The 57671-nt window shown below is 42.6% G+C and carries 53 protein-coding genes and 1 pseudogene (2 of these 54 running past the window's edge); 26 read left to right on the top strand and 28 right to left on the bottom strand.

Annotation, left to right across the window (positions count from 1 at the left end; all coding sequences use genetic code 11):
• Positions 1–557, bottom strand: the 5' end (the start) of a protein-coding gene (locus AC0J5Y_RS06410; protein WP_475129918.1) for an exodeoxyribonuclease V subunit gamma. 3943 nt of this gene lie to the left of the window's left edge; the window shows 557 of its 4500 coding nt (coding positions 1–557); its start codon is at positions 555–557; its stop codon lies beyond the left edge, outside the window.
• Between the two features lie 377 nt (positions 558–934).
• Here AC0J5Y_RS06410 and AC0J5Y_RS06405 point away from each other — a divergent pair, with 377 nt between their 5' ends.
• Positions 935–1465 carry a hypothetical protein gene (locus AC0J5Y_RS06405; RefSeq protein WP_475129917.1) on the top strand — a complete coding sequence of 177 codons (531 nt, stop codon included), beginning with the start codon at positions 935–937 and terminating at the stop codon, positions 1463–1465.
• A gap of 37 nt (positions 1466–1502) precedes the next feature.
• Positions 1503–2312: a hypothetical protein gene (locus AC0J5Y_RS06400; RefSeq protein WP_475129916.1), complete on the top strand. Its 810-nt coding sequence runs from the start codon at positions 1503–1505 to the stop codon at positions 2310–2312.
• Positions 2313–2462: 150 nt separating this feature from the next.
• Here the strand turns inward: AC0J5Y_RS06400 and AC0J5Y_RS06395 are convergent, their stop codons facing one another.
• From AC0J5Y_RS06395 to AC0J5Y_RS06380, 4 genes are all read right to left on the bottom strand, one after another.
• Positions 2463–3305, bottom strand: coding sequence for an ABC transporter ATP-binding protein (locus AC0J5Y_RS06395; protein WP_475129915.1), 843 nt, complete (start codon positions 3303–3305; stop codon positions 2463–2465).
• 15 nt (positions 3306–3320) lie between these two features.
• Complete coding sequence (locus tag AC0J5Y_RS06390; RefSeq protein ID WP_475129914.1) at positions 3321–4307, bottom strand: FecCD family ABC transporter permease; 987 nt, start codon at positions 4305–4307, stop codon at positions 3321–3323.
• A 68-nt stretch (positions 4308–4375) separates the two neighbouring features.
• A complete protein-coding gene (locus tag AC0J5Y_RS06385; protein ID WP_475129913.1) occupies positions 4376–5263 on the bottom strand; it encodes a heme/hemin ABC transporter substrate-binding protein in 888 nt (295 codons plus the stop codon).
• A 131-nt stretch (positions 5264–5394) separates the two neighbouring features.
• Positions 5395–6540 (bottom strand): ChuX/HutX family heme-like substrate-binding protein, encoded by a 1146-nt coding sequence (locus tag AC0J5Y_RS06380; protein WP_475129912.1) that lies wholly within the window; start codon positions 6538–6540, stop codon positions 5395–5397.
• A 385-nt stretch (positions 6541–6925) separates the two neighbouring features.
• Here AC0J5Y_RS06380 and AC0J5Y_RS06375 point away from each other — a divergent pair, with 385 nt between their 5' ends.
• Complete coding sequence (locus AC0J5Y_RS06375; RefSeq protein ID WP_475129911.1) at positions 6926–9094, top strand: TonB-dependent receptor plug domain-containing protein; 2169 nt, start codon at positions 6926–6928, stop codon at positions 9092–9094.
• Positions 9095–9184: 90 nt separating this feature from the next.
• Complete coding sequence (locus AC0J5Y_RS06370; protein WP_475129910.1) at positions 9185–10441, top strand: HmuY family protein; 1257 nt, start codon at positions 9185–9187, stop codon at positions 10439–10441.
• Positions 10442–10819: 378 nt separating this feature from the next.
• Here AC0J5Y_RS06370 and lldD read toward each other — a convergent pair whose 3' ends face one another.
• The 3 genes from lldD to AC0J5Y_RS06355 form a co-directional block, all read right to left on the bottom strand.
• The gene (lldD, locus tag AC0J5Y_RS06365; RefSeq protein ID WP_475129909.1) at positions 10820–11962 is read right to left on the bottom strand and encodes an FMN-dependent L-lactate dehydrogenase LldD; all 1143 of its coding nucleotides are present in this window, start codon (positions 11960–11962) and stop codon (positions 10820–10822) included.
• 130 nt (positions 11963–12092) lie between these two features.
• Positions 12093–13865: a D-lactate dehydrogenase gene (gene dld / locus AC0J5Y_RS06360; RefSeq protein ID WP_475129908.1), complete on the bottom strand. Its 1773-nt coding sequence runs from the start codon at positions 13863–13865 to the stop codon at positions 12093–12095.
• Positions 13862–15568, bottom strand: coding sequence for an L-lactate permease (locus AC0J5Y_RS06355; RefSeq protein ID WP_475129907.1), 1707 nt, complete (start codon positions 15566–15568; stop codon positions 13862–13864). Before AC0J5Y_RS06355 ends, dld begins: the two co-directional genes overlap by 4 nt.
• Positions 15569–15881: 313 nt before the next feature.
• Here AC0J5Y_RS06355 and AC0J5Y_RS06350 point away from each other — a divergent pair, with 313 nt between their 5' ends.
• Positions 15882–16787 carry a LysR family transcriptional regulator gene (locus AC0J5Y_RS06350; RefSeq protein ID WP_475129906.1) on the top strand — a complete coding sequence of 302 codons (906 nt, stop codon included), beginning with the start codon at positions 15882–15884 and terminating at the stop codon, positions 16785–16787.
• 152 nt (positions 16788–16939) lie between these two features.
• Complete coding sequence (locus AC0J5Y_RS06345; RefSeq protein ID WP_475129905.1) at positions 16940–18556, top strand: NAD(P)/FAD-dependent oxidoreductase; 1617 nt, start codon at positions 16940–16942, stop codon at positions 18554–18556.
• 159 nt (positions 18557–18715) lie between these two features.
• Here the strand turns inward: AC0J5Y_RS06345 and AC0J5Y_RS06340 are convergent.
• Positions 18716–19803, bottom strand: a protein-coding gene (locus tag AC0J5Y_RS06340; protein ID WP_475129904.1) for an IS3 family transposase whose coding sequence is annotated in 2 segments (ribosomal slippage) — positions 18716–19551 and positions 19551–19803 — 1089 coding nt in all. Because the reading frame shifts where the segments join, the coding sequence is not laid out codon by codon here.
• Positions 19804–19965: 162 nt separating this feature from the next.
• Here AC0J5Y_RS06340 and AC0J5Y_RS06335 point away from each other — a divergent pair.
• Positions 19966–20118, top strand: coding sequence for a hypothetical protein (locus AC0J5Y_RS06335; protein WP_475132176.1), 153 nt, complete (start codon positions 19966–19968; stop codon positions 20116–20118).
• Between the two features lie 151 nt (positions 20119–20269).
• Here the strand turns inward: AC0J5Y_RS06335 and AC0J5Y_RS06330 are convergent, their stop codons facing one another.
• Together AC0J5Y_RS06330 and AC0J5Y_RS06325 are read right to left on the bottom strand one after the other, a co-directional pair.
• The gene (locus AC0J5Y_RS06330; RefSeq protein ID WP_475129903.1) at positions 20270–21088 is read right to left on the bottom strand and encodes a DODA-type extradiol aromatic ring-opening family dioxygenase; all 819 of its coding nucleotides are present in this window, start codon (positions 21086–21088) and stop codon (positions 20270–20272) included.
• Between the two features lie 235 nt (positions 21089–21323).
• Positions 21324–21776: a DoxX family protein gene (locus AC0J5Y_RS06325; RefSeq protein WP_475129902.1), complete on the bottom strand. Its 453-nt coding sequence runs from the start codon at positions 21774–21776 to the stop codon at positions 21324–21326.
• A 173-nt stretch (positions 21777–21949) separates the two neighbouring features.
• On the opposite strand from AC0J5Y_RS06325, the gene AC0J5Y_RS06320 reads away from it, so the two are divergent.
• The 5 genes from AC0J5Y_RS06320 to mtnP all read left to right on the top strand — a co-directional run bounded on the left by AC0J5Y_RS06320 (position 21950) and on the right by mtnP (position 25719).
• Entirely contained in the window at positions 21950–22861 is a 912-nt protein-coding gene (locus AC0J5Y_RS06320) for a LysR family transcriptional regulator (RefSeq protein WP_475129901.1), read from the top strand.
• Between the two features lie 308 nt (positions 22862–23169).
• Positions 23170–23481 (top strand): transposase, encoded by a 312-nt coding sequence (locus AC0J5Y_RS06315; protein WP_058025686.1) that lies wholly within the window; start codon positions 23170–23172, stop codon positions 23479–23481.
• Between the two features lie 29 nt (positions 23482–23510).
• Positions 23511–24353 (top strand): IS3 family transposase, encoded by an 843-nt coding sequence (locus tag AC0J5Y_RS06310; RefSeq protein WP_475129900.1) that lies wholly within the window; start codon positions 23511–23513, stop codon positions 24351–24353.
• Between the two features lie 5 nt (positions 24354–24358).
• A complete protein-coding gene (locus AC0J5Y_RS06305; protein WP_475129899.1) occupies positions 24359–24778 on the top strand; it encodes a GFA family protein in 420 nt (139 codons plus the stop codon).
• Between the two features lie 47 nt (positions 24779–24825).
• Positions 24826–25719 (top strand): S-methyl-5'-thioadenosine phosphorylase, encoded by an 894-nt coding sequence (gene mtnP, locus AC0J5Y_RS06300; RefSeq protein WP_475129898.1) that lies wholly within the window; start codon positions 24826–24828, stop codon positions 25717–25719.
• Between the two features lie 129 nt (positions 25720–25848).
• Here the strand turns inward: mtnP and AC0J5Y_RS06295 are convergent, their stop codons facing one another.
• The 5 genes from AC0J5Y_RS06295 to arsS form a co-directional block, all read right to left on the bottom strand.
• Positions 25849–26904 (bottom strand): methyltransferase domain-containing protein, encoded by a 1056-nt coding sequence (locus tag AC0J5Y_RS06295; RefSeq protein ID WP_475129897.1) that lies wholly within the window; start codon positions 26902–26904, stop codon positions 25849–25851.
• Between the two features lie 109 nt (positions 26905–27013).
• Complete coding sequence (locus AC0J5Y_RS06290) at positions 27014–27652, bottom strand: TIGR04282 family arsenosugar biosynthesis glycosyltransferase (RefSeq protein ID WP_475129896.1); 639 nt, start codon at positions 27650–27652, stop codon at positions 27014–27016.
• Between the two features lie 87 nt (positions 27653–27739).
• The gene (locus tag AC0J5Y_RS06285) at positions 27740–28480 is read right to left on the bottom strand and encodes a TIGR04283 family arsenosugar biosynthesis glycosyltransferase (RefSeq protein ID WP_475129895.1); all 741 of its coding nucleotides are present in this window, start codon (positions 28478–28480) and stop codon (positions 27740–27742) included.
• Positions 28481–28497: 17 nt separating this feature from the next.
• Entirely contained in the window at positions 28498–29307 is an 810-nt protein-coding gene (locus AC0J5Y_RS06280; RefSeq protein ID WP_475129894.1) for a DUF547 domain-containing protein, read from the bottom strand.
• A 93-nt stretch (positions 29308–29400) separates the two neighbouring features.
• The gene (gene arsS, locus AC0J5Y_RS06275) at positions 29401–30369 is read right to left on the bottom strand and encodes an arsenosugar biosynthesis radical SAM (seleno)protein ArsS (protein WP_475129893.1); all 969 of its coding nucleotides are present in this window, start codon (positions 30367–30369) and stop codon (positions 29401–29403) included.
• 660 nt (positions 30370–31029) lie between these two features.
• Here arsS and AC0J5Y_RS06270 point away from each other — a divergent pair.
• The 4 genes from AC0J5Y_RS06270 to AC0J5Y_RS06255 all read left to right on the top strand — a co-directional run bounded on the left by AC0J5Y_RS06270 (position 31030) and on the right by AC0J5Y_RS06255 (position 35199).
• Positions 31030–32505, top strand: a complete 1476-nt coding sequence (locus tag AC0J5Y_RS06270; protein ID WP_475129892.1) for a DUF4331 domain-containing protein — start codon at positions 31030–31032, stop codon at positions 32503–32505.
• A 27-nt stretch (positions 32506–32532) separates the two neighbouring features.
• Positions 32533–32814, top strand: coding sequence for a hypothetical protein (locus tag AC0J5Y_RS06265; RefSeq protein WP_475129891.1), 282 nt, complete (start codon positions 32533–32535; stop codon positions 32812–32814).
• Between the two features lie 76 nt (positions 32815–32890).
• The gene (locus AC0J5Y_RS06260; RefSeq protein WP_475132037.1) at positions 32891–34057 is read left to right on the top strand and encodes a tetratricopeptide repeat protein; all 1167 of its coding nucleotides are present in this window, start codon (positions 32891–32893) and stop codon (positions 34055–34057) included.
• Positions 34054–35199: a HupE/UreJ family protein gene (locus tag AC0J5Y_RS06255; protein ID WP_475132035.1), complete on the top strand. Its 1146-nt coding sequence runs from the start codon at positions 34054–34056 to the stop codon at positions 35197–35199. The genes AC0J5Y_RS06260 and AC0J5Y_RS06255 overlap by 4 nt, the downstream gene beginning before the upstream one ends.
• 88 nt (positions 35200–35287) lie before the next feature.
• Here the strand turns inward: AC0J5Y_RS06255 and AC0J5Y_RS06250 are convergent, their stop codons facing one another.
• The 3 genes and pseudogenes from AC0J5Y_RS06250 to AC0J5Y_RS06240 all read right to left on the bottom strand — a co-directional run bounded on the left by AC0J5Y_RS06250 (position 35288) and on the right by AC0J5Y_RS06240 (position 36684).
• A complete protein-coding gene (locus AC0J5Y_RS06250) occupies positions 35288–35386 on the bottom strand; it encodes an ExbD/TolR family protein (protein WP_475132033.1) in 99 nt (32 codons plus the stop codon).
• 49 nt (positions 35387–35435) lie between these two features.
• Positions 35436–35555, bottom strand: a pseudogene (locus tag AC0J5Y_RS06245) (MotA/TolQ/ExbB proton channel family protein); the annotation flags it as partial.
• Between the two features lie 112 nt (positions 35556–35667).
• Positions 35668–36684: an energy transducer TonB gene (locus AC0J5Y_RS06240; protein WP_475132031.1), complete on the bottom strand. Its 1017-nt coding sequence runs from the start codon at positions 36682–36684 to the stop codon at positions 35668–35670.
• A gap of 334 nt (positions 36685–37018) precedes the next feature.
• Between AC0J5Y_RS06240 and AC0J5Y_RS06235 the strand changes: the two genes are divergently transcribed.
• On the top strand, positions 37019–37141 hold the full coding sequence (locus AC0J5Y_RS06235; RefSeq protein ID WP_475132030.1) for a transposase: 123 nt from the start codon (positions 37019–37021) through the stop codon (positions 37139–37141).
• Between the two features lie 385 nt (positions 37142–37526).
• Positions 37527–39197 carry a chromosome condensation regulator RCC1 gene (locus AC0J5Y_RS06230; RefSeq protein WP_475132029.1) on the top strand — a complete coding sequence of 557 codons (1671 nt, stop codon included), beginning with the start codon at positions 37527–37529 and terminating at the stop codon, positions 39195–39197.
• A gap of 73 nt (positions 39198–39270) precedes the next feature.
• Here AC0J5Y_RS06230 and AC0J5Y_RS06225 read toward each other — a convergent pair whose 3' ends face one another.
• The 4 genes from AC0J5Y_RS06225 to AC0J5Y_RS06210 form a co-directional block, all read right to left on the bottom strand.
• Positions 39271–39435 carry a transposase gene (locus tag AC0J5Y_RS06225; RefSeq protein WP_475132110.1) on the bottom strand — a complete coding sequence of 55 codons (165 nt, stop codon included), beginning with the start codon at positions 39433–39435 and terminating at the stop codon, positions 39271–39273.
• Between the two features lie 8 nt (positions 39436–39443).
• Positions 39444–39806: a transposase gene (locus AC0J5Y_RS06220; protein WP_475132028.1), complete on the bottom strand. Its 363-nt coding sequence runs from the start codon at positions 39804–39806 to the stop codon at positions 39444–39446.
• Entirely contained in the window at positions 39787–40107 is a 321-nt protein-coding gene (locus AC0J5Y_RS06215) for an IS630 transposase-related protein (RefSeq protein WP_475132027.1), read from the bottom strand. The genes AC0J5Y_RS06220 and AC0J5Y_RS06215 overlap by 20 nt, the downstream gene beginning before the upstream one ends.
• 143 nt (positions 40108–40250) lie before the next feature.
• Positions 40251–41801, bottom strand: coding sequence for an acetyl-CoA hydrolase/transferase family protein (locus AC0J5Y_RS06210; protein WP_475132026.1), 1551 nt, complete (start codon positions 41799–41801; stop codon positions 40251–40253).
• Positions 41802–42415: 614 nt separating this feature from the next.
• Between AC0J5Y_RS06210 and AC0J5Y_RS06205 the strand changes: the two genes are divergently transcribed.
• On the top strand, positions 42416–43279 hold the full coding sequence (locus AC0J5Y_RS06205) for a universal stress protein (protein WP_475132025.1): 864 nt from the start codon (positions 42416–42418) through the stop codon (positions 43277–43279).
• 259 nt (positions 43280–43538) lie between these two features.
• Here AC0J5Y_RS06205 and AC0J5Y_RS06200 read toward each other — a convergent pair whose 3' ends face one another.
• Positions 43539–45230, bottom strand: coding sequence for a sensor histidine kinase (locus AC0J5Y_RS06200; protein WP_475132024.1), 1692 nt, complete (start codon positions 45228–45230; stop codon positions 43539–43541).
• Positions 45230–45922, bottom strand: coding sequence for a response regulator transcription factor (locus tag AC0J5Y_RS06195; protein WP_475132023.1), 693 nt, complete (start codon positions 45920–45922; stop codon positions 45230–45232). Before AC0J5Y_RS06195 ends, AC0J5Y_RS06200 begins: the two co-directional genes overlap by 1 nt.
• A gap of 276 nt (positions 45923–46198) precedes the next feature.
• Here AC0J5Y_RS06195 and AC0J5Y_RS06190 point away from each other — a divergent pair, with 276 nt between their 5' ends.
• The 7 genes from AC0J5Y_RS06190 to cysE all read left to right on the top strand — a co-directional run bounded on the left by AC0J5Y_RS06190 (position 46199) and on the right by cysE (position 56173).
• A complete protein-coding gene (locus AC0J5Y_RS06190; RefSeq protein WP_475132022.1) occupies positions 46199–46720 on the top strand; it encodes a Spy/CpxP family protein refolding chaperone in 522 nt (173 codons plus the stop codon).
• Positions 46721–46979: 259 nt separating this feature from the next.
• On the top strand, positions 46980–48917 hold the full coding sequence (gene ggt / locus AC0J5Y_RS06185) for a gamma-glutamyltransferase (protein WP_475132021.1): 1938 nt from the start codon (positions 46980–46982) through the stop codon (positions 48915–48917).
• A 427-nt stretch (positions 48918–49344) separates the two neighbouring features.
• Positions 49345–53088 (top strand): DNA polymerase III subunit alpha, encoded by a 3744-nt coding sequence (gene dnaE, locus AC0J5Y_RS06180; RefSeq protein ID WP_475132020.1) that lies wholly within the window; start codon positions 49345–49347, stop codon positions 53086–53088.
• An 89-nt stretch (positions 53089–53177) separates the two neighbouring features.
• Positions 53178–53558 (top strand): Hpt domain-containing protein, encoded by a 381-nt coding sequence (locus tag AC0J5Y_RS06175; RefSeq protein ID WP_475132019.1) that lies wholly within the window; start codon positions 53178–53180, stop codon positions 53556–53558.
• The gene (locus tag AC0J5Y_RS06170; protein ID WP_475132018.1) at positions 53558–54439 is read left to right on the top strand and encodes an RNA methyltransferase; all 882 of its coding nucleotides are present in this window, start codon (positions 53558–53560) and stop codon (positions 54437–54439) included. Before AC0J5Y_RS06175 ends, AC0J5Y_RS06170 begins: the two co-directional genes overlap by 1 nt.
• 86 nt (positions 54440–54525) lie before the next feature.
• Positions 54526–54969, top strand: a complete 444-nt coding sequence (locus AC0J5Y_RS06165; protein WP_475132017.1) for a YtoQ family protein — start codon at positions 54526–54528, stop codon at positions 54967–54969.
• A gap of 331 nt (positions 54970–55300) precedes the next feature.
• On the top strand, positions 55301–56173 hold the full coding sequence (gene cysE, locus AC0J5Y_RS06160; RefSeq protein WP_475132109.1) for a serine O-acetyltransferase: 873 nt from the start codon (positions 55301–55303) through the stop codon (positions 56171–56173).
• A 61-nt stretch (positions 56174–56234) separates the two neighbouring features.
• Here the strand turns inward: cysE and AC0J5Y_RS06155 are convergent, their stop codons facing one another.
• The 3 genes in view from AC0J5Y_RS06155 to rarD are tightly spaced (at most 50 nt apart) and all read right to left on the bottom strand, a layout consistent with a single transcriptional unit that may run on beyond the window.
• Positions 56235–56765, bottom strand: coding sequence for a 2-amino-4-hydroxy-6-hydroxymethyldihydropteridine diphosphokinase (locus AC0J5Y_RS06155; protein ID WP_475132016.1), 531 nt, complete (start codon positions 56763–56765; stop codon positions 56235–56237).
• Positions 56755–57177, bottom strand: a complete 423-nt coding sequence (gene folB / locus AC0J5Y_RS06150; RefSeq protein ID WP_475132015.1) for a dihydroneopterin aldolase — start codon at positions 57175–57177, stop codon at positions 56755–56757. Before folB ends, AC0J5Y_RS06155 begins: the two co-directional genes overlap by 11 nt.
• Before the next feature lie 50 nt (positions 57178–57227).
• A protein-coding gene (rarD, locus tag AC0J5Y_RS06145) for an EamA family transporter RarD (protein ID WP_475132014.1) crosses the window boundary here: on the bottom strand, positions 57228–57671 show its end. Its footprint extends 516 nt past the window's final position; the window shows 444 of its 960 coding nt (coding positions 517–960); its start codon lies beyond the right edge, outside the window; its stop codon occupies positions 57228–57230.

Raw genomic sequence — 57671 nt, 5'->3', positions numbered from 1 at the left:
GACCATAGCGCCAACCAATCCTCACGATGGGTCAAATAGCGGTTAAACACCCTCGCCAGATCATTTGACAGCTGCCAAATACGGGCATCTTGCTGCGACTCATCTTGTCGTACATTGTCTTGCTCAACCGCAGCTTGTGGCTCATCAATCAAAGACGCCAGCAGCGGATTAATGGGATGTTTCTCATCTTTAATAATCGACTCTTGGTAGTAAGTCAGATACCCAAACAGTCGCCACTGCATGACCGTTGGTGACAATACTGCCACCTCAGGAACATTCAAGGTTGCTGTATTAGGATCACGCTCTACTAGATATGTATTATGGCGGGTTAACACATCCTGCATAAGTGTCCACTGATACTGACCCCAAAACTTGGTACGCACCAAGGTACTAATACCAGCACGGCTAGCAATGGTTTTGTCCAACCAATCACCCAATACCATTGAGGGTACAATAACAATAAAAGGCTCAAAAACAGGCTGATTTTTGGACTGATATTGCACAAGAAGCTGATCAACAAGATTTTCGGTACGATGGGATTGTATAATGGTAAACATAGAGGATAGTCTGATTGAGGTAACAGGATAATAAAGGGATTGATGAAGGATATAGGCTCGAGATAGCACGCAAACATTCATAGTAAAACTTTGAGTGTAATAACAACGCTGGAGGCAGCGATACTTGTCAATCCATGTTTAGGAGTCGTCAATGGATGGCTTTTCTGCTAGCATGATGCCGTTAAATCAAAATGCATTGGTAAACACTCATATATATCCGCTTACAGACTCTCTTGTAAGGCGAATAGTAATTTGGCTATTAGTTTGCCATTGTTCGTTAACGTTTACTAGCATATAAACCACCGATAAAAACACACTGCGACAATAGATGTCGCTGCGTTTTACCTCAATTCTTAGCGATGAGACAATTTAATACTATGCCCTTGCGTCCCATTGATGCCATTTTCATTCACCCTAAACGACGTTTGTATGTCGTATATTACCGCGGTGAACTTTGGCAATTGCCACGTATGAAAATAGATGATCAATCTTGGCAAAATAGACAGCCATATAAGGATGACAGTCGTGGACTCTATCTAAGTATTCACCAAGCCATAAGCGATCCTATTTTGGCACAAAAACTACGAACGCTAAACCTACCTATGGCAGTACGGGGAAGTACCTTATCACGCTTCGAGACATGGTGGGAAACTCATGGCGTTGAATGGCTCAAAGACAAACTAAATGCAGGACAATCACCATTGGCAGCGCATCAAGCCGCCATAAAAATGATTGACAATCATCCCTCTTCCCCTTCAAACTATCTTTCTGGTCTAGCAGGTAGCAATAATCCCACTAATCATAAAAACTCAGCACAAGAAGCCATAGCTATTACACCAGAGATAACGGATGTTTTTTCGGATATGCTGGCGGATTTAGCAGATGAAATGCTGCATCAACCGCTCTAAACCACATTTAAACCAACAATAAGAAGATCGGTACTATATGAAAGACTACAAGCTGCTACTGGCTGGACTCATTTTACTGCTGCTGATTATTTTTATCGCCATCTTTACTTGGCTATGGACCAGCAATCGTAAAAACATGGATCCATTGCCTATTATGTCAAATGATAGTGGATCAACTGCTTCAGCGGAAGAAGATGGAGAGACGGTTGCCAAGAGCACTTTGCACATACAAGCAGAAGAAAAAATACAAGCGCCTTTAGACGCTGTGATTTCAAGTTTTCAATCTCGTTATCCCCATGTAGAAATCATGACAAGTTATGTCGCCTCTGTTGCACTTTTGACGCTATCGGATAATAAAGTAGCCGATAATGAGCCGTCTTTGTTTATTGTTGATACCGATATCATTATTGCTGATAGCAATTTATCGGCAGCGCGCTTAGCACCATTACAAGAAAAATTAAAAATAGCCCAAGATAAACAAAACCAGAGCAAAGCAAAAAATGGCATGATAGAAGATACTATCGATGCAGATAGTGATGCCGATGAAATCGCTGCTAAAGGTGATGCTGATAATACAAACACTCGAAGTCTTGTATCGTTCAGTTATGCCTTAAAAGACAAGAAAAAAGTAGACGGTGTCATCTTAACTCAAAATCCTATTGCACTTAACTTTCGAAACTTTTTACTTTCAAGTACAGGGCAAGATATATTAAGTAAACATGATTATGAAAATATTGATGGTTATCAAAATGATATGGCAAACCTGTTTAAGTCAAATGCGCCAGGCAAAAAAACATCAGGCGAGCTGACAGTAGATGTCGCTGACGCTATCAGTATTGCTAAATAAATACAAAACCCTCTACTTACTCGGTATTAATTGATTTGATAAGTGCTTTTTTCTACAATAGCACTTTATTATTCGCCTATAGCTCAACATAAACCGCCCCGACTATATCGGAGCGATGGCTTGGATAGCTGACTGATTCTAATGGAGAGTTCACATAAACACCAAGCCATCTTCAGTTTGATGTGCCTTGATGTCGACATCATAAACGTCACTCAACCGCTCACTAGTCATGACATCATTGGGCATACCCTGAGCAATTACCCTCCCACCATCTAACAACACCACTTCATCGGTATAACGATGTGCATGAGTCAAATCATGAAGCACAACGACGATACTTTTGCGTTGGTGTTGCACTAGATTATACAAATAATTAAGCAGAAAACGCTGATGACGAATATCTAGATGATTGGTCGGCTCATCGAACATCATAATAGCAGTATCTTGCATCAACGCCCGTACAATAGCCAAACGTTGCTTTTCACCACCTGATAAGGTCTGTACCCGTGCCTCTAACAGCGTGCTTAGCTCAAAATCATGTAATAAGTGTCGGGCACGACTGACATGCTCAGTATTTGGGCGCTGATACCATGCAAGATTTGGTGAAACGCCCAGTAGTGCATAATCGAGTACCGTTAGCGGTAGCTCGAAACGCTCATGTTGTCCAACCCAAGCGATATCACCATTATTCATAACCTCGTTGATAGGCTGACCGTAAATCATAATGTGACCATCAGTTTTAAGCGCGGTTCCCGTGTGCTGACCCAAAACCGTATGCAACAACGTGCTTTTACCTGCGCCATTTGGTCCAATAAAGGCGACCAGCTTTTGACTTGGCACTGTTAATTTGTCTATTTTTAATAATGTTTTATTACCATGCGAGATATGAATATCTTGCATCGATAGTAACTCACCTGCCATACTGCTATTTACATTACTTTGTCGACTTGTTGGTGATGTCTTTGATTTAGAAGTAAACATTGCATGAAACATAACTACTGTCTCCAATTAACGGCGGCTACTACGCACAAACAGCCAAATAAAGAATGGGCCACCAAGCAACGCTAAAACGATGCCAACAGGCACATCTACCGGATAAGCGACATGCCTCGCCGTGCCATCAATGACCAATAATAATATCGCTCCAAGCCAGCCAGACCAAATCATGAGCCGCATCCGCCCGCCACCAAACAGAATAGCCAGCAGATTCGGCACCATCATGCCAATAAAACCAATCACACCTGCAAGAGATACCGCAGCTCCGGTCAGTAAAGCTGACGCAATTACCACCATGCAACGAACCTTACCTACTTTTATCCCCAAAGATTTGGCGGCTGTTTCGCCGAGCATCAGCCCATCTAGCTGACGACCTAAAGGAAGCAAGATAGCCAGTCCTAGTAACATAGAAACTATCGAATAACGTAGCGGCACAAAGCCTGCTTCTGCCATACTTCCTGACAGCCAATTGGTTGCGGATCTAAGTACCATGTCGTCAGACATAAATAAAATCAGACTGACAATAGCAGCACAAAAAGCACTGATAACAAACCCCAATATCAGTAAACCCATCTGTCCCCCACCTAAGAATCGATGACAAGACAAAATAAACAAGCAAACCAACACGCTGCCCGTAAAAGCTGCTAGCGGTATACTCACGCCACCAAACCCTAACGCCAAAACTAATACTACACCAAGAGCAGCACCACCTGACGTACCAATCAAGCTAGGATCCGCTAAAGGGTTTTCAAATAAAGCCTGTAATGCTGCACCACTGACTGATAACGCCATGCCGACCAATAATGCTGTGACTACGCGTGGATAACGCAGCTGCCAGATAGTGTCATCAAGATGATTAGGACTTGACCATTCACCAAAACCAATACCAAGTGCCAACCAGATTAGCAGCACAGATATGACAGTGGCAGCAATATAATAGAAGCTATATTTATGTTTTATAGTTTGTGTAGGAATAGAAGCAGTAATCGTATTTTCCATATGGTGTATCGTTTTATCAAATATTAGAAGTCACACAATAAAAATTGGCACGTTTTTCACTACATCAGCTATTTTGCAGCAGCATTGAGCTTTTTGAGGACTTGCGGTGAGTTTAAGCCATAACGTAGAAAATCATCGGCTGACCAAAAGTGTACGCCACCATTTTTAACGGCAGCGCTTGTCGCAATCTCTGGACGTTGGCTGAATTTATTAACGCTGCCAACTACTGCTTGGTTGTGATCGGCAATGATAATCACGTCAGGCTTAGCAGCAAGCCAACCTTCGCGTGACATTGGCTTTAGTCCTGAAACGTTGGCAGCATTAATACCACCTGCACGGCGTATGAGTTCGTCGCCAACGGTTCCTTTACCGGCAACGATGCGTCCATCATAGCTGAGCAAATAGCGTTTGCCGGTTTTTGGCATTGGGCTCATCGCTTTGCTCCAATTATTAGCCAGTGTTGCTCCTTGAGATTTTTTGCCGACGTAGCTGCCAATTGTTTTAATACTATTGGCAAAGGTGCTTACCTCCTCTTTAGGAGCGACATTGATTGCTTTAACCTTCAAACCATTTAAACGCTGATAGATACTCGCAGGCTGCACCATATAACTGCCGAGCACCAAATCTGGCTTGACGGCTAAAACTGACTCAGCGGTGATATTGCGGTGCATGCCTACTGCGGGAACATTTTTTAAGGCGGGACTGGTGTTAGTAGCATCCTTACCAACCAGTTTATTGGTTGCGCCTAGTGCGATGACGACGTCTGCGACGTCTGGACTCAGGGCAACAATACGCTCATAAGCCTGCGCCGATAATGTCGGTACGGCAGAGGCACTAACCATGACAGCAGTAGTGATGATACGACTTGAAAGACGGGTATGGCTCATTGGCAATTTTTTAAACATTAGATTTTTTGCAGAATTTCTTGAAGCGTTTTTTAACGATAGAGAGAACATAAATACTCCTTTTTTACTAGCTTTGGCGATGGCAAAATTGTAGCGGACAAAACAGATTTGACAACTCACACTTCACTGGCATTAGTCATCAGTGAAGTGTGAATTGTCAACAATCCTTAACCTCGCTAAACTTACGCAAGTTCTGATTCAGCGCTCATCTCTTTTGAGCCTACATTTTGCGCTGTTATTGGTTGTGAATACTCTGCGACAACGTTTGCCATAATATCTTGCCATGCTTCAAGTTCAGGTGTTCCTTCTATACGCTGACCAAATACGCTAAATATACTAGACCCCTTATCATCAAAACCCTCAATACAAGTCACAATACCGTCTTTGGTTGGGCGCTTAACACACCACACTTGCGCTAACGCCTTATCTTTTAGGTGTAAGGTAAAGTCGTTGTGGTCTTTGTCCAAAATATTGAACCAATCACCCATACGCTTGAGGGTTTTTACGGTGCCTGTTTGGATTTGCACCATGCCGCTATTGCCGACAAAAATCATAATCGGACACTCAACATTACGGGCTTGTTCGAATACAGCTTCAACAGCAGAAATATCAAGCTGCTGGGTCATCTGCTCAGGTGCTTGCTGGTAGCTACTGGCGCGGTCAATATCCAGTTTTTTCAATAACCCATGAAACTGATGCATATCAGTCATATCTTGCCAGCCTTGTTGTAGCTGTTGACGAGCATCTTCTGTTAGCGCTTTATACGCCCATTCGTTTAGTGGCGTTTGCGCTTCTAATACCAGCTCATCAACCTCTACTGATTGCAACTGCTCTGCAATCATCGCTTGCCAGCTGGCAATACTTTCAGCACTCAGATCACGCAGATATACCTTATCAATCGCAGCACCTTGCCCATCATAAAACTGGATACTATAAGACGGTTTGTCAAGACGACTGGTATCAGTGACCGCCAGCATATGCTGCCATTGCCACATAAAAAACCGCAAGTCTAGACCGCCAACATTGAGCGCTAAACCCATCTTTTCGCCAAGCTTAAGATTGTGATACGCTGCCGTTTTTTCATGTACAGCCAGCTCATTACGGACAATGCTTTCAACCTCACCAAACTTCTCAAACTGCTTTAACACGGCAGGACACTGACGACCTATATACTGACTATAAGGCGATGCGAGCATCAGCTCAAACTCGCTTATGCCAAGAGCCGCCGCGCCTTCTGTAGGAAATAGCATCGGTGTTTTTTCTTTTAATGCTTGATACTGCTGCCACAGATCATTATTTTTTTCAGTTAGCGATAACGGGTGACTCATAGCACTCTCCATAAAATAGTCAGTAATAAATAAGCCAATCATTTTGGCCTTATCAGTTTGAAATATGAATGTATTAAAAATTCAGCAAGAAGCTGTTTACTCATAATATCTTTTTCATAATCGTCTTTTATTGTTTCTATTAGACGACCTTGAACAGAAACGATTATGGCAAATTTCTTTCACTTTGTAAATAGAAATAATTATCATTTGCATATTGATAATTATTATATTTTAAAATATGATATCTAAGCTTTGTTGCTATCAATTATTAGATTAGTAACAAAACCTTGAAGAATTGAATCAAAGAAACTTTTCTGTAAAGCATGGTTGACAGAAAAAATCTCCAGTAACTATATTTTCTTTTTTTACGATGGCTGTCCTATTTATGTCGACTTTAGCATCCAAACTCTCTTTAACTCATACGAGATTGCACACCCATCCCTCACTGCTGCGTCGCAGTCCATTAGCCATGAGTGTGGCATTGGCATTGTTTACATTGGTGCCAGTTTCAGTCCAAGCAGCTCCGCTTCTAGCAGAGACTAATAGTGATATGACCGAAGATGCAGGTATTCCGAGCATACGTCTAGACCCTATCGTGGTTACCGCTACCCGCTCAGACCGTACACTAAGTGATGCGCCAGTAACTGTACAGGTGCTCGATAGAAAAAAACTAGATGATAATCATGCACATACTCTTAAAGACGCTTTAGCACTATTACCCAATGTTTATTTGCGCCAAGTGCATGGCAAGACGGGTTATGAAGTCAGTATGCAAGGGTTCACAGGTGATCAAGTATTGGTATTGATTGATGGCTTGCCTATTACTGCCAGTACTGGCTCAACCGTAAATCTCAATCAATATATGAACATGAATATTGAGCAAATTGAAATCGTCCAAGGGGCGGCATCTGCTCAGTTTGGTAGTGCAGCAATGGGTGGCGTGATTAATATCATCACTAAGCCTATTGGAACCACCAAAGCGTACATCACCACAGAGGTGGCGACTAATGGTAAGCAAAATCCATCAGGTCGCGATTTTGATGCCAATAAACGCTACATTGAAGCAGGAATTGAAGGGGCGCTGGATGAAGGGCAACGTCTACATGCACGACTATCAGGTTCCTATTTAGACCATGCAGGCTTAAGCTTAGACCAAAACGCGTGGCCACGACTAAAAGATGCCAGTGAACAATCACAAGTGAGCGCGCGTTTAAGCTACACGCCTGATGGTTTGAACAGTACAAATGCAACAGATAACAAGCTTTTGAGCAACTCAAAGTATTGGCTAGAGGCAAGTCATTATAAAGAAGACGATGTCAGCCGCTTTAATTATTATGTCGCGCCGCGTTATCTAGCACAACAAAGAGATGAAAATATCACCAAGCAGCGCTTTAGCGTCGGTGCCCATACCAATATCGCACCGTATAGTAATGATCGCAGCAAAACTTATAAACTTTCAGCACAGGCACTATATGAAGATTACCAAAGTGATTCTGATACTAAAACTGAGCAAATCAGCACCAGCACGCGTGACACGTCTATAACTACTGCACTTGCACAAGCTCAGCTTGATTTTCCAGCATGGGTCTTATCCGACAAGCACACACATCTATTGCAAGTGGGCGGACAAGTTCAGCAAGATAAGTTGAGCCAAACTAAAAATCAGGTGAGTGAGCTGATTAAAGATGATGTCAGTCGTGATGTCGGGGAAGTGTATCTACAAGACGATTGGCTTATTGGTGATAACTGGGAAGTGTTGAGCGGTGTTCGTTATCAGAATGATGAAGACTTTGGTGATCATATCGCACCTAAAGTTTCGGTCAAATACAACCACTTAGATGCCAAGGGTCGCGACCATATTTTTCGTAGTAGCATCGGTGGCGGTTACCGTGTACCCAATCTAAAAGAGCGCTACTACGTCTTTGACCATAGCAACTTAGGCTACAAGGTAATGGGCAATCCTGACTTACAACCTGAAACCTCAACCAGCTATCAGCTTGGTTATCAAGGTCAGCTTAGTGATAAGGTCAATCTGCACATCAACGGCTTTTATAACGAGATTGAAGACCTGATTCAAACCGATGAAGCCAACGCGACTTATGAAGGCAATATTGCTATTTATAAATACAGGAATGTCGATAGCGCAACAACCTATGGTGGAGATATTGGCGTTGATTGGCAGATTGATGATAACGCCAAGCTGCAAGCCAACTATGCCTACATCCACACCCATAATGACGTCACCGATACCGAGCTGACTTATCAGCCTAGTCATAAGGTCATGCTAGCGCTTGATTATCGTATTAATGACAAATTGCAGCTGATACCACGTCTGAACTATGAATCCAAGCAGCTCATCACCACTAGCGACCAAGCCTACTCACCATCATGGTGGACGCTTGATAGCAAGCTTAATTATGACGCGACCGCAAACTTAAGCTTATATGCGGCTATTAATAATATCTTTGATGTTCAGCGCGATACCACAGATATCAGTGATTATAGCCCTATTGATAACCGCGAATGGTTATTGGGCGCAAGCTATCATTGGTAAGCCTTTGATTCAAAATAATTGTAAAACAATGGTACTTACAGTGCTTTTTTTGACCTTTTATATAAAACGACAACCATCAAGGAAGCTGATATGATCCCAATTACACCAACAGTTAATACTAAGCCGAAAGCATTGGCATTATTTTTTAGCGGTAGCATTTTAGCCCTCGGCATGACCGGTTGCGGTGGTGGCGATAGCGATACCAGTAATAGCGGTACAGGTGGCAATACACCTCCTGTTAGCACCATCAGTTTCACCGAAACCGCCACTTGGGAGCTCACCAATTTAGCAGCTGGTACCGCTACCTGCTATGACTTTGATGCCAAAGCCGAAAGCGCTTGTGATGATAATAAATGGGATATCAAGTTTGATAACCAAGCACGTTCAGTCAAGCTTTGGTCAAATAGTGGTGATTCAGGGGCAGGTAAAGGTGGCGTCTTTGGTCTCCTAGATTGGGCAGACTTAGGCCGTTATACCAATGCAACCCAAGATCCTGATTCCAAGACCGACATCACCTCGCATTACAATGCAGACCGTAGTGGTGGTATCTTTGACGAGCAGCCTTGGTTTGAATATAACTTACAAGGAAATCATCAACTATATCCAAACAACCGTGTCTACAAGATTACGACCAATAATAGTGATGCTGCTGTTGAAAGTAGTATTCTACAGCCTATCTACGCCATGCAAATTATCAATTATTATAATAATACGGGCGCATCTGGTTATCCAACGCTACGCTGGATTGATACTGCCCTACCAAACCAAGTACATGAAAAACAGATCAACGCCTCCAGTAATGACGAGTGGGTCTATTTTGATTTAAAAGCTGGAGAAACCACCACTAAAGATGGCACCTGGCATGTCGGCTTTAAGCGTAACAGTGTTATCTTAAACGGTGGGGATTCTGCTACTGGCGTTAATAAAGGAAAGGTTGGTGGCTTCTTGTCAAAAACACCAATAGGATATTACGATGATAAAGGCGAGCCAATCGTTAGTAAATTTATAACTGATAATAATGCTGCCACATTAACGGATCTAACCAACACCACAGCCTATACCAATCCTATGAATGCCAGAAGTTGGATTATTGATAGCAAAGGCTCAGACCTTAACCCAGCCTATACCGGTGTTTTCCCGAACTTAGACTATGGTTGGTATACGTATAATGGAATGACCCATCAGCTTAATGCAAAGCCTATTGATAATGCCCAAGGCGCTCTATTACGATCAGCGGAAGGTAACAGCTATGCCCGCGTACGTTTAGAAAAAATCAACTATCCCGATAGTACAGCAACAGCCGCAACCTCGTGGGTATTTAAATTTGATATACAACCAGCCTCTTAGTTGTCTGTTATCAGAATTCATTTTGGCGAAATTTAACTTATAGATATCGTATTATTGACAGAAAATAAATATAGCCAATCCTAAATAAAAAGAGTACCGCCATTACAGCGTGCTACTGGTATAAATTTTTCGCAGCCTCTGGCAGCAACGGCACAGCAAGCAAGAAAAATTTGTGCCAGTCCCTCGTTATAATGCTGTGTATCAGTTTTATTTGGTATCGACTATATATCAATTCTACTGAACACAAAAATCTTAAAAAAATAACTTTGAGCAAAAAATCTTATGTAGAGTGATTGCTCAAAGCTATATTAATGAAAAATAGTAAGTAATTTTTTCAGTGAATTCGCTTTATGTATTCATCAACTCTACAGGCTCAGTTTAATTATTTAATTTCACCAAACAATCTGAATTAATATCGGCAATAGATTTTGCGCCAGTCAGCGTCATCGCTACGCGTATTTCTTTATCTAGCAGTTCTAGCAAATTGCTTACCCCTGCACCGCCATCCGCTGCTAACGCATAGACAAAGGCGCGCCCTAGCATGCAAATATCAGCGCCCAAAGCCAACATACGCACAATATCTAAGCCATTGCGTATGCCAGAGTCTGCTAAGATTTTAATCTCTCCTTTCACCGCATCGGCAATAGGAGGTAGAGCACGCGCGCTTGATAAAACACCATCTAACTGTCGTCCACCATGATTAGACACGACTATGCCATCTGCCCCAAAACGCACCGCGTCTTTGGCATCTTCTGGGTCCAAAATACCTTTGATGACCATAGGCCCATCCCAGTATTCACGAATCCAATCCAAATCTTTCCAAGAAATAGAAGGATCAAAATTATTGCCAAGCCAGCCTATATAATCTTCCAATCCTGTTGGCTTGCCTAAATAAGTAGAGATATTGCCCAAATCATGCGGACGTCCATTTAGCCCTACATCCCACGCCCATTGCGGATGCATTGCAGACTGTAAATAACGGCGCATAGCTGCATTCTTACCACTCATACCAGAGTGCATATCTCGATATCGTGCGCCTGGTACCGGCATATCTACCGTAAAAACTAAGGTCGAACACCCAGCAGCTTTTGCACGCTCCAAGGCATTTTTCATAAAGCCTCGGTCCTTTAATACATAAAGCTGAAACCACATTGGACGATGGATTTTAGGCGCCACTTCTTCAATCGGACAAACCGAAACCGTCGACATGGTAAACGGAATGCCTTTTTGATCGGCTGCCATAGCGGCTTGTACCTCCCCGCGACGTGCATACATACCTGTCAGACCCACGGGTGACAACGCGACAGGCATAGACAGGGTTTCATTAAATAACTGCGTCTCGAGACTGAGCTGTGACATATCATTCAGCACACGTTGCCTGAGGGCAATTTGTGATAAATCTTCAACATTACGTTTTAAGGTATATTCCTCATAAGCACCGCCATCTATATAATGAAATAAAAATGGTGGCAGTCGGCGCTTGGCAGCAGCTCTATAGTCGTTTGGAGATGAAATAATCATACGGTTACCCTTTTTGTTCTGTTAGATATCTGTGTGATATTTTTGAATGTCTAATTGTGCATAGCTCAGTACTAAACGATGGATACAACTGGCTTATTTTTGAAGCAGCAAGCTCAGCCTACACTCACTATTACACACAGCACGAGCAATTACGTTTGGTTTTCGACATTTTACCAACACCTGGATTAAACGTATTCGTTGGGTCTAGGCTTTTATAAAAGTTCTGTAAATCAGGTTCCGCTTCGTACAAGTGCCCGACATTATGCTCAGCAGGATACTTTGCCCCTCGCTCATTCAACAGCTCTAACATCATCTTTTTGACATGCTTAGCATCACTGCCCTTTTTCAATATATAGTCTTGATGAAACACATAACAAAAGAAGTGCCCGTAATAGAGCTTCTTTTCTAAATGTTGTGCTATTTCTTCAGGTAGCGTTTCAAGCCAATCTAACGCATTACGTGGTATGGCAATATCAAGCGCTAATATCTCTCCTACCTCTTTTTCATGGATGACTTCATACCTCAATGCCGCACCTGCTGCTGCAAAACGATTCAAAAAGGCGCTTTCTGATTCTTCTTTATTACATTCAAAATAACTACCCGTTTCTGAATTTTCAAAAAACGACTGCAAAAAAATTTGTGCTTCTTCTATACCGTCATCACTCATTTTTATGATGAGATGATGCTCGTACTTATCACGGTACGCCATCATGCGCTTAGGCAAATGCTTTGGAAATATATTACCTATGAACTGCATGACTTTATCAGTAAAATGCTTGGGTATCCACGACCACTTATTCAGCCTTGCATCAATGGCGCCTTTGATAGAAAATAATCTCGGCAAGGCATCTGTGCCTAGATGTTTAATACTCAAAAAAGTGTCTTTGCCATATTTAGCGGATACATCAAATATATCACGGTGCATATATTCCCCAACTTCAGGAATATTTTTGAAGCTTGATAATATCTGCCGTCGCAACTGTGCAAGCTCACCCACACTGTTACTGCCTATATAAAAGGTTTTCTCTCTTGCAGCGGTTGGATAGGTATCAAGGCGTACAGCAAATATGGCAAGTTTACCTGCACAACCACTGGCCTCATATAGTCTTCGCTTGTCAGCATTAAAACGACTGGGTGTGCTTGCCTCAACATCTGTCACTCTGGCGATATACTCTTTATCCGATGCCAGCTTGCCAGTGTCAGGTAGCTTTCTTTTATCAAAATTACCTGTTTGTAAGTTAGTGAGTATTTCTTCAGGGGTATCTCCTAACTCTACATCTAGATGATTAACCAACACCAGCTGACCGTGTTTGTTTATTTGGGCAAACAACGCAAGCTCGGTATAAGCAGGACCTCTTTTAACAAGAGCACCACCTGAGTTATTAGATATACCACCAATAATAGAGGCACCTAAAGTCGAGGAACCGATTACTGAATGAGGTGCTCTATTTACGGTATTAAGCTGACTTTGCAACTGATGCAATGTAGCCCCAGGTAAGCTAATAACTTGCTCGTTATCATTCACCAAATACAACTGGTTTATTGCAAGCGTATTAATAACAACAACTGGTCTATCATAGTCATTACCCCTGGGTGTTGAGCCTTCAGTCAGGCCTGTTTTTGCCGCTTGCATGATGATGATGCAATTGCCTTCTACACACACTTCTAGGCTACGCCAAATATCTAGTAATGTTTGCGGAAATAAAACCGCTAAAGCATTGCCGCCACCAGAACGCCACCCCATTCTATAGTGCTCATTTTTCTCTGGGTCTGCCTGTACATTACTGGCTCCTAATAAGCTGGTTAGTTTATCTAACACGTGCTCAGGACTCAGTATGTCTTGAGAGGCTCGATTCGACGAAGAGATATGACGCTCCTTATTTTGTGATGGTATGTCACTCATGAGGCCAAAGGTCCTTGAAAACCAAAAATATAAATGGCGGCCATGACGATTATTCCACAAAACAACACATAATATAGGGTGGGTAAAATAGTACGCCTAAGTGTGGCGCCCTCCATACCAAGTAGACCCACCGTGGCTGATGCAGCCACGACGTTATGTATGGCAATCATATTACCGGCTGCTGCACCAACCGCTTGAGCTGCGATGATTAGAGAAGGTGAAACATGTAAGCTCATAGCGGCTTCATATTGGAATTGACTGAACATCATGTTAGATACAGTATTAGAGCCCGCGATAAAGGCACCTAACGCACCAATGGTTGCACTAATTAAGGGAAAAGCATTGCCAAACGTACCCGCAAACAGTTCAGCACTGGCGACTGGCATACTGGCTACATCTGATAGATTGACGCCAGAGTTGATAAAGATTCTGACCATGGGAATGGTAAAAATAAGAACAAATCCTGCACTCAAGACGGTTTTACTGGACTCCCCAAAAGCATCACTCAGCGCTTTGGTTGGCTTGTTGGTTTGCGCAAAAGCAGCAACCAATGCACTGATTAATAACAAACCACCAGGCAAATATAACGGGCTAAAGCTGGCACTTATGTCAGCCTCACCTAAAATAGAGGTAAAGTCTAACGTCGCACTGGTGAGTAAGGTTTTAAATTCAACAAACACTCTTGAACAAACCAGCAGTAGCGCTACCAGCAAGTAAGGAAACCATGCCATAACAGCGGACATTGTCTTATTGTTCAACGGGACGGCAATATCTTCTTTATTGATAACCAATTTACCCATCCACTCGCTTGGCCAGTTTTTTTGAGGTTCAAAGTCCCATGTGGTTTTTGGCACCAAAAACCCTCTCTTGGCCGCGTTAATCACAATCGCAATACTGACCAATCCCCCGATTAGGGCTGGAAATTCAGGTCCTAAAAAAACACCGGTTAATGCATAAGGAATCGTAAAGGCTAAACCCGCAAATATAGCAAATGGCCAAATAGCTAAGCCTTCTTTCCAGCTTTTGTTCTTTCCAAAAAATCGGGTGAGCATCATCACCATAATCAATGGCATAAACGTACCAATCACACCGTGAATCATGGCGACTTGGCTGGTGATTAATTGTAAAAAAGCATCCCATTGCATGCCTTCTTGTGCCAGTTGCGCGCTAATAGCAGTGGTATCTAACCCTTTATTGATACCGATGATAATTGGTGTGCCTACAGCGCCAAACGATACAGGCGTACTTTGTATCATCATACCCATTAAAACAGCACCCAGTGCCGGAAAACCTATCGCAACGAGTAACGGCGCAGCAATAGCAGCAGGTGTACCAAAGCCGGATGCGCCTTCAAGAAAGGTACCAAAACACCAAGCAATAATAATCGCTTGAACACGCCGATCAGGCGATACATTGATAAATCCAGCACGAATAACGGCTATCGCACCGGTGTGTTTTAACGTATTCAGTAAAAAAATAGCACCAAATACTATCCATAATACTGATACGGTAATCACCAACCCCTCAAGAATGGATGACGACACTCGGTTAAGCGTCATATTCCATATAAAAAGGGCAATAGCAGCAGTCACGGCTAAGACGATCGGCATCGTCCTTTTTGCTGACCATTGCAAGCCAATAAGCAAAATACCACAAAGAACGATTGGCAGTAATGCCAAAAGCCCATATATTGTTTGATTCAAAATCATATCCTTTTTATCGTTTAATCTTCCTTGAAAACCAGCCATCTAAGCATTTATTTTTATGACTTAATGATGACTGAGTCGTATTGAACATTCAGATATAGGCATCGTTAATCACTGTGAATTCTTTAACACTGTTTGTCATCTGTCAGACGAATCCGCAAACAACCTCTCTCAGTGCCAGTGCCAAATGTTCAAAATTCCCTAAAATATTCTACGCCTTGTCAAAACATTGATATATTGCATCAAAGGACAATGTTATTTTCTTTTTTTGCTATAATCCAAAATACATTATATCAATTGAGGAACAAGTATGATCAAAGCTGACGATATGATTTTATTCGTTCAGGTTGTTGAAGAAGGGTCATTTTCTAGAGTTGCTGAAAAATTATCCTTGACGAACTCAGTAGTTAGCAAACGTATTGCAAGACTAGAAGAAAGCTTGAATACACAGCTGCTTTACAGAACAACCAGAAAGTTAAGCCTAACCGATGCAGGAAGGACACTTTATAACAAGGCGAAAATCGCTAAATTTGCCTTTCAAGAAGCCGAAAATGCCGTGACAGGCTATGGCGAAGACATGAAAGGTAACATACGTATCACGATGCCGGTGGTGTCTGCTGACTTAGTATTGAGTGAATCCATTGCCGAATTTTGTAAAAAGTACCCTAAAATATCGGTGGATTTACAAATTACCAATCGATTGGTTGATTTAATAGAAGAAGGATTTGATCTGGCAATAAGAACCGCCGAACTTGAAGACTCATCTCTGATTGCAAGGCGCCTTATAGATAGCCAGTGGGTCATATGTGCGACACCAGTCTATTTAGAGCAACATGGTACGCCTCAAACTCCTGAACAGTTACAAAATCATGAGTGCTTAGTTTATAAGTTTGATAATACCTCTAATGACATATGGCCATTATATGCAGATGGTACAGAGCAGTTGCTCCCTGTACATGGTCGGTTTCATAGCAATCATCTTAGTGCCATTAAACGAGCTGCTCTTAGCGATCTAGGTATTGCTTTTTTACCCCAAGCTCTGGTTTATGAAGAGATGCAGCAAAATACGCTCACGCAAATTTTGCAACGTTTTACACGAAAGAAAATGGGGATGTATGCGGTATATCCTAAAGCAAGGCAGCCTGATCAAAAACTGAAACTGCTTGTTGCCCATTTGCAAAAATCATTACATCAAAAACAAGCTTATTACTACTAAGTAATAAGCCTGTTTTTTAGGGCGTGTTTGATATTCACAAATAGACACAGCTAATCGTACTTTTTGGGTTTGGTATAAAATATTTATTCGCTTATTTGTACCAGTACCAGTAAAATGCGAGACTGTTTTCTACACGAGTTTATGAGTAACCAATGATACGTTTAACTGAAATTAAATTACCATTAAATCATGCACCTGAAGATTTAACGACTGCTATAACGACAAAACTTAAAATTTCTGCTGAGCAAATGGCGTCATTTGTGATGTTCAAACGTGGTTATGATGCTCGTAATAAAAGAAATATCCAGTTAATTTATACGCTAGACATCACACTGACCGACTCGGATTTAACCAATGATTTACTGGTTCAATTTGAGTCAGACAACCATGTTAAAGCAACACCAGATACCAGTTATCGCTACGTTGCCCAAGCGCCAAAAGATTTAACTGAGCGCCCTATTATTATTGGTTTTGGTCCTTGTGGATTAATGGCTGGACTTACTCTTGCCCAGATGGGTTTTAAACCTATCATTATTGAACGCGGTAATGAAGTAAGACAACGCACCAAAGACACCTTTGGCTTTTGGCGTCAGCGTAAATTAAACACTGAATCAAACGTACAATTCGGCGAAGGTGGAGCGGGTACCTTTTCCGACGGTAAATTATATAGCCAAGTGAAAGATCCAAATCATTATGGTCGTAAAGTCATGACTGAATTTGTAAAAGCTGGCGCACCAGAGGAGATTTTATTTGTCAGTAAACCGCACATAGGTACCTATAAGTTAGTCAGCATGGTAGAAAAAATGCGTGCCGAGATCATAGAACTCGGTGGTGAAGTCCGTTTTGCGACTCGCGTAGACGACTTACATATAACGGACTCAAAAGTAACTGGCGTGACACTTAATAGTGGCGAAATCTTAAAAACTAACCATGTTGTTCTTGCTGTTGGTCATAGTGCCCGAGACACTTTTGAGATGCTCCATGATAAAGGCGTGTATATTGAAGCAAAGCCTTTCTCGATTGGCTTTAGGATTGAACATAAACAGTCAACCATAGATCAAGCACGCTTTGGTGACAATGCTGGAAACGAAATACTTGGTGCAGCAGATTACAAACTGGTTCATCATTGTAAAAATGGTCGTTCTGTTTATAGCTTCTGTATGTGTCCAGGCGGAACTGTGGTTGCCGCAACATCAGAAGAAGGCCGTGTTGTCACTAACGGCATGAGCCAATATTCAAGGAACGAGCGTAACGCCAACAGTGCTATTGTGGTAGGCATCGACCCCGCGCGAGATTACCCAAACCATCCTCTTGCTGGTATCAAATTACAAAGACAACTAGAAACCTTAGCGTTTGAATTAGGCGGCAAAGACTACAATGCACCAGCGCAAACCATTGGCGATTTCTTAAAAGGTAAACCAGACTCAGAATTAGGGGATGTTAACCCATCTTACACACCAGGCATTACCTTAACCGACTTGAGCAAAGCATTACCTGATTTTGCCGTGGATGCCATACGTGAAGCCATCCCAGCGTTTAATAAAAAAATCCAAGGATTTTCATCTGATGACGGTTTATTAACTGGCGTAGAAACCAGAACATCGTCACCAATCAGCATTAAACGCAATAAAGAATTCCAAAGCATTAATACCAAAGGCTTATTCCCTGCAGGCGAAGGCGCAGGCTACGCAGGTGGCATATTATCAGCAGGGATTGATGGCATTAAAGTGGCCGAAGCTGTGGCAAAATCGATGTTGAAGATAGAGTAGGATCGGCTTTAGGCAATTATTGGAGCAGATTAAGTTTCAGTCAAACACTATAATAATTCTGATAAACAATATTGCCATCCGTTTATCAGAATTTTTAATGATCAATTTGTGTATGTGAAATGGTAACCCTCCCAAACTTAAGACACCTAATAAATAGAATTAAGCTGCCTGATTGAGTTTCTGTATCGGTGTAAAACCGCCATTGCCCATGTTTGGGCGCTTATGATTATAATGGTATAACCAGTTTTCTGCTTGTGCGCGTACCTGCTCTAGATTATCAAACAGCTCCTGATTTAACCAATCATATCTCATGGTTCTGTTAAAGCGCTCTACATACGCATTTTGCTGTGGATTGCCAGGTTCAATATAGCTTAAGATGATGCCTTGCTGCTCAGCCCAGTCTTTGAGCGCATTGCTGATGTATTCAGGGCCGTTATCGCATCTTATCTGCACAGGTTTGCCTCGGTACTCAATAAGCTGATTAAGACTGCGTATGACCCTTTGCGCCGGTAGCGAGAAGTCGACTTCAATGGTGAGTGCCTCACGGTTGTAATCATCAATGACATTGAACAGTCTAAAGCCGCGGCCATCAGTTAAGCCGTCGTGCATAAAGTCCATGCTCCAGCTTTGGTTAATCCTATCAGGTACTGCTAATGGTATTGGTTTAGCACGTTTAATGCGACGCTTAGGCTTGATTCTAAGGTTGAGTTCAAGCTCGCAGTAGATGCGATATACCCGCTTATGGTTGTAAGGCAGTCCCATGACATTACGCAGGGTTAAAAAGCACAAGCCAAAGCCCCAGTTCTTGTTCTCATCAGTCAGTTTGATAAGTAAGTCCGCTATTTGCTGGTTCTCATCTGTTACCACCGACTTGTGATAATAACAGGTGACGCTGATGTTAAAGATGCTACAAGCCCTGCGGATACCAATACCACGATCTTCAATGTAGTGACAAACCAACCCTTTGCGCCTTTGGGGCGCTACCACTTTTTTGACATGGCATCCTGTAGAATATCGGACTTAAGACATTCATCAGCGTACATCTTTTTAAGGCGGGCATTTTCAACTTCAAGTTCTTTAAGACGGCTGATAAGTGTGGCATCCATGCCGCCATACTTTGAGCGCCAGTTATAAAAGGTACTTTGGCTGATGTTATGCTCACGGCATAGCTCGGTAATAGGGACGCCTTGTTCGGCTTGTTTTAGGATGTTGACGATTTGGTTGTCGCTAAAGCGTGTCTTTTTCATAGGATTCTCCTGCTGGTGTATTTTAGCAGTTAATCTCTATTTGTAAGTGTTCTTATTTATTGGGGGGATTACCAAATAAGCAAGAACTAGATTACACCACCGCACAGGAGCCTTTCCCAAACTCTGTGTAACAGCTTAAATCCACCAACCGGAGAATAAGCAATGACTAACCAAACCGACCTTAAGAAACTGGCTGAGCTAACGCCTAGCAGTATGAACAGCTTTGATGATATCGTCTATCTGAACTGTATTGTCGTCAAAGTACGTCAAGACAAGCAAATCATTAACGAAGCCATTTACTTAGTCCTGACCTAGGCATCAACCTTAATGGTCACTATTACAAATATAAATGTAAACAATATTTGCTTATCTTCATATTATAGTCATTAGTCTAACGACATAGAAATGTTGTTAGATATGTTGTTAAAATTAATTATAAAAATACTGTATAGCTTGATAAGAACGTTTAGCCAAACTGAAAGGCTGAAATTTGAGTGTTCATTACTTGCTGAGAATAGATTTTTTGTCCTTGATCTGTTCCTGCTGCGCCCGCGACAACCATCAGCGGTATCAAATGCTCTTCGCTTCCTAATAGATGAGAATCGGTAGCATGGGGTGCTTTCGACCAGTCACTAAGGGCTGTAAATCGCGCATCTGCATCGCCTGCCACTGTCTTAGTTAACCAATCATCAAATGCCACTGATGGAGCCGTGAATTTTTTATCGCCATAACCGCGCATATTATGAAAACTCAAACCGCTGCCCATAATCAACACCCCTTCATCACGTAATGTCGCAATTGCCTTACCTGCCATTAAATGAGCTTCAGGATCAAGATCATGACGTAGCGATAGCTGCACTACTGGAATATCTGCATTGGGGAACATGAGTTTTAACGGGATGAATACTCCATGATCAAAGCCTCTTGTAGCATCTTGTGTATTGCTTAAACCTGCATCATTGAGCAAATTACCTATCCGTTCAGCCAATACTGGCGCGCCCGCTGCTGGATAAGTCAGCTGATAAGTATGCTCAGGGAACCCATAATAATCATAAATTAGATCAGGTTGTGTGCTAGTGGTTATACTAAACTCAGGGGTTTGCCAATGTGCGCTGATGATCAAAACAGCTTTTGGAGGCTGTGGCAAGCGACTTGAGATACCTTTTAAAAATTTGGCCATTTGATCCCAAGTATCAGTTGGCTGCCACTCCATAAAAAAACAAGGACCTGCACCGTGAGGTATAAATAATACTGGCTGCGTGGCTGAAATAGACTCATTATTCATTAGCTCCACTCCATTATCTTTGCTAAATACTGCTAGAATGAACAGGGACAGTTCTACTGGGATTCAATGCTTTTAGATAATAATAAGCCACATGGAAGCATACTAAAGTCACAAGCCAGCGAACACAGTCTTCCTTCTCTTATATAGGTTGCCAGTTTTTAGTCCAATTGCCATTAATTAAGATGGACACTTACTATTAGCGAGTAAATGTTGATTTATTTATTAAGGATAATTATTAAACATTATCTGATTTTTCTGATAAAGCATTATCCATACTGAGATAACCGCCACCTTGTATTACCAAAGCAATTAAAGCGACCATCAATACTAAGGCATACTCATAGCCACCATCAGCGACAAACAGCCCATTATTTATATGAACAGAAAAAATAGCAACGAGCATAGTGAATGCAGCGACTAATGCAGCTGGTCGTGTCAGTAATCCTAATACTAAGGCAAGACCGCCAAAGAACTCAGCACCCCCTGCCAATATTGCCATTAGAAAACCAGGCTCTACACCTATGCTGCTCAGCCATTGAGCAGTTCCTGCTAGACCATTACCACCAAACCAGCCAAATAATTTTTGAGCACCATGCGCTGCCAAAATCAAACCTACGGGTACACGAAGGATTAAAGCAGCAGCGCCCGCTTTAGATAGCAAAATTCTATTCAGTACTGACATCTTCATTGTTATTACTCCATTAGGTTTATTTTAGGAAGGATATTTAATCTCTGGAATAACTCTAGTTTACTATCAACGCATTAAAAGAGTAATATAGATAATATTGAATAATTAACAACATATCATTGATAGTTTTTTTGGCGTTGGATTTTGATGGTTAAATGAAAATAGGGCAAAATATGGATAGAATCGATGCGATGCGCGCTTTTGTGGCAGTGGTGACCGAAGGCAGCTTTAGTAATGCGGCAGATACCTTGCAGCTGTCACCGCAGTTGGTGAGCAAATATGTCTCTAAGTTGGAGGAGCAGCTAAATAGTCGCCTGCTTAATCGCACCACTCGTAAAGTCAGCCTTACCGAAGCTGGTAGTCATTACTTCGGACATGCACAGCAGATTTTACTTAGCATTGATGATATGGAATCAAAGCTAGGTGGTTTACAACAGAATCCCAAAGGCGTCTTAAGAATCAGTGCACCAGTATCATTTGCCTTAAAACATATGGCTAAGTTAATCACTGACTTTCAGATACATTATCCATTGGTCAAGGTCGATCTACAATTGACTGATCGAAAAGTCGATATTGTCGAGGAGGGTTTCGATGTGGCCTTGCGTATTGGGCAGCTAAAAAGCTCGTCACTGATTGCTAAAAAGGTCGCACCCATTCGTGTAATGTTATGCGCTGCACCTGATTACCTGAACAAACACGGCACGCCAACTAAGCCTGAAGATATTGCCGAACATCGCTATTTGCATTACAGCTATATGAATATGGATGGTAAGGACGATATTTACCAATTATTGAAAGCAAAATACCTCAAGCAAGGTAGCGAGCTTCGTAGTAATAATGGTGATGTATTGGTGGACGCGGCTATGGCAGGCGCAGGAATAGTATTACAGCCAACTTTTATTATCAGCGAAGCGCTTAGTAGTGGCAAGCTAGTCGTAGTGTTGCCAGAACTTGAACCTGAGGCTTTGGGCTTATATGCAGTCTATGCCCATAGAAAATTACTGCCACATAAAGTGAGGTGTTTTATTGATTTTATGGAAGGCTATTATGGCACGCCACCGTACTGGGACGAGTCCATACCTTAGCTTTTATTAGGCTTAACGGTAATGACTCGTTTATTGAACTAGTTTATCTCTACATCTTCTTTAACATAGATCCTATTCGATCATGATACTGAAAGCGACTACACTAATACGCTAGGATAGTGCTATATTTCAAAACACTAAATATCCATACCCCTACTATTAAGGACTGACCAATGAGCAAAGGATTTACCCCACAAGAAGGCTCTTGCTCCTGTCATAGCAATACTTATACGATCAACAATTGTAGTGGCATAATAAAACTGGACAGCGCATAAGAGGTTTATACTAACCTAAAGAAGGAAACTAGTATGACCAACAAACGCAATCAATATACCCGAGAATTCAAATTAGAAGCCATCAGCTTAGTCACTGATCACAACCGTAGCATACCCGACGTTTCTGATTCACTTGGCATAGGCAAATCCACCTTACAGAAATGGCTGAGTCAGTACCGTCAAGAAATGGGTGGTCAAGCACCTAAAGTCGGCAACGCTTTAACCGATGAACAGCGAGAACTCCAAGAACTGCGTAAACAAGTAAAACGGCTGACTATGGAGCGCGACATTCTAAAAAAGGCTTCAGCTCTGCTAGCCTTGGACAGTCTGAGCGATTATCGCTGATAAGTCAGCTGGCAGAGCAAGACAAACAGATGAGTAAAAGCCTTTTGCTCAAGCTGTTTGGCGTGATTAAAAGCAGCTATTATTATGGACGGCAGCCCAAGCCAATTAACCTTGAAACCGTCAAACACAAAGCCTTAATCCGCCAAATATTTAACGACTCAAAGCGCTCAGCAGGCGCTCGCAGCATCGTTGCCATATTAATGAATGAACACGGCATCAAGCTGACCCGTTATATGGTAGGTAAACTTATGGCGCAGATGGGGCTCATCAGTTGCCAGCTAAAAACACATAAATATAAGCATGCTGATGAAGAACACCAAGCTCATGACAACATACTGAACCGTAATTTTAGCCCATCAGCGCCCAATCAAGTCTGGACGGGTGATGTCACTTATATTCGCATTAAAGGCAGCTGGTGTTATTTAGCGGTGGTGTTAGATTTGTATGCTCGGCGTGTGGTGGGCTTTGCCGTGTCAGATTCGCCTGACAGCATGCTGACAACCAAAGCGCTACAGATGGCATATCAGACGCGCTTACAGCCAACTGGAGTGCTGTTTCACTCCGATCAGGGAACCCATTACACTAGCAAGAAGTTTGCCCAATCCGTGGCAAGTTGTGAGGGTATGACGCAAAGTATGAGCCGAAAGGGCAACTGTTGGGACAACGCTCCGACTGAGCGCTTCTTCAGAAGCTTTAAAACAGAGTGGATGCCAAAGGGCGGTTATGAGGATATCGCTGAAGCTCGGACTGCCATTGTTGATTACATCTGGGGCTATTATCAGACCGTGAGACCGCATGCGTTTAACGATTATTTATCACCAGCAGAGAAAGAGAGACGTTATTTTAACCAAATCTCTTATAAGCTGTCCTAAATTAGTTGACCACTACAAATCAGCCCATTGGACGCTTTATCTGCCACTGCACTATTTGCCAAGAATTCACAGGCCAAGCTTATAATGATGTGACAATTTTACTTAAACCCGATGTGAGTTCATTAAATCTTATCAGAACCAAATTTCGCCGTTGGAAACTCCCGCCAAATATTAGCCGCGGACTTTGTACCCGCTGCAATAGACCCAGTATAGAAATGGCATTGGGCGGCAATCTAATATTAATACCCACAACAAATTATCCTGATGTGACGGCACTACCCAAGCCAACTATGCATCTATTTTATAATCGCCGCACCAGCGATATAGAGGATGATTTGTCCAAGTACAACGGCTTTGTGCAAAGTCAGGCGATGATCTTGAAGGCGCTTGCTCAAGGTATGTATAAGAGAATCAGTAAACGCTAGTAGTATGAACTTTGATAGACTCTACCAATTATCATTTGGAACCTAATATGACTTCAAACGCAGTAGAAATTATGGTAAAAAACGCTGCCGATATCGCTATTATCGGCGGTAGCGGTCTATATCAAATGCAAGCTTTGACCAATAAGCGTAGCGTTAAAATTGAGACACCCTATGGTGATCCATCTGATGACATCGTGCTCGGTGAACTTAATGGCGTCACAGTCGCATTCTTAACGCGACATGGTCAAGGACATAGGTTAACCCCCTCTGAGGTGCCTTATCGTGCCAACATCTATGCCTTAAAGACTTTAGGTGTACGCTATATCGTCTCAGTATCAGCGGTTGGCTCATTGCAAGAAACGCTGAAACCACTAGATATGGTCATCCCTGATCAAATGATTGATATGACCAAGCAGAGAGTAAGCACGTTCTTTGGAGATGGTGCGGTCGCTCATGTGTCAATGGCTGACCCTTTATGCCCTGAGGTGGCAGACATCTTGATGCGTGCTTATGACAACGCAAATATTGCGGATGGGCAATGCCACGCAAAAGCGACCTATGCATGTATAGAAGGACCTCAGTTTTCAACTCGCGCAGAATCACACTGGTATCGGCAGATGCAAGCGGACATCATCGGCATGACCAATATGCCAGAAGCTAAGCTAGCACGCGAAGCCAGCATCGCCTATGCAACGTTAGCGCTTGTGACAGATTTTGATTGTTGGCATCCAAATGAGCAAGCCGTCAGTGCAGATTATGCTATACAAAATCTAATGAAAAATGCAGACAACGCGCAGCAAGTCATTAAGCAAGCCGTGGCATTAATTGCATCCGAACAGCCGAAATCCATCGCTCATACTGCTTTGACCCAAGCATTAGTCACGCCTGTTGAAGCGATGAGCGCAGAGACTAAGACAAGACTTGCGGCATTACTTCCGTAGAGGTTAAAACCTTAGACATTTATAATGTTTTTTCATATAAAAGAGGCCTTCAAACTATTTTAGGGCCTCTATTATTTTTGACAGACAGATTTTTGGAGAGATAGCTTTTTCAACATCCAGATCTTATTTTTAGCAACAACTTCCTGAATTAGCAAACGGCCCAGACACTATATTCGCTTGATGACCAAACGGTAAGATATCACCACAACCTGCAAAAATACCATAGTGGCGACTATCATCGCCAATAAAATCAAAATGCTTAGCAAAGCGTGACTCTTTTAGCATACGAAAAGTATTACCACAGACAGGGAAAGCGCGGCCTGTCTCAATCGTATGATGTTTATCTAAATTAAAATGATGCGGTAGCTGGTCAATGGTTCCGTGATAAATGACTGCTTGACCGTGGTCCTCACAAGCATCTTCCAGCGTGGCAATCTTGAATAATCGATAAGTAGCGGAAAAAAACTGGATATCGCCAATCTTAGCAGCAAGTAGTGGATCGGTGATTTCAAGCGGACGATCTTCAACCAAACGCGGGTCTAAAAAATCAGCATGTCGTGCTAAGCGCTCAAAATCCTTCCAGTATAAGGCACCACTTAAACACTCTCCATAAAGGACAGGATCATTGACTAAATGCTGTGGGATGCGGCGGTCTGCATAGACGTCAGAGAAGTAAAACTCACCGCCAGGCTTGAGCAAACGCTGCACACTGGCCATCACCGCTGCTTTATCAGGCGATAGATTAATAACACAATTTGAGACAATGATATCGAAGCTATTAGGGTCTAAATTGAGCTCATCTAGCTTTTCGATGTAGCCCTTAAGAAAAGTCACATTGTCGTAGCCAAATTTATCCACATGATAGTTTTGATACTGCTTTGCAATGGCTAGTTGTTCATCCGTCATATCGACACCGACCACATGACCTGTAGGTCCAACCAATTGTGCTAATGCATAGACATCACGGCCCGAACCGCAGCCCAAATCTAGGATACGGCAGCCTTCAAGTAGCGCTGGGCATACTAGTCCACAACCATAATATCGACTTAGAACCTCATCATGAATGTTCGCTAATAAAGGCTTTAACCAACTTGGCATATTGCTGATATCACAGCATGCTGACGTTTTTAAATCCTCAGTACTTTGTAGTTGTTTGCCATAATAATCTTGAACGACTTCATGCATGATAAATTCCTTGTTAATAATAAAACGGCTTAAGCAACCTTATTCAGCACCCTATATTAGGGTCATCCTAAAGATAAGAAATATAAATCATATTTAAAAAACCAGCTAATCAACAGCCTATTTTTTCAAGCCAACCTACGGGCAAATGTTTTAAATCTGCCGGCTCATCAATGTCATGCAGTGGGTCTAATAATGCCATTGTCCAACCCAATGCTTTAATACGTTGTCGAGTCACCGCTGCCACGCTGGCAGTGCTCCACTCGATATCCGAAAATAAACTGGCATCAGCTTGCTTAAATCCTAGGAGCACGTAACCCCCATCTGAGGCAGGAATTATGACCGTATCAGACTGCTCTAATTTCTGTACTGCCTCTTGAATGCGTACTGGCGTTAAGCTTGGACAATCCGTACCAATCAATACCACCTGTTTAAATTTGTATAAACCTTGCTGGCTAGCAGCTAACATGCGTAAGCCTAAGTCATCATTTGCTTGCGCTGACCACTGCAATGCCTCAGGTAAACTAAGCGTCTGCCAACATAAATCATTTGGCGCTGGACTCACGCACAGCTCGACGCTAAATCCAGTTGCTAGTGCCTGCTCAACGCTATGCAATAACAGCTGTTTTGCTATAAGTGACGCACCTTCAAGACCAAGTGCAGGCTGCAAACGTGTCTTTGCCATACCACAAGCGGGGAACTTAGCGAAGATAATAATAAGCGTGTCTGTTTGTATAGTACCTCTTGGCATAAGTATTTGAATTTCCATTATTACAAGTTAAAATGGGTTGAGCGCACTCTAGGACTCTTTACGGCTAATAAGGACAATTGTTAGCTACTAAGCATTATAATAACGCAGCTTAAGATTATCGGCAGAGACACCGCGCCAATAATCAAAGCGCAGATGCCACATCAGTAATATTGTGCGCCAAGTGCCATATTGTTGCCAGCGCCGTGCCGAAGTTATCACCTTGCTTTGTAGACAAGCTGGCCTGCCGATAGCTTTAAGACGTTTGCAAAGCTCAATATCTTCCATAAGTGGCTGCTGAGGGTAACCACCCAGCTGCTCAAAAAGTGGTTTTTTGATAAATATCGCTTGATCACCCGTGGCAATCCCACTAAATCTGGAACGCCAATTGATCATCTGACTGACCACCTTAAGCATCCATACATAACTGTCCAAACGCACATCGAAACGCCCCCACGCGGCTTGCCTGACGGCTGATGTAATATCAGCAATAGCGTGGTTCGGCAGCTGCGTATCCGCATGCAAAAACAACAACACATCACCCATTCCCAGCTCAGCACCTGCATTCATTTGCAGCGCACGTCCAGCGGCGGACTCTATTATTTGCCAATCAATAACCTGTCCGCTAGTAACGCATGGACTACTATCCATCAAACTTTCAATCAGTTCCTTAGCAATAAAAACTGAGTTATCTGTTGAACCGCCATCCACTAGTATGACCTGATAAGGTGCTGGATTCAGATGAGCAAGATGACCCATCAATTTAGGCAAATTATCCGCTTCGTTTAATAACGGTACTACGATAGAGAGTTTAATTGGCACAGCAGTCATTTTTATTAACGCCCAATTTATTTCTTATTCAACCGCCAATCATAATTGGTATAACTGACTTTTATTCTACCCTGCTCTAAGGCCTTCACTTGAGTATTATTCATTCCTAATGCCTGACTATAACGTCCCAAAAATCCTGCAACGTCATTAGTACCGCGCCAACCCATCGTAAAATCTTCTTTATACCACTTAAAAATTGGTGATACCTCAAGCGTATTGCTCTTCAAGCGATTACGGCTTCTGTCTGCCAAAAACTTACTGGTCACTTGCTCTAACTGCTTCTCTAAGCGCTTTCCAGTAAACGCATCGTTTAGGAGCGCAGGACAGCCAATGCTGGCACAATTAACCGCAAAGTGAATACGCGGGTCGTTGTAACGCTTGGAGCCGCGAATCAGATTGTGTTCAATATCATCCAGCGAGCGCGTTTTACCCAACAGTGGAATGAAATTCTGTTTCCAAGGTGAGCTTAATACGGATCCAATATCTTTAATTGATTTGATATTTGGATACTTGGTGAGCACCAACTCCACTGTGCCTGCGTTATAGACATTGATTAAAAAGGCTAGCTGCTCATCTTTATTCCAACCGTTAAATTCAGCTTGACTGACCTTACTAGTGGCAGCCATATAGCCATCTAATTTACTTTTATCTGACTGCATGCCAACATAATCAACTACCGACGCCTTGCCAGCATTGGTCATGGTTACATGTTTATCTAGCAACGTATCCCAACTGCTGTGATTAAAATCCGCATAGGCGGCTGCGCTTGATAACAAAATAGCGGTGGCAATAGTCGTTTTGACTATTAAGTGATTGAATAATGACATGGTAGTAACTCCGCTTAGATAGATAGGTTTTTGCCTATCCTAATCTCATTTATCCCAGGTTTATCTAATCTACTCTTATATACTCTAATAAAGCTACATAGTTGACTCTTCTAAAATACCGCCGCAGCTACTGCCCTGTCCTGCCGTACAACCATAGCAATGGTCCGCAATGGCAATATCATCACCTGCAGGATTTTGTGTTAATAAATCTCGTAAATGACGGCGGGCTTTGTTTGGTACTGGAATCTCAAGCTGCTGGTTGAAATCGCAATCAAATAATTCTCCGAGCCAATTGACACTGATGGTCGAGCGACACATCACTTCGGTTAAATTGGAGGCAACGTAATTGGCTTTGAGCAAATCCATGTAAGGATGGAACTGTTTTTTAGCCAATAGCACCGCACCAAAGCGCTGAATAGGCATATTGGTTAGGGCAAACAGCTGATTAAACTCAACATCGAAGTGCGCTTTTAACTCACGCTTATAGTCAGCTTCTAACTGCTGCTGATTGGGCGGTAGGGTCGCGCCTTGCGGGTTATATACAAGGTTCAATATCAAACCTGAACCAGATTTTCCGTAACCTAAGGCATTAAGCTTATGCAATCCTAAAATACTGTCATCAAACGCCCCTTTACCGCGCTGCTTATCTACATTTTCTAATGAATAACAAGGAAGTGAAGCAACAACCTCAACCTCATTGTCCGCCAAGAACTGCGCCATATCCTCATAATCTTCTACCATCAGAATCGTCAGATTGCAGCGGTCAATCACTTTGACACCCAGCGCTCGTGCCGCTTTAACCAAGTACTTAAAGTCTGCATGCATCTCAGGCGCGCCACCAGTCAAATCCAGTGTATCGATATTTTGTGCTTGTAAAATTTGTGGAATCAACTCAACCAGCTCTCGTGATATCATCTCCGTACGGTACGGACTGGCGGCAACATGACAATGCACGCAGGACATATTGCACAAGTAGCCCATATTCACTTGCAAGATTTTAAGCTCACGCCTTTTGATAGTAGGAAAATCAGTCTCTTCAAGTAATTCAATGGTAGATTTCATAGTGGTATAGAATCCAGTTGTCAGTCTTCTTGATTATAAATGGACATCACTAAATCTTTGGTATAGATAGTGTTTGTCTTATGAATCTACTGCTTATATAAAGCTAGTCTAATCAATAATATCTTATTTTTTTGATGTATTGCCATTAATCTTAGATTATTGAACATCTATAATTTTAGCTATATATAAGGACCAGATGAAGCTGCGATATTTTCAAAACTTTGAACGACTTAAAATCGTGTGCCATTCTCTCCTGAATAATGAGCTTTTTTGTCAGCTCATTATTTTTACTTTTCTTACGCTAATATTCCATTTATTTCCCTTATGTTTTTGAGTAAATATCTTTATAAGTGATTTAAAAACGCTTTTGTAACATAAAAACAACACTTATCCCAATAAATCCGATGAACGTTACGATAAATCCGACGAGTGCCATCATAAAATTCTTGCTTAAGTATATAGTTTGGTTTAACTTATTTGAAGGATAGTTTAGATGTATTTATATATGGATTGTATATAATACAAATTATGATTATCTCAGGAACCTCTCAGAAATATCTCACAATCAACCATTCAGACCTGCTATATCTAGATATATATCATTTATATATTTATGTATTAAACATCACTTAGCCCTCAAGTTTTTCTACAAGGATTCGTATGAAATACACTATACACGCTCTATTAGCAGCGATGGCTTTATGCGCAAGTGCAAGCGCTGTAGCCTCTAGTCACCGTGAAGCGCCCTCCATCACCAAAACGCCTAAAGTCGATGCCACTGACCTTTATATGTTTAACAGCTATGAGAGTGGTCGAGCAGATTACGTCACCATTATTGCCAACTATTTACCACTGCAAGATGCCTACGGCGGTCCTAACTATTTTTCGTTAGATGATGATGCTCTATATGAGATCCACATAGATAACAACGGTGATGCGGTAGAAGACGTCACCTTCCAATTTGACTTTAAACAAACACTAAATAGCATCGAAATACCCTCAGGCGGTCCGTCAAATGTTGCGATACCCTTATCTAATGCAGGCGATGCCTCAAACCCAGCCAATGTACAAACCAGTGAAAGCTATGGTGTGACGATGGTTAAAGGTGATCGCCGTAGCGGCGCGCGTACACCACTTGGGACTTTTAACAAGCCATTTGATTATATCGGCACCAAGTCTTTTGCAGACTATCCAGGCTATGCAAGAGGCTTTATTCAACCGTTAAACTTAGGCACTTGTGGAGCTGGCAAGGTCTTTGTCGGTCAACGTGCTGAGAGCTTTGCCATTGACTTGGGCAAAGTGTTCGATCTGATTAACCTAAACCCATTAGGTCCACGTGACGGCGGTACAAACGTACTAGCAGATAAGAATATTACCTCTATTGCAATGGAGATTCCTAAAGCTTGTCTCGTTAATGCAACGCAAGTAGATTTAGGTGATAATAAAAAAGGTGTGGATCCTGTGATTGGTGCTTGGACGACTGCCAGTGTCCGTCAGGCGACTTTAGTCAATCCTTCACCTGCTTCTGGTATCAGTACCACTGCTAAAAAAGGTGGTGCATGGACCCAAGTTTCAAGATTGGGTATGCCACTGGTCAATGAGGTCGTTATTGGTTTTAAAGACAAAGACAAATTTAACGCCTCAGAGCCAAAAGATGACGTGGCTAATTTCAAGAATTATGTATTCTATCCTACGCTACCTGCCTTGATTCAAAAACTATATCCAAGTGCGCCAGCACCTACTAATTTCCCGCGTCAAGATCTAGTGACTGCGTTCCTAACGGGCGTTCCTACAATCAACAAACCCGCTAACAAAGCTTTAGTCCCAGCTGATATGTTACGCTTAAATACCACGACACCTACTGTAGTAGCGGCAAGTCAGAATGACTTAGGTGTGATCGGTGGTGATACCGCAGGTTTCCCAAATGGTAGACGACCGGGTGATGATGTCACTGATGTATCGTTAAGAGTAGCGATGGGCGTCTTATGTCATGCTGGGCTACCTCCAGAAGCGACGTGTGTCCCCGCTGATGCCAAAGCCGGTACAGCGCCCTTTACTGACGGAGTCGTAAAATCTGCCACCGCTTTTGACTCGGTTTTTCCTTATCTAAAAACCCCTAATGCAGGCAGTCGCTAAGCTGAACCTAATATAAGGAGAAACACCATGCGCTATGTACTGTTAGCGATATTGGTTACCGGATCGGCTGCTCTTACTGGCTGCTTCGGTGATAACGATAACAAGAACTTTGAGACAGGAAATAAAGGCAATCCCGATGTAGCAGCAGATCAAGCGAAGGCAAACCTAGCAGCTGAGAGAGTCTCTAGCGTGATCAACGCCAGTAAGGATGTGAATACCGATGAACCACAAGATATTGATCGGATTATCCTTCCCGAAGCCAATCTAGCAGAGCCTGTGGCGGTAACCGGTGCCAATGCCTCATTGTAATCTGACGTGATATAAACCTGACACCTGATCAAATTCTTGATCAGGTGTTTCTTTATGTTTTGAGCTGAGAGATCTTATGAACTGGATTAAGCCCTTTATTGGATTACTACCGTTATTACTTATCGGCAGCCCCCTTCTTCATGCTGCACCCTTTATTCCACAAAATGACCAACAAATTCTTGAGACCTTACCTAGCGATTCACCAACGCCGCGCTACTCAAACTCAGACAGCTTTTTGTCTAGTGCGAACACAGTAAGTCCTGAGCAAACCAGTAAGCTATTAGAGCGCGCTTACTTACAGGGCGATCCACGTGCGCTGGGTCAAGCCCGAGCGCAGCTGGAGCAAATAAAGGATCCGGATGTAGAAACCCTCATGTTACGAGCACGTGCATTGCAGGCAGATCACAAGTTCTCTGAATCCAAAGCACAGCTACAGCAGATATTAAGTAAAGATCCTGCTCACGCAGATGCACTGTTGACACTCTCTTCTCTGCTTGTCGTCCAAGGTCAGTTTGAGGAGGCAATGAGCTACTGTACCAAACTCGATGATGCTTCCCTACGCGTCTATCAATTGGCATGTATGGCTCAAGTGCAGAGCATGACCGGTCAACTGACACAAGCAAAACAAACCCTGAGTGGGCTCGCCAATCTTGCGCCCGGACTCGATGCATCGACCGCACGCTGGATTTACCTTATTCAGGCAGACGCTGCACTGCGTAGTAAAGATGTTGCGCTTGCCACTCAAGTCTTTAGTGTGATGGACACTCAAACTGTACCCGCACTCATGGCACGCGCTGATTGGCTATTAAAACAAGGAGACTATGAAAAAACGCGGCTATTGCTTCAGGACCATACCGACAAAGACGCGCTGTTGCTAAAGCTCATCACGGCTCAAATTCAACTGGGGGATCCTAACGCTCAGCAAAACTTAGGGCTTATGAAAGAACGCATCGATGTATGGAAGATACGTAAGGAAAATGCCCACATGCGTGAACAGGCTACTTATGCCCTACTTACTAACCAAATTAACCCAGCGCTGCAATTGGCGCGCGAAAACTGGCAACAGCAGCGCGAAACGGCTGACATCGTGATCTATGCGACAGCAGCTATTAAAGCTGGTAGCAAAAAAGATATTGAGCTATTGCGCCAGTTTATGACAGACACACAATTTGAATACCCAACACTCGAGCGCGATCTTCGTTTAGGAAAAATCAGCAGTTCAAGCAAGGAGACACCTTCATGAACGCATTTATCAGACTCATTTGGAATCACACTTATCGTTATCTGACGTTATTCTTATTGGTGCTGACGTCTACGGCACTACAAGCACATGAATCTAGTACGGCTTACTTAACCTTAGAGCCTTTGAGCTCATCAAGTACCGCAGATTCCACTTATAAGGCTAAATACGAGCTGTCGCTTCGAGACTTAGCCTTGCTGATAGATATAGACTCTAACCAAGACCGTCAAGTAAGTTGGGCAGAGGTCAAATCACAGATGACGCTTATAGAGCAGCTTATTGCTGCTCAGGTAACATTAGCAGCGGATGATCAATCCTGCCAAACCACAAACTTTGCGCCACTAGCGATTAACACGCGCGGTGGCTTTAATTATTTATATGCCGAATTTGAGTTGGGCTGCGCAGCTCCTATCTCAGAGCTTAACTATCAAGTTCTGGCAGGTATCGATGCCAACCATCGCTTGATACTAACGCAAGCTGGGAGCAAATTACCGGTTCAAGTATTGTCCGTTGGACAAACTTTATTAAGTGCCGGGACAGACTCTGGCTGGCTCTCTACAGTGACAAACTTTTTGAAAAGTGGGATACACCACTTGCTGATTGGCTGGGATCATCTCTTGTTTTTGTTTGTCCTTTTGATACCAGCCGTTTATGTGCGCAGGCAAAAACAATTGGTTGCCGTTGCCAAACCGCGAGCTGCATTACTTGAGGTATTTTGGATTGCAACGTCCTTTACGCTTGCGCACTCAATTACCTTGAGCTTAGCTGCCCTAGATATCGTTAGTATACCTGCCCGCTTTATTGAATCTTTAATTGCTCTGTCCATCGCATTCGCCGCGTTAAACAATCTGGTACCGATGTTACGAGTGCGAGCCGTCTATCTAGCCTTTGTTTTTGGTCTGATTCACGGGTTTGGCTTTGCCAATGTGCTCGTAGATTTGCCACTAGCAACAAGTGAGCGCGTATTAGCATTATTAAGCTTCAATATAGGGATTGAGCTAGGACAACTAGTATTCATTGCCATAGTATTTCCGATCGCGCTGTTATTACGTCATACGCGTTTTTATAAATCGGTTATATTTTACATAGGCTCTCTTGTCAGTATCGCCGTTGCATTGTGGTGGTTTTTTGAACGGATAGTGTGATTAAAACATCAAAAAAGTGGCTAAGATCAGTGATTTTAGCCCCTTTTTTAATTTCATCAGGGAGTTTTTTATAGGATGAGCACTATCTTTATTCAGTGACAAAAGCAACCTTAGTCAAGCCTGCACTACTGGCGGCAGCCAGCACTTGCGCCACCATATCATAACGGGTGTCTTGATCCGCCCGCAAATTAATATTCGGATTACTGAACCGCCCCGGTATTGTCGGAGCGGTTCAGATGGCTATAGTACAGGCGTAAAATTCCTGTCACCCAAGACACAATCGACAAGGCAAATAATGCAAAAAACAAACTCTTAGTAATGATATCCGTATATTGCCAATAATCTGTAAACTCTATATAGACTCCTAAAAGCGGTTAAGTAGCTAGTGAGGCTGACAGTACATTTTTTATGAACACATTCTTCATATAGTCGGTTTAATCAAAAAAGGAAAACGAGCTATTACTTAGATTAAGGTCGCTCATATATTAATGACATCGGTACAATGCCATTAACAGATCGCTCATTTTGTTGGAACGGTTTAAGTTGCCCTGCTCTGACTTGAGTCATCGCTGCAATATCGATAATCTTATTACCCGATGATTCGAGCAATTGCACATCCGTAATGTAGCCGTTTTTATCGACATGAAGCTCCAATAATACAGTGAAGATATCGCCTGATTGACTAGTCACTTCACGCCAAATCGCCGACGGTAGGTCTGTTTCAGGTTTCTTCTGATCAAGCCAGCTGGCTTGCTCCTCCAAAAAGTCAACTGCCTCATCATTGAGATTAAGCTGTTTTCGTTTCTCATTATTCTTGCCAGCCTGCGCTTGCAGCAGCTCTTGCCCTGCGCGTTTTCTACCTTCTTGCCACTGACGTTCTTGATCACGATTGAATTGTGCTGTCACTGATCGGATTAACGACGCTATATCTATTTCTTCTTCAGCCTTAATCCTAACTGTTTTTCTCGTCTCTTTTATGACCAGCCCTTGCGTTGATATATCTACTGATTCAGGGCTGACCTGTTCTGTCATCGCTTGAACCAAGGCTACAAGATCCTGTTCTTCTTCCGTCATTTTTTTGGCAATTTCTTCCGATTCTTTGGTCGTATTTTTCTGTCCCAAGACTGGCAGTTGAGTTTCTTTTTTTATTTTAGTTTTTTCTGGGTTTGAATGATTTTTTATTGAACCAGATGTTTGGTTTTTTGGTTCAGAGCTTAAAGATTTAATAGAATTTAGCGGTTTACTAAAGGTCGGCTCTGACACAGCATCTACTGACTTAGCTTCTATCTGTTTAGTATCTGATAGTTCAGCGGATTTTTTCTCTGATTGCGGCAGTCCTTGAGGAACAGAGTTAAATTTTGTAAGAGGATTTTCGGCACGACGTTCTTCGGTAGCCGCTGCGGATGATTGTGGCAATGTCACTAGCTCTAATTGGATTACCTGAGGCTTAGCCGCTTTAGCCTCTAAAATTTCAGGGTTATCCATAGATATCAAAGCCCATACAGTAAGACCGTGTAATATAATCACAAAGATAGTTATCCAAGCACTGATAGAGCCGCTGAGACGGGTAAATGGATTTAGTATCATGATGATTTATTAGGCAGCCTATTAGTAATAGCAGTTGAATAATCTTCCATCAACGATAGCAAATATTTGCCTATAATCGTCAGATTATATAGTAATTTTTATGGAGTGCTGAAGTACAGCAAAAGAAATATAAGTCTGCTACAGTAGAGCTCATGGCATACTCAAAATGTAGTGGCATAATAAACTTGGACAGCACGTAAGAGGCTATACTACCCTAAAGAACGAAACTAGTATGATCAACAAACGCAACCAATATACCCAAGAATTCAAATTAGAAGCCTTAAGCTTAGTCACTGATCCCAACCGCAGCATACCCAACGTTTCTAATTCACTTGGCATTGGCAAATCCATCTGACAGAAATGGCTAAGTCCGTGGCAAGTTGTGAAGGTATGAGGCTAAAAGCGCCATTATTGATTATATCTGGCGCTATTATCAAACCATAAGACCGCGTGCGTTTAACGATTATTTATCACCAGCGGAGAAAGAGAGACGTTACTTTAATAAAAACCTCTTATCAGGAGCCTTTCCTAAACTAGTTGACCACGCCACTATCATATTTGCTGCTATGATCCGTAACATAGCATATCTAATATACTGCCATTCCAATCTACATATTGATAATAGTTATCGTTTGTAATATTATTCGCTTAAATTATTACAGTCACTTTACTAAGTGCCCCTATCTTAGGATTGGCACCGCTACCCCTTTTATTTTTATTGATCACTGATTGAGACATTTATGCGTTTATCCACTCTGACCCAAGCAGTCGCTTTGATTACCGCTACTTTGATGTTGACTGCTTGCGGCGATGATTCTGATGTCAGCACAGAAATCATTGATGGGACACCGCCACTTTTGACAACGGATAGCAACTTTTCGAGTGGTTATAGCGCAGTTGCTGCCGTATTTGTCTCAGGTCAAGTGCAAGATAGCGGTAGCATAAAGTCTGTGACTTATACATTGAACGGTAGAGCACCTCAATCACTAACTATTGACACAAATGGTTATTTTAACGATCGCATCTTGTTAGATTTAGGCAAAAATAGCATTGCCTTAGCCGCCACTGACGATGCAGGTAACATCATGCGCTCAACTAAGAATATGTATCTGGGTGATACGGTGGCAGCTGGTGGCTCACATACCGCAGCCCTTCATGATGGGCAGCTCTATGGTTGGGGTCGTAATAACTATGGGCAAACAGGCACCGCATATACCTCGACATTCACTGACACTATGGGACATCTGGAGTTACCGACACTCATAAATAAAGCCCCAGAAAACCTAATATCTATTAAATTTAATCAAAACCACTCACTTGCTATCGATGATAAAGGTCAAGTCTACAGTTGGGGCAATGATGCTTATGGACAGTTAGGACGTGGTCAGTCAAATCGTCATTCTTGTGTTAAATCAGCTGATTGCCGTCTTGATATCAGCGCGATTGCCGGTATTGATAATGCGGTCATGCTAGCAGCTGGTTATAATCATAATTTGGTGCTGACCAAAGACGGCAGCGTTTGGGCATTTGGCGCTAATGCTCAAGGTCAGCTTGGTAATGACACCGCTATAGACAGCAGCACACCAGTCAAAGTAGACTTTTCGGCGTCAGAGGGTGTCGGTCATATCATACAAGTCGTAGCCAGTAGCAGTAGCTCATATGCCTTAGATGATAAAGGTCAGGTATGGGGTTGGGGCAGCGACGCGAGTGCCAATCTTGGGCGCGGTCGAGCATGTGATAAAGCCAATAATTGCATCAACATTAATAATAAGCCAGTACGTATTAACGTCATTGCGCATGATTTGGCTGATAATACTGCTCAAGGGGTAGAAAAAGAAATAGTCACTCAGCTTGCTGCTGGTAAAGATCATGTTTTAGCACTGACCAACAAAGATTCTGTCTATGGTTGGGGGCTAAATGCTAGCAGCCAAATAGGCTACAACGGAATTGGCTTTAAAAATACCGCATACGCCTGGGCAAGCACCATAACTGCGCCAACCAAATTGCCTTGGTTTGCCGGTAAAGAGGTTCGCCGTGTCTACGCCAATGGTAATGCCAGTTATGTATTGTTAGACAATGTTGCAGCAAATAACAGTAACACCCAAGCGTCAGATGGCATCCTTTATGCTTGGGGCATGTTTGGTGAAACAGACGGCAAAGGCAAAACAAGTTATGAAAACTTAGATGAACCAACAAACAAGCTTCCCAACCTAAAAAACATCGATAATATGGCGATGGGTACAATGCATCTCATTGCACATGAAAAACCACTCAATCAGAACAATGGTATACCTTTTAACAATAGCAATTTATTTACATGGGGCTGGAGTTTTGAAGGCTCATTAGGCAATGAAAATACCTCGCATACTTGGATGTACAACTACCCTATCCCTGTAAAAGTCCCTAGCTAGCTATAAGCAATGATTATTGAGCGGCGTTCATAAAAGCGGTTCATGTTTATAAAAATACATATAGTCAAAGAACTCATAAATCGCCACACAGCCATAAGAAATAGAAGAACAAAGTATCAACACAATCTAACCGCCACTCTTTACGTTTTTGTTTCACCCAAGCCCACATCTGCTCGATAGGATTTAAGTCAGGGCTGTAAGGTGGTAACCATAAAATAGCGTGACCAGCACTTTCTATGAGTTCAGTTATGTCTTTTCGCTTATGGAATGTTGCGTTATCCTAATGATCACGCTGTCTTTCGGTAGGCTTGGTAGCAGCAGTTGTTCAACCCAACTATGAAATACATCACTATTGACACTGCGATCATAGAGTCCAACAGCGAACAGCTGGTTATTGTAAATAGCACCTATTGCATTGGTTTGGTTTTTAAGCTGCCAGTTGTATTGTCCAAAGCATTTTTTACCTCTCTCAGAGTAACCATGAGGTCTGTTCTCATGAGACTTAAAGCCACTTTCATCAAGGTAGATGACGGGTCTGCCCTCAAGCTCAAACTGTCTTAAGTGTTCAAGAAATATAAGACGTTTTTCATCATCCGCTTTTGGATGCATTAAGCTCTTTTTTTTGAGTGATGCTGATGCGCTTCAAGGCGATGCCTATCGCTCTTTGAGTGCAGTTAAAACGCCGAGCTCGCTCGTGCTGATAGTCATCAGGATGAGCTTCTACATCGGCTCTCAGTAACTCATCGTTTATCTTAGTTGGGGTAAATTGACGTCTCTTACGCTCAGGATATGTTTTCCAACGCTGGATGGTGTTGGTGCTGATTTGATACGCCTCTGCAAGTTGTCGAATGCTATAGCCTTCTTCAAGTTTGATCAGTATCAGTTGTCGGTAGTCTTTTGAGTATGCCATATTATATACTGTAGCGGATTTATGTTTCTTTTACTATAATTCGTCACTAAATCACTTAGCATTGCACAAAAAAAAGCCCCTTATTCATAAAATAAGGGGCTTTTTTTAGGATACTTATTTATGTTGCTACAAACCCTATCATCTTAAACAGCCACTTTATAAGCCGCTTTTTTGATACGCATATCACCCGTTTCAACATAACGCTGATGCCATGATAATGCTTCTTCCAAGATATGCGGCGTTTGCATACCAGCCGTATCTGAGGCACGATCAAAATAATCTTGTAGCATTGGGCGATAGTCAGGATGTGCACAATTATCGATAATGGCTTTTGCACGTTGACGCGGCGATAAACCACGCAAATCTGCCAATCCTTGTTCGGTGACAATGACCATTACATCATGCTCAGTATGGTCGTGATGCGAGACCATCGGCGTGATACAGGAGATTGCGCCATCTTTAGCTACTGATGGTGATACAAAGAATGACGTATAAGCGTTACGAGCGAAATCACCTGAGCCGCCCAAGCCATTCATCATGTTGGTACCCATGACGTGGGTTGAGTTGACGTTACCATAGAGGTCGCATTCAATCATGGCATTAATGGCCAATACACCTAAGCGACGCGCGACTTCAGGATGGTTGGTGATCTCTTGTGGGCGCAATACAATACGCGCACGTAGCTCTTCGATATTGGCATTAAAACGCTCTAGCGCATCCGGGCTTAATGACAGTGCAGTGGCAGACGCCATGGTCATTTTGCCAGACATGATTAGGTCTAACATACCATCTTGCAATACTTCAGTGTAGCCGGTTAAATTCTCAAACGGGCTGTTTTGTAGTCCTGCCAATACGGCATTGGCTACGTTACCTACACCAGACTGGATCGGTAATAAACTTTCTGGCATGCGACCTTTTTTGACTTCATCATGGAAGAAATCAATGATATGGCTGGCTATTTTGTTTGAACATTCATCAGGATCAGCAAACTTGCTGTTGCGATCAGGCGAGTTCGTTAGGACAACGCCAACCACTTTATCCAAGTCACAATGTAGATACGGCACACCAATACGTCCGCCTGGGGTCACAAGTGGAATCGGCTTGCGGTTTGGCGGCATACCGATATCATTATAGACATCATGCATACCTTCTAACATCAAGCTTTGCTGCGCGTTCACTTCTAAGATGATTTTGTCTGCATTTTCTAACCAGGCATTGTTGTTACCGATAGAAGTCGATGGAATCAGGCGACCATCTGGCAAAATACCCGACACTTCAACGACCGCTATATGCATCTTGCCATAGAAACCAATGGTACTCTGCTGCGCCACATGCGATAAATGCATATCGAAATAATGCGCGGCGCCGGCGTTGATTTGTTTACGTAGAGCAGGCTCTGATTGATATGGTGTGCGCCATTTGATGCCGTTCGCTTCTGCCAATACGCCATCACATTCAGTTGCGGTAGAGGCACCTGTCAATAAACCAATTTGAAAGTCTTCACCGCGAGCATGAGCCGCTTCCATATGTTTGGCAAGCGCAGCGGGTATCGCTTTTGGGTAACCAGCGCCGGTAAAGCCACTCATACCGACATTCATGTCGTTTTTGATGAACGCTGCTGCTTGATCAGCAGACATGATTTTTTTGCTTAGACCGTCGTGAAGCACACGACCTTCATGATTTAATGATGTCATACCTTTTTTCCTAGTAACTTCCATATTAAAATCAAACCACTTCGCGATGAAGCGTTTGATACGAAACCAACAATAAAATGCATTGCTGCATATTAGCAACTTTCCCGCAAAAAACAAGTTGAATGATTTAAATTTACCAAAAGAGCTTTTACCTATCTCGTATAAACTAACATTAGTTCTCTTTTTAATATCTTTTACATAGTGTTCTTTTCTTCTTAAATTGCAGTCAGAGGCATTTTTCTTTATCTCAAAGAAATCTGCTTACCATAAAGTCTGATGATAAAAAATCCTTGTTATTTATTTTCCTCAGATAGCCATAAACGCATTTAAAAAATATACTTTGAAATATAGAATGGGATACTTTTGATTAATAGAAAAATATTAACGATGATATTTCTGATTTTTTGTCTATAGACCCAAAAAAATTATAGTAAGATTATCAGTGTCATATTTTTAAAAGGACTCTACGCATGTTATATTTTAGAAACTGGCAAAATTTTTTAACTAAAGGTTATACTGATGAAAACTGGTGCTAGATTTGATATAAAAGCAGTTCATTATTAGCTGATTGACATAAAGTTGGTAGTGAGAAAATAAGCATTTAAGGATGAATGATGACAACTCAACAGCACGTTTTGGCTTGTATTGATGGCTCAGTAGTGACAGAGTCTGTTTGTGACTATGCAGCATGGTATGCAGGGCGACTCAATATTTCGGTAGGACTGTTGCATGTCAGCGATGTGGCAGCGTCTATTAGAAGAAACTTGTCTGGGGCGATTGGCATCAATAGCCGTCAATTCTTGCTGGATGAATTGTCTCAGCTCGACGAGCAAAGAGCGAAGGTAGTCAATAGCTATAGCAACGCCTTGGTGCAAGATGCCAAAAGCCACATCAAAAATCAGTTTGATGACGTAGATGTCCATGTTTATCAGCGCCGTGGCAAGCTATTGCCTGCTATTGAGCATTTTACAGCGCATAATCGTGCCATCGTTATGGGACGCCGCGGTGAAGACCATAAACATAGCCGCATCAATATCGGCAGCCAAATCGAGACGGTTGCACGAGCGTCAAGCATACCGGTACTCATTTGCTCAGAGAAATTCAAAGAACCTCACTCATACATGGTAGCCTTTGACGCTAGTAAAACTGCCATTAAAGCCATAACTATGCTGTCAGAGAGCAAATTATTGAAAGGCATGCAAGGTCATATTGTGATGATCGGTAACGATAATGAAACTGCCAAACGAAGCCTTGCTGATGCTCGCTCGCAGATGACAGCAGCAGGATTTTCAGTAAAGACTCATCATATCCAAAAGCTTGACGCGGTCAATGGATTGTTAGCTTTTCAAATGGAGCATGCAATCGATATGATTGTGGTGGGTGCTTATGGCAGCTCAAAACTACAGCATCTGTTTCTTGGCAGCACTACAACAGAGATTATCGCCAGTACGCTGTCACCGGTTATTTTGGTGCGCTAATAGTTAACTAGCGTGATTATATTTTTAATCTGTTCTGTTGGTTTTATATGTTGAATCCAAGAGGTTAAAAAATTACTTAGATGATTATTCGAGACATAAAGCGTCTTATTTTGTAAATCACTATAACTCTCTTTATATTATAATTAACGAATATAGAGAGAGTCTCAATGCCACACATCGGTGATTTGCTACCGTACATCTTTTATATTCTTATTTGTGAATATATTTTGATTAAATACATTATCATTTGAGGTTGTTTCTATTTAACAGGTAATATTACTTTTATCACAAGCCCCAATATGCCATCTTGGCGATTATGGACAGTGATCTGACCTCTATGTGCCATCACTACAGCATGGACGATTGCCAAACCCAGTCCATAACCGCCTGTTTCGCGATGGCGCGCCGTATCAAGCCTAACGAAAGGCTGAAAAATACGCTCCAGATCCTTTTCCGCAACACCACCGCCCTCATCAGTGATGCTTATTTCAATAGCTGACATTTTATTATTTATCTTTACTGCTTGTATCTCAGCCATCACTGCCGAATCAAAAGCAGTGTGCATAAAGGCATTACGAATGATGTTTTCAAGAGCACTATGCAGCTGTTCTTGATTGCCCATTACTGTGCACGAACCCTGCAATAGAGACACGCTTGGCTGCCATTGCCAATATATATTTTTATGCTGAAACTCAAAGCAAACATCTTGACCAATCTCACTGATAATTCCACAGATATCTACTGCTTCATTTTCTAGAGTGTCGATGGTATATTGCTGCATTTGTAGCAATTGAATATGGATAATTTGCTCAATCAGCTCATTCATCCGCATCGATTCTTTATCGATACGGTCAAGATAACGGCTGGCATTGGGGGCAAAATCTCGTGTCAGCTCAGTGGCTACATCAAGACGAGCGAGTGGAGAACGCAGCTCATGGGAGATATCACTTAACATTTGCTTACGTGCGAGCTCACTATCAGCCAATCTTGTCGACAGCAAAGCCACATCTTTTGCCAATAGCCCCAATTCATCAGAACCAAGACTTGATAGCTGCGGATTGACTTCATAGTTGCCATCTATCATCCGGTGTACGGTATCCTGTACACGCCCAATACGCCGAGTCAACGTACGACTAAGCCAAAAGCACACCAACACGCTAAAGAGTATAATCAGTAAGAGTCGCAGCATAAAATTACCACGCTGTAGCTCTAATACATCTTTAAATAACAGGTGCGGACGCAGCTGTACGATAACGCTGTCATTATTTGGCATGACCACCGTAACCTCAGCTAACTCAGGTCGGCTATCAATGTCAGCGATGGCTTTATGAGACGGTATGGGTTTTAAAATATCATCGAGGCTAAAAGGCTCATCATTTGGGCGCGCGCTTTTGACGCCATCTTTATCAAAGGAATACACCCTATAAGGGTTCTTATCGACACGCTCTTCATCACTAATTTCATGATAATCAGATGTTTTATTGTCAGTACTGCTACTCACAGAATGTTGAGGATTAGACAACACAGATGATCGCTCACCTTCTATCTGCAAATCTATTGCTTTTATACTTACCACGTCACGTGCTTGATGCCGCTTGACTCGATTTTCTCGAAACCGATATCTTGGAAATATCATAGCGCCCTGCTCATCGTATATCCTGATTTGGCTCATGAGTCTTCGATCTTCATTATAAATCTGCTTTACAGCAGATAAATCACCCGCCTTCAAGGATATGACCAGCCGCTCACGTTGAATGAGTAGCTTATCAATTTGAGAATCCATACGAGTAGCAAGCTCTCTCTCATTAAGCCAGCGCTCTACTGCTATAGATAAGATAGAGGTGATCAGAATCATCGCCAGCAAACTCAAAAACAATCGCCAAAATAGCGACACAGGTATGCTCAGCTTCGATTTGTTTATCGCTGTAGGATTTTGGGCAGCTTCTGTCATTAGAGTACCAACTGATAACCTTTACCACGAATCGCCTTGATTGGCTCATCATGGAAAGGTTGAAGTTTTTTACGCAAGCGCGAGACATGGACATCAAGGCTACGGTCAAAGGGCTGTAATTCTCGCTGCAAGACATGCTGTGATAGCCACGATTTACTGACTACCTCGCCTTTTTGTCGTAATAAAGCCAGCAATAAATCAAATTCTGTACCTGTTAATTGCAGCTCAACGCCATCTATCTGGCAAAGCCTTTGCTGTTGGTCAAGATATAAGCGACTACTCGGCAGCGGTAATTGCTCAACAATATGTGCCGCAATACTGGTGCGCTTAATCACCGCATTGATGCGTGCCAGCAGCTCACGTGGATTACAAGGCTTGGTGATATAATCATCAGCGCCAAGCTCAAGCCCGATGATACGGTCTATCTCCTCCCCTTTTGCGGTAAGCATAATGACAGGGATATCACTAATAGCAGGCAGCTGACGTAACACACTGAGCCCGTCTATTTTTGGCATCATAATATCGAGTACCAACAAATCATAAGGCGAATTATCCTGCATCGTCGTTTTTAGGCGCTCTATGACCGCTTCGCCATCATGCACGCAGTCACAATGAACACCGTGATTATGCAAATACTCTTGCAGTAATTGAGTCAACTCTTCGTCATCGTCACCCAATAAAATATTTGACATCGTTATCACCTTATTATTATACCTCTCAATCATTTTATGGCTCATATTATCAAGCAAGCGCTACCTATGCGCTATAAACGTTACCTTTCTTAATGTTTCATAAATGTTCGTAACCTCTGGCTGTCGTATGATAGTGGTTATCAAAAACAAATTGATGCTAATTTACAATATCGAGCAATGAGCCATAGTAGTGAGTCATAGTGACTATCCGGGATACTTGATCAAAACTAGGCTTATCAGATAAACATTCGCTTTTATAAGATTAAGGAAATTTTTATGCAAATGACGCAAATGAAAAAATTATTGATGGGTTCAGTATTAGCGATGTCTAGCGTATTGACCGTGACTGCCTGCAGCAGTGTCAATGCCTCTACTGAGGCGACGCCAACAACGAGCAAAATGCAGCATAAAGGCATGAAAGACGGCATGAGAGGCCCAATGGCACAGCTAAATCTAACAGCGACGCAGCAGGCACAAATCAAAGCCATCATGCAAGAAAAACAGGGTGATCGCAAAAATGACCGTGCAAAACATCAAGCAGAACGTATGCAAATGCAGCAGCAGATGCAGGCATTGACGAACGCGAATACCTTGGATAACGCTGCCATCAATCGTCTTGCAGACCAGCAAGCAGCTAAAAACAAGCAGCGCTTTATTGAACGCGTTCAAACCCAACATGCAATTTCGCAAGTACTCACAGCTGAGCAGCGTGCGAAAATGGCACAATTAAAATCAGAAAGAACAAACAAAGGTCATCATGGTTCAAAACAGCGTAAGATGCATAACCAAGCGCAGTAAGATATAAGCTGTATAGTTAAAAAATATCAATTAGATAAAGTAAGAACATTTAAAGAAGCGTATCGGCTTACCGATGCGCTTCTTTTCCTCTGTATGTTACATCTCCTAAATTCAATTATCTCATAACCGTTTTCTTATCTGAAAACGAAAGATGTCAAAGTCCTTTCTACTACTAGCAATATTCGTTACTATTTAATCTTATTGATTAATCCTGTATTTTTAGCCCAATTTCTTTCATCCTCGTAAAAAGGACTTTGCGATGTCAGCTCCATATTCTTATTCTCATCAGACACAAGCGCCTACCTATAAGACTTTAAAATCTGCAGCGTTAATTATTGGCAGCACGCTATTACTTTCTGTATCTGCCCATGCGGTAGACACAAATACTGCTGTCGCCTCAAAGGCCATTAATCCAACGTCGATTAATGCCAGTGCGATTAATCTAGCGATTCTGGCGGAAAATCCTACCGTATTGTCTGAGACTCAGCGCGTGACACGAGCGAAAATCAATACGCTCACGCCCAAGACCACCCAAGCCAAAACCGATCAAGCAATCTATTCTGTCGATGCTATCCACCACCCTGTTTGGGCAAAAAACGGCATGGTCGCCACCCAAGAAGCATTGGCCTCTGATATCGGCTTAAAAATTTTAAAAGATGGCGGTAATGCCGTTGATGCTGCTGTGGCGGTAGGTTTTGCTCTAGCTGTGACGTTGCCGCGTGCAGGCAATATCGGCGGCGGCGGATTTATGATGGTATACGACGCCAAGCAAGGTAAAACCGTGGCACTCGATTATCGTGAAAAAGCGCCCAGTAGCGCCTCGCGCGATATGTATCTCGATAAGGAGGGCAATGCTGTCAGTGATTTATCTCGTTATCATGGCTTAGCCGTTGGTGTACCGGGTACGGTCGCAGGCTTACTCAAAGCTTTAGAGGATCATGGCACCATGAGCCGAGGGCAAGTGATGGCACCAGCAATTGCGCTGGCTGAAAACGGAATAGAGGTCACCGCTGGGTTGTCAGAGTCATTAGAAGCGTTAAGCGAGCGCTTGCAAAAATGGCCAAGCACCAAAAAGATATTCTTTAAGGACGATGGCAGCGCTTATCAGCCGGGTGAGCGCTTAAAACAACCAGAGCTTGCCAGTTCGCTAAAGCTGATTGCGGCAAAAGGTAGTGATGGTTTTTATAAAGGAGAAACCGCCCGTAAATTGGTTAAAGCGGTCAATGAAGCAGGCGGTAAAATGAGCTTGCAGGACTTGGCAAATTATCAAGCCATTGCCCGTGCGCCTGTTAAAGGCGATTATCGTGGTTATGAGATTGTCTCTATGCCACCACCGTCTTCTGGTGGTATTCATATTGTGCAGATTTTAAACATCTTAGAAGGTTATCCATTAAAAGACTATGGTCAAAACAGCGCGCAAACCATTCATTTAATGGCTGAGGCGATGCAGTTGGCATATGCCGATCGTTCTGAGTATTTGGGTGATTCAGATTTTATCGACGTACCTGCCAGCGGTTTAACTGCTCAGCCTTATGCTGATAAGCTACGCGCTTTAATCAACCCAAATAAAGCCACGCCAGCGGCAACCATCAAGGCAAATAACCCTCTACCGTACGAGAGCGATCAAACCACGCATTTTTCTATCGTTGATAAAGATGGTAATGCAGTGGCAAATACGTATACGCTGAACTTTTCTTATGGCACTGGTCTTGTTGCTGAAGGCACAGGGATATTGCTCAATAACGAGATGGACGATTTTTCTGTCAAACCTGGCGTACCAAATGGTTATGGCTTAATAGGCGGCGATGCCAATGCGGTTGAAGCCAATAAACGCCCGTTATCTTCTATGAGTCCAACAATCGTATTTAAAGACAGCAAACCTTACATCGTCACAGGCAGTCCGGGTGGTAGCCGCATTATTACTACGGTCACGCAAGTCATATCAAACGTCATCGACCACGATATGAATATCGCTGAAGCCACACATGCCCCGCGCATTCATGACCAGTGGCTACCTGATGAGATTCGTATCGAAAAAGCCCTTAATGTAGATACCATTAAAAAGCTTGAGTCTATGGGACATAAGGTCAGTCCGCAATCAGCCATGGGATCAACGCAGTCGATTATGATTACCCCAAATGGCGTATACGGGTCTTCTGACCCGCGTATTGTAGATGCTGCGGTGGTTGGATACTAAAATAACACTATTTCAATAAAAGAACCAAGTAGCACTTACTCTTCGTATCTTCTTGCCCTCTACCTAATATATGGTAGAGGGCATTTTTAATGCTATTACAAGTGGATACCATATAATCAATATAGAGAATTGATAACTCTTGGTTTTCTCTAAGACATTCCTCTGTTAACCATACAATTACTATGTTATGGATGGTTATCTATATTTTTGCGCGACGTCGAGTGGCTGTTATGAGCAAATAATGCTATGATTAGCGGCTGAGATACAGCATATAAAGTGTGTCTGTTAACATGATAGCTTACTGAAAACATCAGTCAAATCATTGATATAGTATATTTTTTAAATAAATTACCACCTGTTTTCGCTTAATTTATCTCTGACACTAACTCGTACCCTCTCCTTTTGTTTGCATCCGTAAGAGTCTTCTATGGCATTTGTACACCTTGGCATCCACAGCGAATATTCCATTACCGATTCTATCGTGCGTATTAAGCCGTTGGTTAAAGCGGCGGCGGCAGACAATCAGCGCGCCCTTGCCTTGACGGATTTATCCAACCTGTATGCCACGGTGAAATTCTATCGTGCCTGCCTAGGTGTGGGTATTAAGCCCATTATCGGCAGCGAAGTCATTATGGAGAATGAAGACACGCGCTTAACTTTATTGGCGATGAACAACGAGGGCTATCAAAACATCACCCGTATCGTGTCGCTTGGCTTTACTGAAGGTCGTGCTGACCCTGCCAACCATGGCACGCCCGTTATTAAACGCAGCCATATTTTAGAGCATGCGGCGGGCGTCATTGTCTTATTTACTGAAAAGTCAGATGTTGGACAAGCATTGGTTGGCTCAATGCCAGAAAAAGCCGATGAGCTGCTGACAGAATGGCAAGCACAATTTGAAGATCGCTTATATTTTGCGATTAAACGCACCAATCGTACAGGCGAGGATGCTTTTATTAAGGCGGCTATTCACTCGGGTGCCAAACATAACATTCCTATCATTGCCCATAATGATGTGCGTTTTTTAGAACAAGATGATTTTGATGCTCACGAAGCACGTGTCTGTATTGCTGGCTCTTACGTACTTGCCGACCAAAATCGTCCGCAGACTTATTCCGATGCCCAATATCTAAAAACCCAAGCGCAAATGCAACAGCTATTTGCTGATATCCCGCAGGTTATCGACAATACCTTGCGATTGGCGACGCGCTGTAATGTAACATTGACGCTTGGCATTAACGTCTTACCAGATTTCCCCGTCCCTGATGGTGAGACCATTGAATCATTTTTTCGATTAGAGTCGCAGCGCGGGCTTGAAAATCGTTTAGACAAACTTTTTCCAGTTGAGGCACGCAGTGATAATTGGAGTGATATCCGCCAAAGATACGATGCGCGTTTAGAGTATGAACTCAAAGTTATCCTATCCATGGGTTTCCCCGGTTACTTCCTTATCGTGATGGACTTTATCCGCTGGGCAAAAGCCAATGGCGTACCAGTAGGTCCCGGTCGTGGTTCTGGTGCAGGCTCACTCGTTGCTTATGCGCTCAATATTACCGACCTCGATCCTATTCATTATGACTTATTATTCGAGCGCTTTTTAAATCCTGAGCGTGTGTCCATGCCCGATTTTGATATTGACTTTTGTATTGAAGGTCGTGATCGGGTCATTGACTATGTGGCGCAAACCTATGGTCGTGAAGCAGTGTCACAAATCATTACCTTTGGTACCATGGCAGCAAAAGCAGTCGTACGAGATGTGGCGCGTGCGCAAAGTAAATCTTACTTTCTTGCCAGTAAAATGTCGAAACTTATTCCCAAAACACCGGGAATTACACTCAGTCAAGCGCTTGAGCAAGAGCCACAACTCAAAGACTTAATCTCTAATCCCGACAATATGGATTATGAAGATGCCATCGAAGTATGGGAGATGGCTATCAAGCTTGAAGGTATTTGCCGGAACGTGGGTAAACATGCTGGTGGCGTATTGATTGCACCGCATAGAATCACGGATTTTAGCGCTATTTATTGTGATGACGAAGGTCACCGCGTCAGCCAATTTGATAAAGATGATGTTGAAGCCGTTGGACTGGTAAAGTTTGACTTTTTGGGTCTACGCAACTTGACCGTGATTGATGCTGCTGTCAGAAATATCAATCTGCGCCGTGCAAAAGAGGGCAAAGATGCGTTGGTATTAGAAGACCTACCATTAGATGATGCTAAAGCCTATAAGCTCTTACAAGATGCCAAGACCACTGCCGTCTTTCAGTTAGAAAGTATGGGTATGAAAAAATATTTGGCGAAATTACAACCGACCAATATTGAAGACGTGATTGCTATGTGTGCGCTGTATCGCCCAGGTCCACTCGATGCAGGCATGGTAGAGATGTATATCGACCGTAAGCATGGTCGCGAAGAAGTCATTTATGACCATCCCAATCTTGAGCCGATTTTAGAAAACACCAATGGCGTTATCGTTTATCAAGAACAGGTCATGCAAATCTCGCAGGTTATGGCGGGTTATAGTTTGGGCGGCGCAGATATGCTACGCCGAGCTATGGGTAAGAAGAAACCTGAAGAGATGGCAAAGCAGCGCGATATTTTTGTCACTGGTGCAACCTCCCAAGGTATTGATGAAGCGACATCGGGCGGCGTATTTGACTTGATGGAAAAGTTCGCCGGTTACGGTTTTAACCGTTCGCATTCTGCCGCTTATGGTGTGCTTGCTTATCAGACCGCTTATCTGAAACAATACTACCCTGCTGAATTCATGGCAGCCGTACTCACATCAGATATGAACAACACCGATAACGTGGTGTTCTTTATCAATGATTGCCGTGAAAACTTTGATTTAACGGTGGTCAACCCATCGGTTAATCGTAGTGAATGGCATTTTGTTGCTGATACCCCAACCAATATTATTTATGGTTTGGGCGCTATTAAGGGCGTTGGTGAAGGTGCCGTCGAATCTATCGTGGATACGCGTCGCCGCGAAGGACCTTTTAAAGATTTATACGATTTTTGTCGTCGCGTTGATATCAAAAAGGTCAATAAGCGCACGCTTGAAGCCTTAGTAAGTGCCGGCTGTTTTGATGATTTTGCGGCGACTTTACGTCCTGACTTGCCAGCCGATGAAGCCTACGAGATTCGTGGTGCGCTGATGAGTCAGTTGCCAAGCGCCGTACAAGCGGCGGAACAAGACCGTCAAAATCGTGAAATCGGTATGATGGATTTGTTTGGTGAAATGGATGGTATCGTCGCCGCACCTCCTCTGGTGATGACCCCAGAGCTGATTTGGGGTGACAAACACCGCCTAAAAGCAGAGAAAAATACTCTAGGGCTTTATTTGACCGGACATCCAATCGATGAATATCGTGACGAGTTAAGACGTTATACCTCAGGTACTCGTCTCGATAAATTGACTGACACGGGCTATAACGGCAGCTGCTATTTTGCCGGTCTTATCATTGATATCGCCAACTTTGGTACTCGTAACGTCATTACTTTAGACGACGGAACGTCACGATTAGAGGTCAGCTGTTATGCTGAGCGCTTTAACCGTGTCAAAGAACAGTTAAAGATAGATGAAGTCGTGATTATCAAAGGCAGTATCCGTGAGCGTGATGGCAGGCTATTTGCCCGTCTTGATAATGCGATGAGCATCGTTGACGCGCGCCTAAGATGGATGAAGAAAATCAGTATTAAAATTCACGGTAGCGATATCGAATTGCTCAATCGTATGCAGCCTTTACTAAAATCAGCACAAGCCACCATGATTCCAGTACCAAAAATATCTTATAACGATGAGCAAGACGAGCAAAGCGACAATACTAATAACAATAGTTTTGACGGTTATAATGCCTCAATAGGTGGCAGTCTATATGATGAAAATGGTAATGATTTATTGGCATTAGAGAATAATATGGCACAAGATGCTTATTCAAACGACACTGACCCAAGCCTAAGTAACCAAAGCTACGCCAACAACGCTTTGAGCAATACCGATGCTTCTATCAATGATAATTGCCTACCCCTTGGACTCAGTATTTATGAAGAATATGGCATTGCCAATGTAGGACTGTCCGAGCATTGGCGCATTTATCCAAATGACGACAATTTACAGCAGCTAAAAATCATGATTAGCGAAGATAACTTACATTTTCACTACAGCTAACGAATGTATTATCGTTAGCATATTCATTAGTAGGAAAATATTTATTATAATTCTTTCTGCGCTAATTTTAATCCTATTGGAATATGACTATGGCTACAGAAACGAACAAAGATATGAATGCCATAACTGATGACGAGATTATCAATACTGAGCAGTTTGAAGATATGCGCGACTTATTAGAAGAAGACTTTGTCGATTTGATACAAGTCTATTTTACTGATTGTCGTAGCCGTATCACAAAACTAAGACAAGCTCAGCAAGAAGAAGATAATGCCAATGGCTTTGAGCTTGCTCATGCACTAAAAGGAGCCAGTGTCAATTTGGGCGCAACCCAAATGACGCGTCTTGGCAGTCAATTGCAAGAGCTTTGCCGTGAGCGTCTTATTAGCGAACAAGCCCCTCTTATCGAGGACATCGCAGTTGCATTGCAACGTGCTGAGCAAGACATCAACCAGCGACTAGGACAATAATGAGCAACAATGCACCCTCATCTTTAGCAACAGCAGTACCAAACGTCAGCCATTATTTGTCTTGTGTTCAAGTAGTGATGGTCAATACCACATTGCCTGCCAATATTGGTTCAGCAGCACGCGCCATGCACACCATGGGGTTATCGAGATTGACGGTGGTTGATCCAAAACTACCGATTGATGACACTAGCGTTTCTCATGCTGCTGGTGGTAGCGATTTATTGTCATCAGCAATTATCGCACCAACGCTTGAATCTGCTATCGCTGATTGCCAACTGGTATTTGCAGCCAGTAGTCGTAGCCGTCATTTGCCGCGTCCTGTGGTCACGCCGACCCAAGCTGCCAAAATCATGCTGGACTTTATTGACAAGCAAAATGCGATTAATGATCGAAATGGTATTGATACAGCGCCCAATATTGCCATTTTGTTTGGACGTGAAGATCGTGGCTTGACCAATGAAGAGCTGGCTTATGCTGACTATCATATTCAAATCGATGCCAATCCTGCTTATCCAGTGCTCAATGTTGCTTCAGCCGTGCAAGTTATTGCAAGCTTTATTTATGCTTATGCACAAACTCATATCCAAACTGACAGCGAAGTTAATGATATAGGACAGGTAACTGACAAGCTAGAGACGACTGAACAAGGGATGCTCAATACCTATGTGCGCCATCAATGGGATGAGCCAGCGATTACTCAACAGCAATTGCAACTGCTTACTGAGCGTACCACTGCATTGATGGTTCAACGAAAACTGGCAGATAGTGAAAACTTAAAGTCGCTGCCATCACGCTTATCTAGACTCGGTTCACGTATTCAACTCGACCAAAAAGAGTATCAATTACTCAGTGCTCTGCTAGCAAAACTTTTAAAAGACTAACATTTAATAAGTGAGTTTTCTTGTCACTATTGGCATTATTATTAGTATAGGTAGTTATATCATTTAACAATAAAAAGGGACTTACGATGAATTGGACTGTTTACTTATCTGGAGAAATACACACTGACTGGCGACAAAAAATTATGCAAGGCGCGTCAGAACAGGGTTTAGACATTACCTTTATCTCAGCAGTCACTGAGCATGAAGCCAGCGATGCGGCAGGTGATGTACTTGGTAAGGATAACGATGGATTCTGGCGGGATCATAAATCATCAAAGGTGAATGCCATTCGCACCAAAAACATGATCCAGAAATGCGACATTGCTATCATTCGTTTTGGGGATAAATATAAGCAGTGGAACGCCGCCTTTGATGCCGGCTACTGTGCTGCATTAGGTAAGCCGTATATTACCCTGCATGCTGAAGATATTATCCATCCGCTAAAAGAAGTGGATGCCGCGGCAATGGCATGGGCGCAAACACCAGAGCAAGTTGTTGAGCTGCTAAAATATGTTGTCAGTGATAGCTAAAGCATAATAGTGATCGCCTTTAGATAAAGCGCCCATAATTAGCTTTTTATACTAAGCTCAGTATAAAAACGATACAGCGGGACTGGAATGAATTTTTTGCAGCCTCTGTCTGCGTAGGCACAGCACGCCAGAAAAATTTATACCAGTGCCGCGTCAAAACATGAAGTATCTACTTTATTTAGAATCGACTATATCTAAAGGCGATTTTTTATTTATAGCGCATTGCTATATTTTGTACTGCAAAACTGCTATAACTAAATAGATTGTAATCAAAAATACGATAGGATGATTTATGTCATTGCCAACCGGCTTATTCAAATCGCTTACCCGCATCAAAAGAGACTTAAAAGAAGACATTGATGCAGTATTTAACCGCGACCCTGCCGCGCGTAACAGCCTAGAGGTTATCTTGACCTATCCTGGCATTCACGCGCTTATCTTGCATCGCGGCGCGCATTGTCTCTGGCAAAATGAGCACAAACTTGCGGCTAGAGTGATTTCTTATGGCTCGCGTATCATCACAGGTATTGAGATTCATCCTGCTGCTAAGATTGGTCGTCGATTTTTTATTGATCACGGCATGGGGATTGTTATTGGCGAGACAGCAGAGATTGGTAATGATGTGACCCTTTATCATGGCGTCACGCTTGGCGGTGTCTCTTGGAATAATGGCAAACGCCATCCTACTTTGGAAGATGGTGTCATCGTTGGTGCCGGTGCCAAAGTATTGGGGCCGTTCACTGTCGGTAAAGGCGCTAAAATTGGCTCAAATGCCGTCGTGGTCAAAGCAGTGCCAGCAGGCGCAACCATGATTGGTAGTGCAGCTCGCATGATATCAGATCATCATGATGAAAAAGGCAATCCTATTACGACCAAAGTTAATAATACCAAACAACAAGAAAAAGTGGCGCAAGCTACTTTTACAGAGAACTCTTCAGATAAAGAACCAAAGAATCATACAGCGCGTGAAACCACTTTTCAAGCTTATGGTATTGATCCCATGTCACAAGACCCTGTTGCTGAAGCCTTTGCTAAAATGCTTGAACATATTCAACAATCAGAAAATCGCTTAGATCAATTACAAACTGCTATGTGCAAAATCGATCCTGACTTTTGCAAAAAAGAATATGACAAATTGTGCTTAGAAGATTTGGACGTGATTGGCAAAAGTGACGTGAATGAGATAGGTGCTGAATCGCAATAACTTTTTATCCTTGGGCTGGGTTTAGTATTAAGCTCAGCTTAGATCTTTTATTTTACAACTGTCAGCTACCTATCTCTGCTACCAACTCTTTTATCCCTGCTCTCTCATGCGCTTTAAATGGATAGCGATTTGCCATTATTATCCACTCAGAGTATTGAGAAATTTTATTTTTACTTAGGCTATTTTCTGGAGTCGCTTTAATAAGCAGTATATCAATATCCATTGTTACTGCTTTTATAGCTGGTGGTGATTCTGTTAAACGCTGTCTCTTGCAGTCGCATTCAAACTGTTTAAATGTTTGTTGTAGCTGCTGCAAGGTTACGGGCTTCGCTAAAGACAAATAAACACACTGGTTAGTGTAATCAGGTTTTGGCAAATCTATGGTGGCAGTGAAGTCAGGATTTTGAAAGGCTGTCGACAGCATTATTGTACCAAGATTTGCCAAACACTCTCGGATACGCGGCAAGTGAGTGTCCGCATCATGATTGCTGCCTAGTGCCAGTATCATAGCCGTTACAGGCTGCACCTGCAACGCTTCAGGCTCACAGCTTGTCAGTGACTCAAACAAATCAGCCAACGCTTTATGCATCATCAGATGAGCTGTTATCAGCTTGATTGGTAGATACGCTAGATGCGACTTTGGCATAGCGAGTGATTTGTACACCAACTGCATCCGCTTGTTCAATAGCGGTAGGCTTAGCAACGCTTAAGGTTATTTTATGGCAGCTATATTTTTCGAGCAGTTTATCAGCGATTTGTCCAGCCAGATGTTCAAGCAGTTTTGCTTTAATCACCTGACACCACTCACTGACATCATCACAGACTTCTTTATAATTTAGCGCATCGTTTACATCATCTGACACCGCGGCGCGGCTGATATCGGTTTCAAACGCGATATCAATCAATAACGGCTGTGTAATGGCGCGTTCCCATTCATACACACCAATCACTGCCTCTACTTTTAAGCCTTTGACGAACACAACATCAGACTGGGTATGAAACATACAAGCATCCTTGTTTACGGTATCTTTATTGTCTATTTTAGTTTGATTATTTATTTAGAAGATAATGCTTCTTCACGTAAGCGTGCTGCTTTTAGCTGCTTACTTGGACGATGACACCATAAGTCGATACTGAATAATAGCAGACCTAGCCAAATTAAACCAAAGACTGCCAAACGATGCAAATCAAAAGGCTCATTGTAATAGAATACAGCCAAGAAGAAAATAAAGGTCGGCGTCAGATAATTCATAAAACTAAGGATACTATAAGCGACCAGCTTGGTGGATTTGTTAAACATCAATAGCGGCATCAAAGTAATAGGTCCTGCCAACATAAGCAACCAAATAGAAGGCGTAAACCAAAAGCTGACATTACTGCTCGCCACATCAGACTGCCAGAACCATGCGATAAAAATAGGCAATAGCATTGCTGTCTCAACAAACATTGCGTCGACTGCTGTCAGAGGGGTTTGGCGCTGAATGGTGCCGTAAGTACT

It is taken from the genome of Psychrobacter sp. TS_SC_6 (genome assembly GCF_056156305.1).
This window is presented reverse-complemented; position numbering and strand designations above follow the sequence as displayed.

Coding starts and splice junctions, on each gene's coding strand:
- arsS (WP_475129893.1), bottom strand. CDS start 30,369: ATGAAATCTACCATTGAATTACTTGAAGAGACTGATTTTCCTACTATC.
- AC0J5Y_RS06295 (WP_475129897.1), bottom strand. CDS start 26,904: ATGCATGAAGTCGTTCAAGATTATTATGGCAAACAACTACAAAGTACT.
- AC0J5Y_RS06395 (WP_475129915.1), bottom strand. CDS start 3,305: ATGTTTCATGCAATGTTTACTTCTAAATCAAAGACATCACCAACAAGT.
- dnaE (WP_475132020.1), top strand. CDS start 49,345: ATGGCATTTGTACACCTTGGCATCCACAGCGAATATTCCATTACCGAT.
- AC0J5Y_RS06285 (WP_475129895.1), bottom strand. CDS start 28,480: ATGACTGCTGTGCCAATTAAACTCTCTATCGTAGTACCGTTATTAAAC.
- AC0J5Y_RS06170 (WP_475132018.1), top strand. CDS start 53,558: ATGAGCAACAATGCACCCTCATCTTTAGCAACAGCAGTACCAAACGTC.
- AC0J5Y_RS06290 (WP_475129896.1), bottom strand. CDS start 27,652: ATGCCAAGAGGTACTATACAAACAGACACGCTTATTATTATCTTCGCT.
- AC0J5Y_RS06280 (WP_475129894.1), bottom strand. CDS start 29,307: ATGTCATTATTCAATCACTTAATAGTCAAAACGACTATTGCCACCGCT.
- AC0J5Y_RS06200 (WP_475132024.1), bottom strand. CDS start 45,230: ATGACAGAAGCTGCCCAAAATCCTACAGCGATAAACAAATCGAAGCTG.
- AC0J5Y_RS06210 (WP_475132026.1), bottom strand. CDS start 41,801: ATGACATCATTAAATCATGAAGGTCGTGTGCTTCACGACGGTCTAAGC.
- ggt (WP_475132021.1), top strand. CDS start 46,980: ATGTCAGCTCCATATTCTTATTCTCATCAGACACAAGCGCCTACCTAT.
- AC0J5Y_RS06345 (WP_475129905.1), top strand. CDS start 16,940: ATGATACGTTTAACTGAAATTAAATTACCATTAAATCATGCACCTGAA.
- AC0J5Y_RS06370 (WP_475129910.1), top strand. CDS start 9,185: ATGATCCCAATTACACCAACAGTTAATACTAAGCCGAAAGCATTGGCA.
- AC0J5Y_RS06205 (WP_475132025.1), top strand. CDS start 42,416: ATGACAACTCAACAGCACGTTTTGGCTTGTATTGATGGCTCAGTAGTG.
- AC0J5Y_RS06325 (WP_475129902.1), bottom strand. CDS start 21,776: ATGAAGATGTCAGTACTGAATAGAATTTTGCTATCTAAAGCGGGCGCT.
- AC0J5Y_RS06235 (WP_475132030.1), top strand. CDS start 37,019: ATGATCAACAAACGCAACCAATATACCCAAGAATTCAAATTAGAAGCC.
- AC0J5Y_RS06405 (WP_475129917.1), top strand. CDS start 935: ATGCCCTTGCGTCCCATTGATGCCATTTTCATTCACCCTAAACGACGT.
- AC0J5Y_RS06315 (WP_058025686.1), top strand. CDS start 23,170: ATGACCAACAAACGCAATCAATATACCCGAGAATTCAAATTAGAAGCC.
- AC0J5Y_RS06335 (WP_475132176.1), top strand. CDS start 19,966: ATGACTAACCAAACCGACCTTAAGAAACTGGCTGAGCTAACGCCTAGC.
- AC0J5Y_RS06385 (WP_475129913.1), bottom strand. CDS start 5,263: ATGTTCTCTCTATCGTTAAAAAACGCTTCAAGAAATTCTGCAAAAAAT.
- AC0J5Y_RS06230 (WP_475132029.1), top strand. CDS start 37,527: ATGCGTTTATCCACTCTGACCCAAGCAGTCGCTTTGATTACCGCTACT.
- AC0J5Y_RS06260 (WP_475132037.1), top strand. CDS start 32,891: ATGAACTGGATTAAGCCCTTTATTGGATTACTACCGTTATTACTTATC.
- AC0J5Y_RS06155 (WP_475132016.1), bottom strand. CDS start 56,765: ATGATGCATAAAGCGTTGGCTGATTTGTTTGAGTCACTGACAAGCTGT.
- AC0J5Y_RS06220 (WP_475132028.1), bottom strand. CDS start 39,806: ATGCATCCAAAAGCGGATGATGAAAAACGTCTTATATTTCTTGAACAC.
- AC0J5Y_RS06240 (WP_475132031.1), bottom strand. CDS start 36,684: ATGGATAACCCTGAAATTTTAGAGGCTAAAGCGGCTAAGCCTCAGGTA.
- AC0J5Y_RS06320 (WP_475129901.1), top strand. CDS start 21,950: ATGGATAGAATCGATGCGATGCGCGCTTTTGTGGCAGTGGTGACCGAA.
- dld (WP_475129908.1), bottom strand. CDS start 13,865: ATGAGTGACATACCATCACAAAATAAGGAGCGTCATATCTCTTCGTCG.
- AC0J5Y_RS06265 (WP_475129891.1), top strand. CDS start 32,533: ATGCGCTATGTACTGTTAGCGATATTGGTTACCGGATCGGCTGCTCTT.
- AC0J5Y_RS06310 (WP_475129900.1), top strand. CDS start 23,511: ATGAGTAAAAGCCTTTTGCTCAAGCTGTTTGGCGTGATTAAAAGCAGC.
- AC0J5Y_RS06330 (WP_475129903.1), bottom strand. CDS start 21,088: ATGAATAATGAGTCTATTTCAGCCACGCAGCCAGTATTATTTATACCT.
- AC0J5Y_RS06375 (WP_475129911.1), top strand. CDS start 6,926: ATGTCGACTTTAGCATCCAAACTCTCTTTAACTCATACGAGATTGCAC.
- AC0J5Y_RS06350 (WP_475129906.1), top strand. CDS start 15,882: ATGATCAAAGCTGACGATATGATTTTATTCGTTCAGGTTGTTGAAGAA.
- AC0J5Y_RS06175 (WP_475132019.1), top strand. CDS start 53,178: ATGGCTACAGAAACGAACAAAGATATGAATGCCATAACTGATGACGAG.
- AC0J5Y_RS06195 (WP_475132023.1), bottom strand. CDS start 45,922: ATGTCAAATATTTTATTGGGTGACGATGACGAAGAGTTGACTCAATTA.
- AC0J5Y_RS06400 (WP_475129916.1), top strand. CDS start 1,503: ATGAAAGACTACAAGCTGCTACTGGCTGGACTCATTTTACTGCTGCTG.
- mtnP (WP_475129898.1), top strand. CDS start 24,826: ATGACTTCAAACGCAGTAGAAATTATGGTAAAAAACGCTGCCGATATC.
- AC0J5Y_RS06270 (WP_475129892.1), top strand. CDS start 31,030: ATGAAATACACTATACACGCTCTATTAGCAGCGATGGCTTTATGCGCA.
- folB (WP_475132015.1), bottom strand. CDS start 57,177: ATGTTTCATACCCAGTCTGATGTTGTGTTCGTCAAAGGCTTAAAAGTA.
- AC0J5Y_RS06165 (WP_475132017.1), top strand. CDS start 54,526: ATGAATTGGACTGTTTACTTATCTGGAGAAATACACACTGACTGGCGA.
- AC0J5Y_RS06390 (WP_475129914.1), bottom strand. CDS start 4,307: ATGGAAAATACGATTACTGCTTCTATTCCTACACAAACTATAAAACAT.
- lldD (WP_475129909.1), bottom strand. CDS start 11,962: ATGATTATTTCATCTCCAAACGACTATAGAGCTGCTGCCAAGCGCCGA.
- AC0J5Y_RS06380 (WP_475129912.1), bottom strand. CDS start 6,540: ATGAGTCACCCGTTATCGCTAACTGAAAAAAATAATGATCTGTGGCAG.
- AC0J5Y_RS06215 (WP_475132027.1), bottom strand. CDS start 40,107: ATGGCATACTCAAAAGACTACCGACAACTGATACTGATCAAACTTGAA.
- AC0J5Y_RS06255 (WP_475132035.1), top strand. CDS start 34,054: ATGAACGCATTTATCAGACTCATTTGGAATCACACTTATCGTTATCTG.
- AC0J5Y_RS06190 (WP_475132022.1), top strand. CDS start 46,199: ATGCAAATGACGCAAATGAAAAAATTATTGATGGGTTCAGTATTAGCG.